The following is a 56,441-nucleotide window of genomic DNA, read 5'->3' as shown; positions in this document are numbered from 1 at the left end:
TTTTGCAGGGACGGGCGGAGTACCGCGACAGCGAAGGCAATCACGTCAGCGCCGACACCGGGGAAGCGCTCCTGCTGGCCACCCAGCCTAACGTCAGCTACAGCGAACACAATATCAGTAAAGAGAGTACGCTGACGCGCATGCAGCTCTGGCTGGACGCCTGTCCCGCACAGGATAACGATCCGGTGCAGCGGGTACGTATCCCGCCGGAGGCGCGCCACGTGCTGTTGGCGTCGCCAAACGGCGCGGACGGCAGTCTTCAACTCCGCCAGCAGGTATGGATCCATCACGTCATGCTCGCACCAGGTGAGAGCATGAGCATTGACCTGCTCGGCCCTCGCGCTTACCTGCAATCCATTCATGGTTCATTGCGCGCCGTGGCGCATTCACAGGCGGGAGAAATACTGAAATGCGGGGACGGCGCGTTTGTACGAGAAGAGCAGAGCGTGACATTAACGGCGGACACGCCTGTGCGCGCGCTGGTGATTGATTTGCCGGTGTAGAAAACGCTCAGGTAAACCGATCCCATAAAACAAAAACCCCGCCGAAGCGGGGTTTTGTGTCGAATGAGTTGAAGCTGACCGGTAAGCCGGGTTCTGTCGTGGACAGTCATTCATCTAGGCCAGCAATCGCTCGCTGGCTCAAGCAGCCTACCCGGGTTCAGTACGGGCCGTACCTTGTGAACCCCTATTTGGCCTTGCTCCGGGTGGAGTTTACCGTGCCACGAACTGTTGCCAGCCGCGCGGTGCGCTCTTACCGCACCCTTTCACCCTTACCTGATCCCTAAAGGGCCATCGGCGGTTTGCTCTCTGTTGCACTGGTCGTAGGCTTGCGCCCCCCAGGCGTTACCTGGCACCCTGCCCTATGGAGCCCGGACTTTCCTCCCCTCTGTCTGTCTCCCCCGAAGGAGGACGGCAACAAAGCGGCGACTGTCTGGTCAGCTTCGGCGCGGATGATAGGCGATTCCTCGCTCTTTGTCACCCTTCTTGCTGCTCAAGCGCGTACTTATAGAGCGCGTTCTTCTTCACGCCGTGAATTTCCGCCGTCAGTTGAGCGGCCTTTTTTAACGGCAACTCCTTTTGCAGCAGCGCCAGCGTACGCAGCGCTTCAGGCGGTAGCGCGTTTTCCTCAGCGTGATAACCTTCCACCACCAGTACCATTTCGCCCTTACGGCGATTTTCATCCTCTTTCACCCAGGCAAGCAGTTCGCCCACTGGCGCGCCGTGGATCGTCTCCCACGTCTTGGTTATTTCTCGCGCCAGCACCACGTAGCGCCCCTCGCCCCACACGTTCACCATATCCTCCAGGCTTTCGAGCAGCCGGTGAGTGGATTCGTAAAAAATCAGCGTGCGAGGCTCCTGCTCAAGCGCGCGCAGCACGTCGCAGCGTCCTTTACTTTTCGCCGGAAGAAACCCTTCATAACAAAAACGATCCGAAGGCAGACCCGCCGCGCTCAACGCCGCGATCGCCGCGCAGGCGCCGGGGAGCGGTACCACGCGGATGCCTGCTTCGCGGCACTGACGCACCAGGTGATAACCCGGATCGTTGATTAAAGGCGTACCGGCATCGGAGACCAGCGCGATACTTTGCCCTTCGCGCAGCTTTGCCAGCAGCGTCTCGGCCTTCTGCTGCTCGTTATGATCGTGTAATGCGAAGAGGCGCGCATTGATGGCGAAATGTTGTAGCAACAGCCCGGTGTGACGTGTATCTTCCGCTGCGATAAGATCAACGTGCGCCAGCACCGTCAGCGCACGCTGGGTGATATCGCCCAGGTTACCGATCGGCGTGGGAACAATATAGAGCGTGCTGGCTGAAATATCTTCGCGTTGTTTCATTGTGAGATCCGAATTGCCGATTTAATATTGAGCATCCTGAAAAAACATTACTGGACCGAGTATGCTTCCTTTGAAAGTCACTCATAACAAAGCAGGACGCTGCGTGCCTGTATTACTGGCCGCCCTGATTTTCGCCGGGTGTACCAACCAGGCGCCGCAAACACCCGCCGTTAACGTGCAGGGCGCGGCGACGGGCACATCCGACTACTATCTGCAACAGATGCAGCAAAGCGCTGATGATAACAAGGTTGACTGGCAATTACTTGCCATCCGGGCGTTTCTTAAGGAAGGAAAGTTCCCGCAGGCCAACGATCAGTTTGCAAAACTGCCGCAAAACCTGAACGACACTCAGCGTCAGGAGAGCCGACTGCTTGCAGCACAGCTTAAAATCGCGCAGCAGGACATCACCGGTGCCAACGCGCTGCTCAGGCAAATTGATACAGAGTCGCTATCCAAAGAGCAGCAGGTTCGCTACAACCAGCTGTTGATCGCCACCAGCCGCGGGCTGGATCTCCTGCGCGCGCTGATCGCGCAGGAGCCGCTGCTGTCGCAGCCTGCCGATAAGCAGAAAAATATTGATGCCACGTGGCAGGCGCTGGTGCAGATGACGCCAGAGCAGGTTAACAACCTGGTTATCAACGCCGATGAGAACACGCTTCAGGGATGGCTGGATCTGCTGAATATCTATAAAGCCAACGGCAGCGATGCTGACATGCTTAAGGCAGGCATCAGCGACTGGCAGAAGCGTTATCCGGTCAATCCCGGCGCAAAAATGTTGCCTTCGGCGCTGAGTCAGATTCAAAATTTCCAGCCGTCATCAACCAATAAAATCGCGCTGCTGTTGCCGCTGAGCGGCCAGGCCCAGGCCTTTGCTAACGCCATCCAGAAAGGCTTTAACGATGCGAAAAACGGCGCGCTGGCCCAGCCTGCCGCGCAGCCCGTTGAGGCCGCCGCGCCAGCCAACGATTCTCCTGCTAACCCGGATGCGGCGGTCAGCCCGTCCGCTGCGCCCGTTGAAGCGCCGCAGATAGCCTCCGCGCAGCCGGTGGCGCAGAGCAGCGCATCGGCGCAAACCGCGCCGGCTGCCAGCTCAACACAGGTTCAGGTCTATGACACCAGCACCCAGCCTGTCGATCAGGTACTGGCTAAAGCACAGCAGGATGGTGCAACGCTGGTAGTCGGCCCACTGATCAAAGGTAACGTTGAGAAGCTGGCTGATATTCAGACGCCGCTTAATATCCTTGCGCTGAACACGCCGGAAACCGTCCAGAACCGTCCGAATCTTTGCTATTTTGCGCTTTCTCCTGAAGACGAAGCGCGCGATGCCGCTCATCATATGTGGGATCAGGGCAAACGTTCGCCGCTGCTGATTGTGCCACGCAACGCATTGGGCGCTCGTGTCAGCAAAACCTTTGCCGCTGAATGGCAAACGCTGGGCGGCAACACCGTGCTGCAACAGCAGTTTGGCTCAACGGCGGAACTGAAGCAGGGAATTAACAGCGGCGCGGGCCTCAGCCTGACGGGAACGCCGATTGCGGCACCGTCGCAGCAGCCTCAGGATGTTTCCATCGCCGGCCTGACTATACCGGCGCCGGTGCAGGATACGCCCGCCTCCTCTGCTGGCAGCAGCGTGGACTCTGTTTATATTATCGGTTCACAGAGCGAGATGGCGCTGATTAAGCCCATGCTCTCAATGCGCGTCAGCAGCCGCAGCCAGGTACAGATGTATGCCAGTTCGCGCAGCTACCAGGCGGGTGCAGGTCAGGACTATCGTCTTGAAATGGAAGGCTTACAGTTCAGCGATATTCCGCTATTGTCCGGCGATAATCCCTCGCTGATGCAGCAGGCCGCGCGTAATTTCAACAATGATTACTCGCTGGTGCGCCTGTACGCGATGGGTGTGGACGCCTGGACGCTGGCGAATCGCTTTAACGAAATGCGCCAGACGCCGGGTGCGCATATTCGCGGCGAAACGGGCGAGCTGAGCGCCAATCAGGATTGCGTTATCAACAGGACGTTGACATGGAACCAGTACCGCCAGGGGCAAATCGTTCCGGCCTCCTGAGCCGGCAACAGGCTGGCGCGGGTTTTGAACGCCAGGCGCGCCGTCTGCTGGAACGCGCAGGGCTCAGCTTTATCGCCGCAAACGTGCGCTATCGCAGCGGCGAAATCGACCTGATTATGCGCGATGCGCAGACCTGGGTTTTTGTTGAAGTTCGCTATCGCCGCAACGCGCTGTTTGGCGGCGCGGCGGCCAGCGTCACCCGCAGCAAGCAGCGTAAGCTGCTACAAGCCGCCTCGCTGTGGCTGAGCGGACGCGGCCTCAGCGTTGATACTGCTGACTGCCGCTTTGACGTCGTAGCCATGACCGGAAACCAGGTCGAGTGGTTACCCAATGCTTTTTCGGCGGAATACTTTTCCGCCAGTGACTGACCAGGTGAGAGATGTGCTGGAAAGAATAAAAGTCTGTTTTACCGAAAGTATTCAAACCCAAATTGCGGCGGCCGAGGCGTTACCGGATGCGATATCCCGCGCGGCGATCGCGCTTGTGCAGTCGCTGCTCAACGGCAACAAAATACTCTGCTGCGGCAACGGCGCCTCAAGCGCCAACGCTCAGCATTTTGCCGCCATCCTGATTAATCGCTACGAAAGCGAGCGGCCCAGCCTGCCGGCCATTGCGCTCAGCGCGGATAACGTGATGCTAACGGCCATCGGCAACGATCGCCTGCATGATGAAATCTACGCGAAGCAGGTACGAGCGCTGGGTCAGGCTGGCGACATTCTTCTGGCCATCTCAACGCGCGGCAACACGCGTGATATTGTGAAGGCCGTTGAAGCAGCCGTAACACGCGATATGACAATTATCGCGCTTACCGGCTATGATGGCGGCGAACTCGCCGGTTTACTGGGGCCACAGGATGTGGAAATTCGTATTCCCTCGCACCGAAGCGCGAGGATTCAGGAAATGCATATGTTAACCGTAAATTGCCTGTGCGATTTAATCGATAACACCTTATTTCCCCATCAGGATGCTTAAAGGAGCTTAAATGAAATTATTTTCCGCACTGGCGGTCGTGCTTACTGCGCTGATGTTACAGGGCTGCGTCGCGGCGGTGGTTGGCAGCGCAGCGGTGGCGACTAAAACCGCTACCGATCCGCGCACGGTGGGTACGCAGGTTGACGACGGCACATTAGAACTGCGCGTCAGCAACGCGTTATCAAAAGATGAGCAGATTAAAAAAGATGCGCATATTGTGGCAACCGCCTATCAGGGCAAAGTGTTGCTGACCGGCCAGTCGCCAAACGCTGAACTGGCAAGCCGCGCGAAGCAGATAACGATGGGCGTGGATGGCGCAACGGAAGTCTATAATGAGATCCGCACCGGCGACAAAGCCAGTTTTGGCACCGCCTCGTCCGATACCTGGATCACCACCAAGGTACGTTCGCAACTGCTGTCGAGCGATCAGGTGAAGTCGTCTAATGTGAAAGTCACCACCGAAAACGGCGAAGTGTTCCTGCTGGGGCTGGTCACCGATCAGGAAGCGAAAGCGGCGGCGGACATTGCCAGCCGGGTAAGCGGCGTTAAGCACGTTACCACCGCATTTACCACCTTGAAATAAGTGAAGTGCCGCCCGCGTCTGACGGCGCGGGCGGTCATGCCTCTCTAAAGCCTGCTCAGGCAATCCATCGCCACCGCTTTAAAGCTCTCAAAATCCTGACTGTCGCGCAGGCGCGTCATCGCTCTTTCCCGCATAAAGGTGACGAACAGATCGTAAATCGCCATCGCCTCTTCATATTCGGTTTTGCTGATCGCCAGCAGAAAGATAACGTACGCCGTTTCATCTCCCCAGGCGATGCCCTGCGGCGCCAGCACGGTATAGACGACGGTTTTTTTCGCCAGCAGCCCCAGCGAGTGCGGCAGCGCAATGCCCTCGCCCAGCATGGTGCTGACTATCGCTTCGCGCTCCTCGACCGACGGATAGAAAGCGTCATCGACCACGCCTTCCTGCTCAAGGCGATCGCACAGCGTCCTGAAGAGATCGGATTGCGCCATCGGCCCATCGATAATACAGAAATGGCTGGCGTCGAAAAACTTCTCCAGCATATAAGGCCGGGTACGATCAACCAGCACCAGCTTACCGATCTGCTCCAACTGATAGTCGGTAGGAAATGGCGACATCAACACCACAGGTTTATCTTTTTCGCTGAGGCGCGCGGTGGAGATAACAAAATCCTCGTCAATGCTCTCAAGCTGTTCGTACTCGCGCAGCGAAACAATATTGCTGACCACAATCTGCGGATATTTACGCATCAACAGCGCCTGGATCATGCGCACCGTTGAGTTGCCGGTATCGCAGACCAGTAGAATCTGCGGATGCCGCTGATAACCCACGTTGTAGTGGCGCTCCAGCCCGACGCCAATATGCAACACCAGAAAGCCAATTTCGTTTTCACTGATCACATAAGGCGTGTATTTTCCCCAGCTTGATACCGCCGCCAGCGTCACGTCGTACGCCAGCGGATAATGCTGCTTAATATTGCTCAACAGCGGATTGGGAATATTAATTTGATAACGCACGCGGGTGATCATCGTTTTGATGTGCGTCAGCAGGTCGGCGCGCAATTGGGGATCGTTTTGCAGGTTGAAATTGTAATGGGTGTTAACGTAGCTGAGGATGTAGTCCACCAGCGAATCGCCATCGTCAGGGCTGATGGCGCTTGGCGCAATCTCTTCAATGCGCCGCGCCGCGATATTGACCCGCAGATAGGCCTCTTCCGAGGGAGATATCGCTTTTCCGGTAATGGGCCGCATCAAATTGATGATATGACGAGCGGCGCTTCTTACGTCGTCGTCAACGTCCTCGGCGCTGAAGTCCGAAAGCGGGTAGCCTTCGCTGATGCGACGCACGGCCACGGCACAGTAAAGCCGCAGGTAAAACTCACTGTCATCGGTCAGGCGAATGGCAAAGCGGGTAAAGCACGGGTGCAGCAGCGGCTGGAGCGTTTCCAGCATGCCGCTGTTCAGCGCTTCCAGCGTTAAAAGCGGATCGTCACTGTCCTCCTGCGCCACCTGGTAAAGCAGATCGGTCAGGCAGGTACGGATTGCAACCTCGCTACCAAACAGCTTCATGCCGTAACGCGGCTTGGTTTCAATCGTCAGTTGGTAGCGATTGAGCCACTCTCTCACCTCAGCCATGTCGCTTTGCAGCGTAGCGCGGCTGACAAACCACTCGTCTGCCAGATCTTCCAGTCGCAGAGAGAAGGCTGAGGTGAGAAAACGGGTCAGCAGATAGTGCACGCGTGCGGCAGAGGTGCGCGGCACGCGCAGATGCGAAGGCGACTGATGCAGTAGCTGGCTGTAGCGCGCGGCGTCCTCGACCTTGAGCTGATAGCCTTCGCCGCGGCTGAGCACGAAGCGCGCACCGTGATCGGCCAACAGTTCGTTAAGCGCGGTGATGTCCGTGCGTACGGTGCGTGTTGAAACGTCAAAACGTCGCGCCAGTTCGTCCTGGGGCAACGTCTCTTTTTGCAGTAAATCAAACAGCTGTGCAAGCCGCTGGTTCGGAAATCTCACTTTTCTTCCTGATATTATTGGGGCCGAACGTTACGGCCCACTTTACGTATTTTATGGCGTCAGTACCATCTGTGACGGTGCACCCACCGCCGTATAATCATTGCTGAAAGAGAGCGCGCCACTCTGCGCATCCACGGCAAATCGCGTGATGTTATCGCTGCGCTGGTTCATGGCGTAAAGCGTTTTGCCATCGGGCGACAGCGTCAGCGTGCGCGTATAGTCACCGCGCGTCCAGATATCATCTTTATGGCTCAGCGCGCCGTTGGGCTCAATAGCAAAATGCGCGATGCTGTTATGTAAGCGGTTGGCGACGTAGAGATTTTTCCCGGCCCGGTCAATCACCAGTCCGGCCGCGAAGCTGGTGCCTTTGTATCCGGCAGGCAGTGCAGAAACCGTCGCGCCTTCGGTTAGCCGTCCGGTCGCTCTGTTGAGCAGGTAGTGCGTCAGCGTCGATGCCTCTTCGTTAATCAGCCAGAGCGACTTTCCGTCAGGATGAAAAACAAAGTGCCTTGGACCGGCGCCTGCGGAAGATGCCTCAATCCATGCAGGATCGTTTGGCGTAAGGGTGCCGTTACGATCAAAACGGTACTGATAAATGCGATCCAGGCCTAAGTCGGTTGAAAAAACAAACTTACCGCTGGGATCGGCGGCGATCATATGCGCGTGCGGCCCGTTGTGATCGCTGATGGCAAAGCTGCCTTCTGCGGCCGCAGCGGGTTTGGCCGCACCAGGCGGCCCTTTATCCTGCTGCACGTCGCTGGCTTCGGCAAGTCGTCCATCGGGCAGCACCGGTAAAACGGCCTTACTGCCGCTGACGTAATTCGCCACCAGCAGGAATTTGCCGTCCGGCGTCAACGTCAGATAAACCGGCCCTGCGCCCTGCGAGCTAACCTGATTAAGCAAGGTCAGGCCGCCGTCTGCGCCAATCGCGTAGGCGGCTACCAGGCCTTTTTCACTCTCGCTGGCGACATAAAGCGTTTTTCCGGCGGCATCCACAGTCAGCTGAGCCGGGTTTGCCAGGCGGCTGACCAGCGTTTTTTCGCTAAGCGCGCCGGACTCTGGATTGACCTGAAAGCGATAGACGCCTTCGCCGTTAGGATTATAGGTACCAACCCAGGCAAACTGCGCCTGAGCGGCCAGGGGCGTTGCCGCCATCAGAGCAAAAGAGACTGCAAAAGACCAGTTACGCATCGTTGTTCCTCGCAGGAGCTGAAAACGGCGGGCAGGATGCCCGCCGCGGAGTGCTTAGCCAAGCAGTTTTTTTGTCATTGATAACAGCGTACTGACGTCAGCCGGGCGCGTGTTGCCGGAGGCGTTATCAATGATTGAGCTGTAGATGTGCGGGATGATTTTGCTGACGCCCGCGTCCAGCGCGATTTTCAGGATGGCTTCGTAGTTTTCCAGGTCGATACCGCCGGTTGGCTCCAGCCAGAAATCCTGTTCAGCACAGGCTTTGGCAACGGCTTTGAATTCGTCGATCGCCTTCAGGCCGCCCATCGGGAAGTATTTGACCGAACTGCCGCCCATGTCTTTCAGCAGGGCGATGGCGGTTTCAATCGGCACGATGCCGTCGCTGGCTTTCGAACTGAGCGGGCCGGTGGAGATTTTTACCTGGCCCGGCGTGCCGGTTGGCGAAATCAGTCCGTTGACCACCGTCTGGCTCTGGCCCAGCAGCGCGCGGCTGGTTGCCACGCCGGTAAAGACCTGGTTGACGTGCTGCGGCTGGATCTGCGCCGAGATGGCGCTGACCATTGCCGACTGGTTAGGATCGCCCGCACCCAGACCGACGGAGAGCGCATTGTCGATAAGCGCAGCGTATTCGCGCATGTCGGCAACCGCGCTTTCAACGCTGTCGTAGTTTTTGGACAGTACGCCAACCAGCACGTGACCTTCCGCCGCCTGCCAGATCTCGCGAGCGTTCTCTTTCGAACCGGCCAGCACGTTCAGGCACACGCGGTCCTGATAAAATTTCGGGTTCAGCGTCATGCTTATTTCTCTCCTGCCAACAAGGCCTTAATGCAAATGTAAATCGTATTTAACTGGTCTGGCGACACGCTGCGCACGTCAACTTCAACAATGCCTTCGTTAGCTTTGTAGCCGCGAAAATAAATAGCGATGTCGCCAGTTTTGAGCGCCTGTACCACATTGCCGGTAGTATGGCCGATAACCGCTTCATCGAAATGGATCTCGGTTCGCGCAATATCGCGTCCTGCCGCATCCCACACCACGCGCGCGCTGATGCCGTTGAGCGAATTGAGGCTGTCGATAAACGGCGTCATTTTCTCGACCATCTGCGCGCCGGAGACTTTCTCCTGCACCAGATAGTTTTCAATCGCCTGGGTCAGGCCAAGGATGCCCTCTTTGCCGACCTTCATGGCGCGACCAATGCCGAGCGACTGACGTTTCACCCACTCAACATACTGTTTACGGCCCATTACCAGGCCGCTGGTTGGCCCCTCAATCGCTTTTGCGCCGCTGTAGATAACCAGATCCGCGCCGTACTGGTAGTAGCACTGCAAATCTTCTTCTGCTGCCGCATCCACAATCAACGGCACGCCGTGCTTGCGTGCGACGCCCGCCGCCTGCTCAACGCTGAGGTGGCTTTTCTGCACGCAGTGGTGCGACTTGATATAAAGAATGGCGGCGGTCTGCGGGGTGACTGCGGCTGAAAGTTGTTCCGGCGAGCATTCATTCGCATAGCCCGCTTCCACCAGACGGCCGCCGCCCATGGCGACCATGGTGCCTACCGGCGCGCCGAAGTTCACGTTGTGTCCTTTCGGCACCACAATATCGTGCGGCACAATCAGCGGCGCGGCGTGCAGGTTTTCCAGCAGCCAGTCGTTATCTTTCACAATGACGGCAGCGACAGACTGCGCGATCCCGGCAGAGGCGCAGGAAACCACGACCGCATCTTCGCAACCCAGCAGGTTCGCGATCCAGGCGCCGGTTTTGTTGACCAGATCCTTGATCTCAAAATAGTGGTTCAGGCCGTATTTCACCGTGTCGACCACATCAGCGCTCGGCGTGGAGACGCCAAGAATGGTCATGCGGCCGGAGGCGTTGATGACCTGTTTGAGGTCATATTTTTCATAAATCGAAGACATGATGCTTTTTCCCTTCGTCGGTAATAAACCACTGTCCGGCCACCACAGCCGCCAGCGGCATTAGCTGTTTCTCACCGCTGACCGACTGCCCTTCGGAGTCGATGAACAGACAAGATTCTTCTTTGACGTCAAAAATGGTCAGGTCGGCGTCAGCGCCTGGCTCGAGCCGTCCCTTGCCGTGCAAACGCAGGCCGTCGGCGGCCTGATGGGTGACACAATCGATGATTTGCGGCAGCGTCATACCCACGCTGAAGAACTTCGACATCACATGAGCCAGCGTATAAACCGGGCCGTCGATGCGGTTACGGCAGTAAATATCGGAGCTGATGGTATGTGGCAGAATGCCCTGCGCGATGGCGACGCGCGCCACCTCGAAACTGAAGCTGGCGGTGCCGTGCCCCACGTCCAGCCGGACGCCGCGCTGTAGCGCACGGGTGATTGACGCGCGCAGTTCGCCAGAGGGCGTCAGCACGCGGTTGGGCTTGCCGTTATAGCAATGGGTGATGATGTCACCGCTGCTCAGCAGGTCGGCGATTTCGTCAAGATCCGGCGGGTTGTTGCCGATATGCACCATCAGCGGCAGATCGTCGTTCTCATGCTGGATCTCTTTAGCCCGCAGCAGCGGCTGAATGCCGTTCTCGCCTACCACGCTGCTGCTCATGCGCGCTTTGATACCAATGATAAAGCCCGGCAGGCGCTTAACCGCATCACGCACGCCAACCTTGTCGATCTGGTTCATGTCCGCCAGCTCGTTTTGCGTCACGATGCCGGTGCGGGCAATATTCAGCAGCGCGTATACCTGGGTGCTGGCGGCACGGGTAATTTCATAAAAGTCATCGATATCGTCCGCACCGGTACTGCCGGCGTCGACAACGGTGGTCACGCCGGTCCAGACACCGATTCGGTCGGCTTCATCGTGATAGATCGGCGATTTGGGATAGCAGTGAACGTGAGAATCAATCCATCCCGCGCTCAGCCAGTAGCGGCCTTCAAGGTCGCGCTCCTGGGTTGCTGCACCCTGTACGTCGCCCAGGGCGGCAATTTTGCCGTCATGGATAGCGATATCGGTCAGACTACCGTCAGCAAGACGCGCCCGACGAATAATGAGGTCAAACATTGCGGACTCCTGTAGAACCGGACGCCAGCGGCGTCCGTCAGAGCGGCCTGCTCAGGGAGAGAAGGCCGCCGTTACATCAGAGGGCTACCGGGAAAAATGCGCCCAGCAGCATGGCGCCAAGAATAGCGCCGCCGGTAATCGGCTTGTTCCAGAGATAGAACGCCAGCGCTCCCAGCAGCGAACCTAAGCCGATCGGAATGGAAGCCGTCATGGCGGAGAGGATAATCAACGGCCCCAGGAAGCGGCCAGACGCATTACCTGCGCCCATCATCACGTCAGCGCCGTAGGTGGAGTCGCTGTTGTTGATGGTGAACTTACGCGCCAGAATGATCACATAGCCAATGGCCACGCCGATCGCCAGTCCGGTGACCAGTGAAGCGGCGAAGTTTGCAACGGGAAAGACAATGCCTGCGCCGAGCAGCAGCGCGGGCACGCCCAGGCCGACGCCGGTCTGGATGGCACCGCCGATATCGAGAATTCCCACCAGCGAACCTTCGATAATACGGGCAAACAGGAAGCTGGCGCCGAAGGCCGCGACCGCACCGTACACACCGGTTTCCATTCCTGCACGCAGCATGGAGACGAAAGCGACTTCGTTAAACGCGCCGAGGCCGTAAACGTAGTACATGTGCGTACCCGCAAACACGCCTGCGGAGAGCAGACCGACGAAGATCGGGAACGACCAGTCGGCATACCAGAACCCTTTATTGGTTTCTTCCATTTTCATTGTCCTCTTATTTGCCGCTCAGGGAGTTATGAATCATCTCCAGCCAGCCAGGCACGCCAAGCTGGAAGGATTGCAGCATTTTCATGTCAAAGCCGCGGAAGAAGCCGCTCAGCACAAACAGCAGAACAATAGCCACCATCATGATTTTGGTCACTTTGTTCCAGCCGCTCTCCTCAACGCCTTTACCAATCAGAATACCCAGCACCAGACCCGGTACGGCATTGCCCATAATCAGCTGCGCCAGGCCGCCGAAAATGGTGGCCCAGAAGCCCGATTTCTTACCGGCGTCGATCGCCGCCAGCCAGAAGATAACCGGCATCACGGTGTTGACCAGCAGGTTTGCGGCAGGCACCAGCACCTTAACGGCGGTAACCTGTAGCGCGGCAGGAACGGCAGATGCGGTGGAGTTGAGGAAGGCAACGACGATCATGCCGATGATGCCGCAGGCGATCGCCATTTTCTTCGGATTGTGCAACGTTTCAGCCACGTTGCGGTTTTTCACCATTAACGCGGCGGCGCCCCAGTGCGGGATAATGCGGTGGTCAACGTCCTGCGTGAAGGAACCCGCCGCCACGGAAGACGCCCATGCGTTAAAAAAGAAGCCCAGGCCGAACGAGAAGTGAGAAGCGGGATCGCCCTCACAGGAATTCAGCTCACCCAGTGTACGAAATGCGCCCATGCCCTGCGTCGTTGGTGCATGAAACATACGCGCGGCACCCGCGCCTACGCCCACGCCGACAAAGCCGCCAATAATGAGCGATTTTAATAAAATAATTAAAAACATTAGTCTTTCCTTTCAGGCTTACGCCAACGTTTTTAAATCGTGGTTATTGCTGCCCCGAAGGGCAGTGCTTTATTGCGCGTCGAAATCGACCTTATCAGCGTCGATTACGCTCACGTTGACGGTAATATCCAGCTCAACGCTGTAACTCCGTCGCTCTCTCGCCAGAAAAAAGAAAAGAAACTTCTCTTTTCTGACCCTCTCCTGCGCCCGAACCACTTTCACATCCTGAGGTTCAATGCGAAGCAGAACTTTGTTGGTGGATTTCAGTAGCGTGTTCTGTACCCGGCTCAGCGCATCGGCAAAAGCGCGCGCTTTGCTGTCGCCCTTGCCGCTGACGTTCACCGTGGTGGTGAATTGCTCCTTCATCGGTCAGCCGCCGTGCTTCTTGTTCCAGGCCTGCACCAGACGCTCGCCCAGCTCTTCTTTATCCATAAAGCCAAAGCCCAGCGCGAGCGCGCCTTCATTGATGGCCGTGACGCCTTCTTCAATGGAGCGCATGCCGTATTTCGCTTTATAGCCGTGTTTGTTCTGCGCGGTGATTGCGCCTGCGCCGCCGCTGCCGCAGAAAGAGATGCCGAAAGAGGCGTTTTCCGCCTTCATGACGTCGCCCAGCTTCATATCCGCCGCCACGCCCGGTACGACAATCGCTTTGCCGCCCGCTTTTTCAACGCCTGCGGCAACCTTCTGGCCTTTACCTAAACGATCGCCAATCACTACGATGACCTGAGACATGTTCTATTCCTTAATTTGTTGAAAAATAACTGCGTAATTGCGTGACTATCAGGCGTTCTCTTTTGCGACTTCAAAATGGACCGACAATAGCCAGGCCTCTTCTTGTGGCAGATTGCCAAACAGATCGACCACCTGCTGCGCCAGCGACATGGAGTCAGAAGAGATATCCTCAAACAGCTCCGCTTCCACTTCCGGCAGCGGCTCGCCGGTGATGGAACGCAGCGCCATCGCCTTAACGTGCGAGGTCAGCATCTGCTGCTGCACCGCGTTGGGATGGATCTCTTTTGTAGCAAAAAGCGTGGCGATCTGACCCATTACGCGATCCGCCAACGCCTGAATAGCCTGTTCCTCGTTAGCCGTACTCACCGATACCGCTCCATTTTCCACGTTACGAACCTCGTCATAGTGCTGGCACAAAAGGCCATTAATTTCTGATGTCATCAAATTAACGTTCTGAAGCCTGACTGTGTAGAACGACTTTTTCCGTTTCAAAGTGGAAACAGACAGATGGAATGCGATCTGTGCCACAAAATCGTTAATTTGTGCATGCAGAGAGGGGAAATGCGAGAGATATCACAATCCTGCGTTTAATTATGCTAAGTCCATGCATTTAAAAGTGATTTTTCAATGAATAATGATTCAAAAAGAAAGGATTACAGAGGAAAAACTTATCTGACGTATTATTAAATGATAAATAAAGCACAGTAAAAAATATAATGGCATCAGCCATATCAGGCATCTGCGGTAGTTATTAATATAAAAACGACAATATTTTCACGCTATTTAAAGATAAGTGAATATGATTAACATCCCGATAAAAGGGTCCGGGCGGACCCGTTACCTTTAGCGAAATTTTTTGTGATTGGCATCACGCGTATCAGCAAATTTTTTGGCTTCTGCCTTCGCGCCAGCCACATCGCCCGCCTCCGCCAGCTTCAGACTTGAATCAATTTGCCCGAGCAGCGTATCAAGACCGGCGCGGAAATCTTTCATTTGAGCGCTGTCGGCTGGCTGACCTTTGAGCTTGTCCGGCGTCTGCGTTTTGGCATCTTCCGCCGCCGAACGCATATCGGTCAGCGCTTTTTTTATCTCTCCGGCATCATCCGATTTCATCACGGTACGCAGACCGCCTTTCAGCATATCCATATCGTCTTCCAGACTGGCCAGCGCCGGAATACTGGTACACAGCAGCGTGGTGGTGAACATGACCAACAGTGTTTTACGCATTGCTCGGTTCCTTATTATTTTTTGAATAAAAAGCATAAAAAAAGGCGGTCAAAAAGACCGCCCTTTTACTATGGATGAAAATTTACTGTCCGGCGATTTTCATTTCCGGCAGCAGCACCGAACCACACTGGATGTTGCTGCGGGTCTCAATGTCGCTGCCGACGGTAACCATGTTTCGCCACATCTCTTTCAGGTTGCCGGCGATAGTAATTTCGCTTACCGGATACTGGATCTCGCCGTTTTCCACCCAAAAGCCCGCCGCGCCGCGCGAGTAGTCGCCGGTGATGCCGCTGACGCCCTGCCCCATCAGTTCAGTGACCACCAGGCCCGTGCCCATCTTTTTCAGCAGTTGTTCAAAGCTGTCGCCCTGGCCGTTGATACGCCAGTTATGGATACCGCCCGCGTGGCCGGTGCTCTGTAAACCCAGTTTGCGCGCCGAATAGTTGGTCAACAGCCAGGTTTGCAGCACGCCGTCTTTAATAATATCGCGCTGATGCGTTTTAACGCCTTCGCTGTCAAACGGTGAAGACGCTAATCCTTTCAGCAGGTGCGGCTGCTCCTGAATAGTCAGCCACGCCGGCAGGATCTGCTGGCCCATCTCTTCGAGCAAAAAGGTTGATTTGCGGTACACGCTGCCGCCGCTGATGGCCCCCACCAGGTGACCAAACAGCCCGGTTGCGACTTCGGCAGCAAAGAGAACCGGCGCCTTCATGGTGGAGAGCTTACGCGGCGAAAGGCGTGAAAGCGTGCGACGGGCACACTCTTCGCCAACCCATTCCGGCGATTTCAAATCGTCAATTGCGCGGCCGATGGTATAGGCGTAGTCGCGCTCCATGTCGCCTTCCACCCCGGCAATGACGCTGCTGGAGAGCGAGTGGCGGCTGGAGGCGTAGCTCTGGATCATGCCATGACTGTTGCCAAAGACGCGTACGCCGACGTGGCTGTTAAAGCTGCCGCCTTCGGTGTTGCTGATGCGCGGGTCGGATTTCAGCGCCGCCTGCTCCGCGCGGGCTGCCAGCTCGATAGCACGGTCAGGATCGAGATCGGCAGGATGAAACAGATCCAGATCCGGCGCCTCGAACGCCAGCAGTTCACGATCCGCAACGCCAGCGTAAGGATCGGGCGAGGTGTACCGCGCGATGTCGATTGCCGCCTGCACGGTACGTTTAATGGCTTCAGGGCTGAGATCGGTTGAAGATGCGCTGCCCTTGCGGTTTTGCTGATAAACGGTGATGCCGAGCGCGCCGTCGCTGTTGAACTCAACGTTTTCCACTTCGCCGTAGCGCGTGCTGACGCTGATGCCAGTGGTTTTCGATACCGCGACTTCCGCGCCGTCAGCATTGGCTTTCGCGAGGTCGAGCGCTGTCGCGACCGCCTGTTCAAGGATTTTACGCTGTTCTGCAACCTGGGGGAGTAATTTCATCGGCCTGCCATATAATTAGTGAGTGCTGTCTGCCCGGTGACAATCGCACATAACGCACTCATTTTGCCTGTGAGATAGTTTGAGTCTAACAGACTCAGAGAACAATTTCGCAGTAGCGAAGTAACCTGTTAACATTGGCATCTTTTTTAAGGAGCCTTTTATGACCAGGCAGCCCGACGACTGGCTCGATGACGTACCGGATAACGAAGAAGAAGAAGACGAAGAGATTATCTGGGTCAGTAAGAGTGAAATCAAACGCGATGCGGAAGAGCTCAAGCGGCTTGGCGCAGAGCTGGTCGATCTCAGTAAAACCTCGCTGGATAAGATCCCGCTGGATGAAGATCTGCGCGCGGCTATCGAACTGGCGCAGAAGATCAAAAAAGAGGGACGCCGCCGCCAGCTTCAGCTGATTGGCAAAATGCTGCGCTCGCGTGATGAAGATCCGATCCGCCAGGCGCTGGATAAGCTGAAGAACCGTCATAACCAGCAGGTGGCGCTGTTTCACAAGCTGGAAATGCTGCGCGACCGGCTGGTTGAACAGGGTGACGACGCCCTGCCGGAGGTGTTGAATCTGTATCCCGACGCCGATCGCCAGCAGCTACGTGCGATGATCCGTAACGCACAAAAAGAGAAAGCCGCCAGCAAACCGCCGAAAGCCTGGCGTCAGATTTTTCAATATCTGCGCGAGCTTGCCGAAGCCCGATAAAAAAAGGCGGATAATCTCCGCCTTATTTTTTAAACTCCCGCCCGTTCCGCTAACCCGTCCAGCAGTTTCTGATGAATCCCACCAAACCCGCCGTTGCTCATCACTAAAATTGTGTCGCCGGGCTGCGCGCTTTTCACTACTCGCTCTGCAAGGGCATCAACATCGGCGCTCCAGTGCGCGGGCTGCACGCAGGCATCCGCCACTTCCGCAACCTGCCAGGGAATATGGTGCGGCTGAAGCAGAAAGACCTCGTCGGCGCGCGCCAGCGCAGGCGCCAAATCGTCTTTACTCACGCCCATTTTCATAGTGTTTGAACGCGGTTCCAGCACCGCCAGAATGCGCGCCGTGCCGCCCACTTTACTGCGCAGGGCGGTCAGCGTTGCCAGGATCGCCGTGGGATGGTGCGCGAAGTCGTCATACACTTTTACGCCGTTGGCCTCGCCGCGAAGTTCCAGGCGACGCCGCGCATTAATAAAGTCGTTCAGCGCGCGGCCGGCATCTTCTGGCCTGACGCCCACGTGGCGCGCTGCCGCCATCGCCATCATGCCGTTATGCATGTTGTGTTCGCCAACCAACGCCCAGTTCACCTCCGCCACGCATTCGCCATCCAGCCACACTTGCCAGTGCGAAGCATCGACGGTCAGCTTTTTCGCCTGCCAGCGACCGCCTTCACCCAGGCTCTCCTGCTCGCTCCAGCACCCCATCGCTATGACCTGCTTCAGGTTGGCGTCGTTTTCCGGCAGTAAAATTTTGCCCTGCCCAGGCACGATGCGTACCAGATGATGGAACTGGCGCTGAATAGCACGCAGATCGTCAAAGATGTCGGCATGATCGAATTCGAGGTTATTGAGGATCAGCGTGCGCGGGCAGTAATGAACGAATTTGGAGCGCTTGTCGAAAAACGCGCAGTCGTATTCATCGGCCTCAATCACGAAGAATGGGCTTTTTCCTAAAGTTGCCGATACATCGAAGTTTCCCGGCACACCGCCAATGACGAAACCCGGTTCAAGACCGCAGGCCTGTAAAATCCACGCCAGCATGCCTGCGGTGGAGGTTTTACCGTGCGTTCCGGCGACGGCCAGCACCCAGCGGTCGCGCAGCACGAAGTCATGCAGCCACTGCGGGCCGGAAAGGTAAGGAATGTTGCGCTCCAGTACCGCTTCCACGCAGGCGTTGCCGCGCGTCATCGCGTTGCCGATAATGACCAGATCCGGCGCAGAATCGAGTTGGGAAGGATCGTATCCCTGAATTAAATCAATGCCTTGCTTTTCAAGCAGTGTGCTCATCGGCGGATAAACATTGGCATCTGAGCCCGTGACTTCATGCCCCAGCGCGCGTGCCAGTACGGCCAGCCCGCCCATAAAAGTACCGCAGATACCAAGGATATGAATACGCATAACAGGTCCGTTTACTTAAAGTTCGGCGCACAGTGTAACGCCCCCCTCTCCCGGAATAAACGGATTTACCCTATGTTCTTTAACGTCCATTCGGCTAAACTGCCCGAACACGTTGGCAGTTTGTTAACCAGGCTGTCATTTAATCGCAGATTCAGGGATTGTGTTATGAAAACGTTGGGCGAATTTATCGTCGAGAAGCAACATGACTTTCCTCACGCTACAGGTGAACTGACGGCGCTGATTTCCGCCATCAAGCTTGGCGCAAAAATTATTCATCGCGATATCAATAAAGCCGGGCTGGTTGATATTCTGGGCGCCAGCGGTGCTGAAAACATTCAGGGCGAGCAGCAGATGAAACTGGATCTGTTTGCCAACGAGAAGCTTAAAGCAGCGTTGAAAGCACGCGGCATCGTGGCCGGTATCGCCTCTGAAGAAGAAGATGAGATCGTCATTTTTGAGGGCGTGGAAAACGGCAAGTACGTCGTGCTGATGGACCCGCTTGACGGATCATCAAATATTGATGTGAACGTGTCAGTTGGCACCATTTTCTCTATCTACCGCCGCATTACCCCGCCAGGCACACCCGTCACGGAAGAAGATTTCCTTCAACCTGGCAGCCAGCAGGTTGCGGCAGGCTACGTGGTTTACGGGTCGTCAACCATGCTGGTTTATACCACCGGCTGCGGAGTTCACGCCTTTACCTACGATCCCTCTCTGGGCGTGTTCTGCCTCAGCGCGGAGAAAATGGCGTTTCCTGAAGAGGGCTACACCTACTCCATCAACGAAGGCAACTATATCCGTTTCCCGCAGGGCGTGAAGAAGTACCTGAAGTTCTGCCAGGAAGAAGATAAAGCGACCCATCGTCCCTATACGTCACGCTACATTGGCTCGCTGGTGGCGGATTTCCACCGCAACCTCCTGAAAGGCGGCATCTATCTCTACCCAAGCACCGCCAGCCACCCACAGGGCAAGCTGCGCCTGCTGTATGAGTGCAACCCGATGGCCTTCCTCGCCGAGCAGGCGGGCGGCAAGGCGAGCGACGGTAAAAACCGCATTCTGGATCTGGTGCCGGAGACGCTGCACCAGCGCTCGCCGTTCTTTGTTGGCAACACCGACATGGTGGACGATACCGAACGCTTCCTGCGCGAGTACCCGGACGCATAACGTTGTTATCGGGCAAAAGAAAACGGGGCGATCATGTGATCGCCCCGTTTATTTCTGCGTCTGCGCTCAGGCGTGATTGAGGCGGAATACGGCCATCGACTGCACTAACTGCACCGACTGCTCCTCCAGCGACTGAGTAGCGGCCGACGCCTGCTCAACCAGCGCCGCGTTTTGCTGCGCCACCTCATCCATTTGCGTCACCGCCAGGTTAACCTGCTCAATGCCACGGCTCTGCTCCTGCGAGGCGCTGGAAATCTCTTTCATCAGCGTGGTTACACGGCTTACTTCCGTGGTGATTTCATCCATGGTTTCGCCGGCTTTCGTCGCCATCTGCGAGCCTTCGTTCACCCGCGTTTGTGATTCGCCGATCAGCTCGCGGATCTCTTTTGCGGCGGTCGCACTGCGTTGCGCGAGGTTGCGCCCTTCGCTCGCCACAACGGCAAAGCCACGGCCCTGCTCGCCTGCTCGCGCCGCTTCAACCGAGGCGTTGAGCGCCAGAATGTTCGTCTGGAAAGCAATGCCGTCGATCACGCCAAGAATATCGCCAATGCGTTTTGAACTGCTGGCAATCTCCTGCATTTTCTCAATAACGTAGCAAACGACTTCGCTGCCGCGATCGGCGCTGTCCGATACCGAACGGGCCAGCTGATGCGCCTGGGTGGCGTTTTCAGCGTTTAGTTTCACGGTAGCGGTAAGCTGCTCCATACTGGCGGCGGTCTGCTCCAACGAGGCGGCGGACTCTTCGGTACGCTGCGAGAGGTTAAGGTTGCCGGAAGCCAGTTCACGGCTGCCCACGTCGATCTGCATGCTGGCGTCGCGCACGCGGCTGACCGAGTCCTGAAGCGATGCCTGCATTTTCGCCAGCGCGGCATTCAGGCGGCCCAGCTCGTTTTTGCCGCTTTCCGGCAGCGGTTGCGTCAGATCGCCTTCGGAGACAAATTCGAGATGCGCAATGGCAACATCCAGCGGCTTGAGCAGAATGGTTCGCAGCATATACCACGCGATACTGAGCAGAACGAGCGTCAGCGCGCCACACAGTATAATAAGCGTCATCAGAATGCGTTCATTGCGGCTGGCTTCAGCGAGACGCTCGTCCGTTACCTGATTGGCATAGCTGTTGAATTTTTCCACCGCCCCGGAAAACGCGGTGCTCAACGGCGTCAGATTACCTTCCAGAATCGTATAGTAACCATCGGGGTCCTGCTTTTTAATTGCCGCAAACAGCGGCAGAATGCCCTGTTCCAGGTAAACGTCGTACGTTTTTTTAACCTCATCCGCCAGCTCCTTGCCGCGTAGCGTGACCGTTCCTGCATCCATAAAACGTTTCACTTCCGTTTGTGAAGAAGCGATATATTTCTCCGTCCGGGCCACTGAGGCGGCCGCATCATCCATCATGCCAATCTCCATTTTGCGGACCGACGTGGCAGCGGAAGTACGGGCGCGTAATAGTTTAGTATTCGCCAGAAACAGGCTGTTCAGTTCGATGCCCTGAATGCGGTTAACCACCTCAAGCGACCGGTTACCTTTATTGATTGCCAAAATTCCCATTACGCTGACCAGCAAAAGCATCAACGTCATCATCGCCATTAGTACCAACAAACCACTTCTTATTGAAATTTTTTTAAGCATGATTTTAAAGTCCAAAAAGGCTGAAATAAGCTCCAGAAAGCACCAGAAAACAGGTCTCTTATCGGCAGGGAAGCGGTGTTCTTTAGCACTTGCAGGACAAAAACGATTGATTCAGCTAATGTATTTTTCTGAAACTTAATTAAACCTTCTGAGCGATGAGAGCCTGATGAGAAAACTTTTTGCGATTGCCTGCGTGCTTTATGCCGCCAGCGGTCATGCGGAAACCAACCCGATTGATACCGCACAGGCCGCCTGTCTGGATAAAGCCAATACGACGGTTGATATGCAGCAGTGCTACAGCGAAGCGGGCAGCGCGTGGGACAAAGAGATGAATCAGCAATACAGCACGCTATTGGCCACGCTGGATAAGACGCAGAAAGCCAAACTGCGCGAGGCGCAGCGCGCGTGGCTGACGTATCGCGATAGCTGGCTGGCTGCCAGCAGGGAACGGATGCGCGACGGCGGCACGCTGGCAACCGTTTCGCTCGGCGCCCAGCGCGTAGAGCTGATCAGGAATCAGGTGCAGGCGCTCAAGTCACTCGCGAGTGGCAGCTGTGCGAATCCCGATGACTGCTAATGTGGAGCATTCCGAAAGGCCAAAAAGGGGGGATACTTTCAGTATCAGTTGGCTATAATGAGCGTCACTCTATTTGAGACTGCATAAAGGAATTCACCATGAGTTTGAACCAGGTTCCAGCGGGCAAAGATTTGCCGGAAGATATCTACGTCGTTATTGAGATCCCGGCGAATGCCGATCCGATTAAATATGAAGTCGACAAAGAGTCCGGCGCGCTGTTCGTTGACCGCTTCATGTCCACCGCGATGTTCTATCCGTGCAACTACGGTTACATCAACCATACGCTGTCTCTGGATGGCGACCCGGTGGACGTGCTGGTCCCAACCCCCTATCCGCTGCAACCTGGCTCAGTGATCCGCTGTCGTCCGGTTGGCGTATTGAAAATGACCGACGAGTCTGGCGAAGACGCCAAGCTGGTTGCCGTTCCGCACACCAAGCTGAGCAAAGAGTACGATCACATCAAAGATGTGAACGATCTGCCTGAGCTGCTGCGTGCGCAGATCACCCACTTCTTCGAACAGTATAAAGCGCTGGAAAAAGGCAAGTGGGTTAAAGTTGAAGGCTGGGATAACGCCGAAGCGGCGAAAGCAGAAATCATCTCTTCTTTCGAACGCGCGAAGAAGTAATTTTCTCGTTCACGATAAAAAAACGCCTTCCTGATGAAGGCGTTTTTTTTGGTCAGTCCACATCCGGCGCATCGCGCAGTAGCCAGTCGCCGCTGTCGATGCGTCGCATTCCCGTCACTGAACGCTGGTAAACATAGAGCCAGGCGCTGCCGTAGGGCGTTCGCACCAGTTCACGTTTATATTCTCCGCCTTTTGTGCGCAGCGCATCCAGCTCGCCCAGCGTGGAGGCGTCGATACGGTAAACTTCGCAGTAAACCTGCCCTTCACCCGCCACGATACCGGGATAGTGCCCCAGACTATAAAGCGCGTAACCCTCAAGCTGATGGTCGCCCAGCCACTGGCCGTTGGTCATCCAGTGGCTGTTGCCCTGTTTGCGTCTGAGGCTGCCATAAACAATTATTCGCATTGCTAAAACTCAAACTGATAGAGTAAATCCAGCGCCTGGTCGATACCCGACACCGCTTCCAAATAGAGTTTAGGCATCAGGCGATAACGCAAGGTTAAGGTCGCCAGTGAATCAAATATGCCAACACCGTATTTTACCTGTAACCCCGGCAGCACATAGCCACTGACCTGCACCTGCTGGCTGTCGCCAACGCCGGTGGTATCCAGCGCCAGATTGCTTACGCCGAAGGTTTCGCCGATTTTACCCACAACCTGACCACTTTGCGCAAGCCCCAATCCGACTAATGCTGACGTGACCGCGCTGCTGTCGCTGCCGTTGGCATCCAGCCCCTGTCCGCGTAACAGATAGGAGAGCGCTTCCTGCTGCGACATCGCCGGGTCGGCAAAGATCTCCGCCTTCGGTTCATCGGCCAGGCCGGTCACGCGTACGCCTGCCGTCACGTCATCTTCCGTTGCTTCAGGGTTACGGATCGCCTCAATATTCAGATAAGGTTGGTCAGGCGGCCCCGCGAATTGCAGTTCACCTTTGCGCACGATGAGATCCTGCCCATAGGCGTGGAAGCGCCCCGATGGGATATTGATTTGGCCGTTCAGTCCCAGGCCGCGCTTGTCCTGCACCAGCTTGAGATCGCCGTTCAGCTTAGCCTTCAGCCCAAAGGCGCTGAGCCGCACGTCGTCGCCGACGTGAATAATCAGGTTGCTGTTAATCGGAATGGCGGCCGTTTTCGGTGCAATCGGTTTTAACTGTTCATCCAACAGCACTTCGTCGCCTGAAACGCCCACCGCGCTTTCCGGCACCTCCTGCACGGTGATACGCGCCCAGGGAATATCCACGCGGCCATCCAGGTTAAACATCTCTGGCGTGGCGTCGAAGACCAGATCCGGCGAGACGTCCATCCGCACCATCGGCGGTACGGTTACGCGAATGTTTTTCCCTTTCGCGGCAATGCGCGCGCGCCAGGCATCAAGCTGCTGCCAGTTGGCATCGCCGCTCAGCGCAAGCTGACCTTTCGATGTCTGCACCGCGCCCTCCAGCGTCGAACTCATGCCATTAAAGATCATGGTGAGGTTCGCCGCCGTCAGATCCACCGGCATAAAGTTACCATCAACGTCGACCCCTTTCAGGGCAAGCTGACCAAATACCTGCGGCTGTTGCAGGCTGCCGCCCAGCCGCAGCGCGCTGTTGAGTATCCCGGCAACCTTCTCACCTTTCATCAGCGCCGGGTTGAGCAGCGCCAGCGAGAGATCAGCGATATTGACGTTGCCCGACAGCGTGCGTCGGCCCTGCGGATCGGCGATCTGCACGTTGCCCGACAGTTGCCCGTTATTGGCAATATGGATCAGCCAGTCAAGCTGCGCGCGGTTATCACGCATTGCAGCATTCAGATTGAGCGTATCAAAGGCAATCGGCAGGGGATTGCCCTGCACATCCTGCACCACTTTAACGCCGCTGCCCTTCAGCGCGACGCGGCCCTGCGGCAAACCGCCTTCCGCGCGCCAGCTAACGTCTGCATCGCCGCTGAACACGCCGCTCAGGGCGGTGGCATCAGGCATAAACGGTTTCACCATCGCCAGGTCGAAGCGGCTGAGCACTATTTTCGCATGCCCCGACGGACCTGCTTCGATGGTTTGCGGCACGCAGAGCTGGGCATTCGGATTCTGCCAGCAGTGCGGGCCGATGCTGACGGTCTGTTTCGCATTCAGATAATCCAGCGCGATGGCGCGCGTGAGCCGCCATTCGCCGACCGGCGTATCAAATCGCGTGTTATTCAGCTCGCCTTTCCAGCGCTGCTGCTGACGATCAAAGCTGCCGGTCAGCGCAAGCTGGCCAGAGACCGGTTCGCCGTTGACGTTCAGCGTCAACTTATGCTGCTTTTCGCTGCCGCTGGCGTCCAGCGTGAGTTGCGAAATGCTCAGCGTCTCCTGCTTAAGACGCTCAACGCGAAGCGCCACTTTGCCCTGGATCTGTTCGCCCGAACTGACGTCGCCTTCAAGTTTGATCCGGCCAACGCTCAGCGCCTGCCAGCGCAGGCCGGTGGCGGTGAGATCCGCCAGCAACTGCGGCGTATTCAGATCGCCGCGCGCTTTAATCGTCCCTTTTGCCACGCCGCCAAGGCCCGGCAACGCGTTGTCCAGATGCTGCGCGTCGATATTTGCGTCCAGCGCCAGCTTCTCGCCCAGCGATCCTTTCATGTCGATATTATTGCGCCCCAGCACCAGCTTCAGGCCCGGAATATCCCACTGGTTGTAGCTGTTGCCGTACAGGGAGCCGTCGGCAGTGACCGCATTCTGCTTAACGTTGCCGCGCAGCTTCAGCTCCGGCACGCGCATCTGCCAGCTTCCGCCATAGAGGCTGCCGCGCGTGGTGATTTTCCCGTCAAGTTTCGCAGGCCAGTCGGGATACTGCTTCGCCGTGTTGATACCTGTGAGCGTCACTTCGCTGCGCCAGCTGATCGCCTTGCTCCAGTCAACCAGCGCGGTGAGATCGGTATTGCCCTGGAGCGCCGCCAGCCGCAGCTTGTCGAGCGCAAACTGTTCGACGTTGCCTTTGCCGTCCAGCGTCAGCGTCGCGGGCGGAATACTCTGCCCCTGGAAGGCGGTTTTCAGCGAAACGGCGTAGTCAGTGGCTTTCCCTTTGATGCTGAAATTGACATTGTCCGCCTGGTACTGCGCCTCGCCCGTCAGCGGCCAGCGCAGCTGCGGGCTTTGTAACGTCATCGCCAGCGGCAGCCCCACCTCGGCCAGCCGCGTCTGCGCCTCCATCTGCACTCTGACCGGCCCGGAGAGATTCAGCGCGATGTTCAACTGCTCGCGCAGCCCACCGTCGACGGTCATTTTGATCTTCTCGCCTTTCATCGGCTCCATATTGAGCGCGCTGTAGAGCGTAAAACTGACTGGCCAGTTGCCCTGTAACGTCGCCTGGCCCTGCGCATTAAGCTGCCCCTGCGGCGAATCCACGTCCAGCGTTTCAAGATGCAGCAGGCGATCCTGCGTTTTCGCCTTCAGCAACAGGCGATTGACGGCAATATCCGTATCGCCGGTAATGCGCAACTGTTCGCCAAGGATCGCCTGTACATCCACATCCAGCGGCAGAGTAAAGTCGGGCAGCTCGGGCAACAGCGGTTTGGCAAACATCGCCTTGAGCGTCTCGCCCAGCGGCGGCTCATCGGCCTTTGGCTGCTGTACTTTCGGCTGAACCACCTCTTCATCTGCCACTTTCGCCGCCTTTGGCAGCGCAATCAGCAGCCCCTGGATGTGCGTGGGCGATAGCGTCAGCGCGCGCCCCTGCCACTGCATGCCGGAGGTGAAGTCAGCCAGAGAAATCGCCGTGTCATCGACTTTTACGTTGATGTTGTGCAGCGCAAGGTTGCGCAGCGTAATCGGATAGGGCGTGGAGAGCTCGCCGGACGCGCCGTCTTCTTCAACCGGCTTCTCTCCGGCAGGCGCCATCTTTTTACTGTCCACTACCACGTTCACGTCTTTCAGCGACAGATCGTTGACGCACAATGCGCGGCTTTTCAGGCAGCCCGGTTGAAGCGCGAGGTGGAATTCGCCCGCGTTGACCGTCACGCCTGGCATCTCATACTGCACGCCGGTCAGCCGCAAATCGCGCCAGCCCCCCTGCACCTGTTTGATCGCCAGCCCCGGCACCCAGCGCGTTGCGCCGTTCAGCACCAGATGCAGGCCGGTAGTGGTGCCAATTAAAAACGCCACCCCGCCCAGCAGCAGCAAAAGGAAAATCAGGATGCCAATAAGGACCTTTTTCCACAAACTCATAGCTCAGGCCCCAATCCGATATAAAACTGTATGTCTCGTTTTTCGTCATCGCCGATGGGACGGGCGATATCCAGTTTGATCGGCCCGACCGGCGACTGCCAGCGCACGCCAACGCCCGCGCCGGTTTTTACGTTGCTCTGCCTGATGTCGTTAACCGCCTCACCGGAGTCGATAAATACCGCGCTCCACCATTTGCCGGTCACGTTGTACTGGTATTCCAGCGAACCGGTCGCCAGCTTTGAGGCACCGGTCAGTTTGCCGTCCTCGTCGCGTGGCGAAATGCCTTTGTATTTGTAGCCGCGAATGCTGCGATCGCCACCGGCGAAAAAGCGCAAATCGGGCGGGACGCGATCGAAATCGTTGGTTTCAATCCAACCGAGGTTGCCGCGTACCACGAAGCGATGCTTGTCCGCCAGAGTACGGATCCAGACGTTCTGCGCCTGAACCACGGCGAAATCAATGTCCGAGCCCCAGGTGGTGTCGGAGACATCCAGTGAGTAACGCTGAGAATCGCCCCATACCGGCATCAGGCCGCCGCGTGAGCGGGTACGGTTAACGCTGACGCCCGGATAGAGCAGCATGGTCGTGTTGGTCACGTTGCCCTGAGTAAAGTGATCCAGGCTCCAGCGCAGATTGAGCGCGCGCTGCCAGCCGCTGGACGAATCCCAATAGCGCGACGCGGCCAGCGTGGTGGAATCCGAGCGTGTGTCGTTAAGGTCGGTGCGTTTCAGGCCGCCCTGCAACAGGTAATACTGCTCGATGGGATTTTTCAGCAGCGGAATTTTATAGCTGAAATCCAGCTGCTGCTCTGGCGCGGAGACGTTAGCGCTGGTGGTAAAGCTGTGTCCGTAGCTGTTAACCCAGGGACGCTTCCAGGTAGCCTTCACGCGCGGCCCGACGTCCGTTGAATAGCCCACGCCGGTCTCAATGGTGTTTTCAGTGCGCGGCGTGACCACGCCATGCAGCGGCAGCACTTTGGTTTTACGCGATTTTTCAAACTCTGGCGCCACCACAACCGCATTAAACCAGCCGGTTGCGGAAAGGCGTCGGTTCAGTTCGGCCAGATCGCGCGAGCTGTAATAGTCGCCCTTTTTAAACGGCACCAGATTTTGCAGATACTCTTCGCGGATCTGCGATCCTTCAAAACTGACGTCGCCAAAGCGGTAGCGCTGGCCGCTGTCATAGTCGATATCCCAGAACGCCTCGCGCCGCGCCGGGGAGACGCCAAGCTGGCTTTTTGCGTAGTCGCCGTCGAAATAGCCTTTGCGCAGCGCCAGGTTGCTGAGGGAGCTTTTAAAACGATCGTAGTCGCCATGATTCAGCACGCCGCCGATCTTGCTCTTGCCGTCACGCACCAGACTCTGATAATCCTCATCGGTGCGGGCGCCGCCGCGAATAATCACCGTTTCGCCCACCAGCTTAACCGGCTCGCCGGGCGAGACTTTCGCCAGCAGCAGAGGCCGTTTTCCGCCCGCTGGCGGCGGCAGGAGGGTAAATTCAATGGTGGGATCGTAATAACCTAACGCCTTCAGGCCTTCTTTTACCGCTTCACTGACCCGAGCCCGAAAGCGACCATCGGCGGAAATCTCATCGCTGGCAATGGTGGAAAGCCTTGCCCGCACGTTTTTCTCCAGCGCGCCGGATAATCCTGTTACCTGCAATCGCACCGTTGCGGCTTCGACAGCGGGCGCAGCGGCAAGCAGAGTGAACAGACAATACGCATAAATTCGTGACACGCTTACTCCTGGTTATCTGGTCGGCCCGGGTTCCCTTCAGGCACAACGTCTTCTTTTTTCGTTTTCACCGGGGCATGGCGGCATTTTGCCTGTTACGCACACCCATAAAGCCAAATTTTGACTTATTGTGTGCAAAGAATAGCGCTGATACAACCAACAACCCCAACGGAATATCAATCAGTCGAACAAAGTGGCATGACAGTCGGATTAATCTTAGCCGCCTGATGCGCCATACTGTCAGCGTGACAATGATGGCTGCAATTGTAAGCCTTCGTGACCACAGCTATAATCCCTTGCATGGGACGCGCGGCGTTCCACACTGAATTCTGCGCCGATATCGCGCAGACATTTTTGGCACGGACAGCCGAGCTTGACTGAACGAAAGAACGTTCGCGGATCCTCATCGCTGCCCAGGCCAAAAATGACAGGTAATTAACTAAAGGCCAGTTTTGGTACGCTTCCCACGTGATAGCAACTGAACAGAGCCATTTTATGGATGTTTTATGTTAGACAGCTTGCTTGTCATTTTACTGCTGATTGCGGTCAGCGCATTTTTTTCCCTTTCAGAAATCTCTCTGGCGGCGGCGCGCAAAATTAAGCTGAAGCTGCTGGCGGACGATGGCAACATTAACGCGCAGCACGTCCTTAAGATGCAGGAGACGCCGGGCACCTTCTTTACCGTGGTGCAAATTGGCCTGAACGCCGTGGCTATTCTTGGCGGTATCGTCGGCGATTCAGCCTTTTCACCGGGTTTTCGCACGATGCTTGAGCGCGTGGTCAGCCCGGAACTGGCGGATCAACTCAGCTTTATCTGTTCATTTACCCTCGTCACCAGCCTGTTTATTCTGTTTGCTGACCTTTTCCCCAAGCGCCTTGGCATGATTGCGCCGGAAGTGATCGCGCTGAAGATCATCAACCCGATGCGTCTTTGCCTGTTTCTGTTCCGGCCGCTGGTGTGGTTCTTTAACGGCGGCGCCAACATTATTTTCCGGCTGTTTAAAATTCCACTGGTACGTAAGGACGATATCACTTCAGATGACATCTACGCGGTGGTGGAAGCGGGCGCGCTGGCGGGCGTGCTGCGTAAGCAGGAGCATGAACTGATTGAAAACGTTTTCGAACTGGAGTCGCGCACCGTTCCCTCATCCATGACCTCACGTGAAAACGTGGTCTGGTTCAATCTTCATGAAGATGAAGAGAGCCTGAAAGAAAAAATCGCCAACCATCCGCATTCGAAGTTCCTTGTCTGCAACGACGACATTGACCATATCGTTGGCTATGTTGATTCCAAAGAGCTGCTGCTGCGCGTTCTCGGTCATCAGAGCATGGCGCTGAACAGCGGCGTACAGATCCGCTCGGCGCTGATTGTGCCGGACACGCTGACGCTGTCAGAAGCGCTGGAAAGCTTTAAAACCGCCGGCGAAGACTTCGCAGTGATCATGAACGAGTACGCGCTGGTGGTCGGCATTATTACCCTGAACGACGTGATGACTACGCTGATGGGCGACCTGGTGGGTCAGGGGCTGGAGGAGCAGATCGTCGCTCGTGACGAAAACTCCTGGCTGGTTGAGGGCGGCACGCCGATTGATGACGTCATGCGCGTGCTGCACATTGACGAGTTTCCTCAATCCGGCAATTACGAAACCATCGGCGGCTTTATGATGTATATGCTGCGCAAAATCCCCAAACGTACCGACTTCGTCAAGTTCCACGGCTATAAGTTTGAGGTGGTGGATATCGACAGCTATCGTATCGATCAGCTGCTGGTCACGCGCATTGACGCTCGCCCTGTGACAGCCACGGTGTTGAACAAAGTACTGGAAGAGTAGTGCTGGCGGGAAAGGTGATGGCAACAAAAAAGGCGCGAGCATTCGCGCCTTTTTTTCGTCTGAAAATCAGTTAAATTCGGTTTGTAAGCGCAGCACCTGACGGTTCACTTCAGACATCACGCTATAGTGCTGTTTGTCTTTGATTCGCGGGATAAGGATTTTCCCCTTATCAAACTCAAACGCGCCAACATCTTTGATATAAAGACGCCCGCGGAACAGGGTTTTAACGTATTTAGCGACCTGTAGTGGGTTGTATTTTTGGAATATTTTCATTCTGTTAATTCTCTATGCTTTATGATGCACGCTGCGCCGTAACCACTATTGGTACGAATCTTTGCAGCGCGAAGTGGATTCACTATAGACCAACTTGACCTTCACGAATTCCGAAAACCGAATTATTTTACTGCTTTTACATATCATGACAGTACGCTCTGTGCCTGCGACACGTTGAAACAGTATATCCCTTCAAATATGACGGAATTGTGCTGCTTGTTGCAAAATTGTTACCTAAGGGCGACAAGGACATTTTCTCTGCTTACTATTGCAGGAATGTGACCGTCTGGTCGGATGAGATCATCAGGAGCCGAAATGATTTTTTATCGTACGCTGTGCGCGCTTCCCCTGGCGCTTGTGGCTTTCACCGCGCATGCACATAATTTTGTGACGGGCGAACGCGTTGCGCCTGTGGGCATCGCCGATAAAGGCGAGCTGATTTATCAGCAGGAGACGTTTCGCTATAAAAGCTGGAACAGCGCGCAGTTGCCGGGCAAGGTGCGGGTGATTCAGCACATTGCCGGGCGCTCATCGGCGAAAGAGAAAAACGCCGCCCTGATTGAGGCCATCAAGGCCGCTAAGCTGCCTCGCGATCGCTACCAAACTACCACGCTGGTTAACACCGATGATGCCATTCCTGGTACCGGCATGTTCGTGCGCAGCAGTATCGAAAGTAATAAAAAGCAATTCCCCTGGTCGCAGTTTATTGTCGACGATAACGGCGTGGCTAAAAAAGCCTGGAAGCTGGAAAACGGCGGTTCGGCCATTATTGTGCTGGATAATAATGGCGAGGTGCGTTTTGCAAAAGACGGGGCGCTGAGCCAGCAGGAAGTCGATAACGTGATGGCTCTGCTGCATCAGCTGCTGCGTTAGTTCAGGCCCCGCAATGCGTCAAAAAATCGACACGCGAAAGCCGGGGTTGAGGAACGACTCGCGCGGTGCGTAGTCGAGGCTTTTCCCCTGCCAGTCGTGAACGTGCGCGCCTGCGGCAATCGCCACCGCGTGACCGGCGCCCGTGTCCCAAATATTCGTTGGCCCGAAGCGTGGATAGAGCTGCGCTTTTCCTTCCGCCACCAGGCAGAACTTCAGCGAAGAGCCGATAGCGATTGTCTGATGCTCGCCAAGCTGGCTGAGATAATCTTCCAGTTCGCTGTCGGCGTGCGAACGGCTCACCACCACCAGCGGCGGACGCGCTTCACGGATCTGAATGACTTCACGGCGTCCGCCCTCTTCTTTCCATGCCTGCCCTTCTGCGGCGGAATACATCACACCGAGTACGGGTGCATAAACGACGCCAAGCACCGGCTTGCCCTGCTCGATCAGCGCAATATTCACCGTGAACTCGCCGTTGCGCTTGATGAACTCTTTGGTGCCGTCCAGCGGATCGACCAGCCAGTACCGCTGCCAGTGCCGGCGAACGTCCCAGGCGGGCGGCGCCTCTTCGGAGAGCACCGGAATATCGGACGAAAGCCGTGTCAGCCCCTGTAAAATCACCTCATGCGCGGCGATATCGGCAGCCGTCACCGGAGAATTGTCCTGCTTATGGGCCACATCAAGCGGCGCCTGTTGGTTGTAAATCTGCATGATCGCATCGCCTGCGTCCCTTGCGAGCTGACAAATATTATCCAGCATTGTTGACCTCCTGCTTCGTCTCTGAGTGCCGGTTTTATCGGCCGGAGAATCCTGATACCTGCCGCTGTGGCGGGCAAACGTTCTTTCTCTGATCATAGCAGCCAGGCGCAATATCAAGAAGCGCGCTGATAAACAAAGAAATTTTGTTATTGATCACATAACGATGAAACTTAAGATAACAACCTTACAAAAATTTGAGATGTTTAAGCGTATTGCAACACACTGACATGGAGAGAACGATGAAAAAGCCTTGCATGACGCTGATGGCGCTGCTGGTCAGCACAACAATCCACGCCGCAACGGTGGATTTTCGCCTGCTGGAAACCACCGATCTGCACAGCAACATGATGGATTTCGATTATTACAAGGATGCGCCGACCGAGAAGTTCGGGCTGGTGCGTACCGCCACGCTGATCAACGCGGCACGCAAAGAGGCGACCAACAGCGTGCTGGTTGATAACGGCGACGTAATCCAGGGCAGTCCGCTGGGCGACTATATGGCGGCAAAAGGATTACAGAAAGGTGACGTTCATCCGGTGTACAAAGCGCTCAACACGCTGAATTACACTGTGGGCAACCTGGGAAACCACGAGTTTAACTACGGGCTGGAATATCTGCATAAAGCCATCAGCGGCGCGCGTTTTCCTTATATCAATGCCAATATTATCGATGTGAAAACCGGCAAGCCCTTGTTCACGCCTTATCTGATCAAAGAGCTTGAGGTTTCCGACCGCGAGGGCAAAACGCATTCGTTAAAAGTAGGCTTTATTGGTTTTGTTCCGCCGCAAATCATGGTGTGGGACAAAAAAAATCTCAGCGGTAAGGTGACGGTAAACGATATTACGGAAACGGCGCGCCGCTGGGTGCCGGAAATGCGTAAACAGGGTGCCGATCTGGTAGTGGCCATTCCCCATTCCGGGTTATCGGGCGATCCTTATAAAGCGATGGCGGAGAACTCCGTTTATTACCTCAGCCAGGTGCCCGGAATTGACGCCATCATGTTTGGTCACGCCCATGCCGTTTTCCCCGGCAAAGATTTTGCCGCTATCAAGGGCGCTGACATTTCAGCAGGAACGCTCAATGGCGTACCGGCGGTGATGCCGGGGATGTGGGGCGATCATTTGGGTATTGTGGATTTGGTGCTGAATAATGAGGCCGGCCGCTGGCAGGTGAGCAGTGCGAAAGCCCAGGCGCGTCCGATCTATGATAAAACGGCGAAGAAGTCGCTTGCGGCGGAAGATCCGGCGCTGGTAAGCCTGCTGGCGCCCGACCACAAGGCAACCCGCGAGTTTGTCAGTAAGCCCATCGGCAAGGCGGCCGATGTGATGTACAGCTATTTATCGCTGGTCCAGGACGATCCGACGGTACAGATCGTCAATAATGCCCAGCGCGACTATGTGAAGCATTTTATTCAGGGCGATCCTGATTTAGCCGCCTTGCCCGTATTGTCTGCCGCTGCGCCGTTTAAAGCGGGCGGGCGTAAAAACGATCCGGCCAGCTATGTTGAGGTTGAGAAAGGCCAGCTCACCTTCCGCAATGCCGCCGATCTCTATCTCTATCCCAATACGCTGGTGGTGATGAAAGTCAGCGGAAAAGAGGTAAAAGAGTGGCTGGAATGCTCTGCGGGACAGTTTAACCAGATCGATACCGCCAGCAGTAAGCCGCAGGCGCTGATAAACTGGAACTTCCGGACGTATAATTTCGATGTTATCGACGGCGTGAACTACCGTATCGACGTGACGCAGCCAGCACGTTATGACGCGGAATGCCAGATGATTAATGAGAACGCCTCGCGGATCACCGACCTGACCTATGAAGGCAAACCCATCGATCCCGCAGCAACTTTCCTGGTGGCAACCAATAACTATCGTGCTTATGGCGGCAAATTCGCCGGAACGGGAGAATCGCATGTTGCTTTTGCCTCGCCGGATGAGAATCGTAGCGTGGTAGCAGCGTATATCAGTGCGCAGACAAAATCACAGGGAGAAGTAAAACCACAGGCGGATAATAACTGGAAGCTCAGGACGATTACCAGCCAAATGCCGCTGGATATACGTTTTGAAACCTCGCCGGGAGAAAAAGCCAGCGCGTTTATACGTCAGCATGCACAATATCCACTGCATCCCAAAGGAACAGATGAAATTGGCTTTGCTATTTATCAGCTTGATCTTCAGAAAGAGGTTTTCGGACGTGAAGATGAATAAGAAGAGGACGTAATTGCCTTCCGCTTTGCAATAACAAACCAGCTTTAAAGTCAGAGCTGGTTTGTATCCAGAGGGGACAGAACAGTTTATTGAGCTTTACCCGCTTTCAGGCTTTTTGCCCAATCAACGATACCGCGAATACCCTGAGCCATGTCGTTAATGGCGCCAATGATATTAAAATCAAGGATGTTGCCAATCCCTTTTCCCAGCAGGCTGGCTGACTCAGCTACCGCTTCGCTAACAGCGTTACCAATTGCTTTACCCATCTGCTCACCAATATCACCAAAAAAACCTGCGCCTGAAACGTGGGAAATTTCTTTAGTATTAAGCTCACGCATTTTTTATATTCTCCATATATTGTTATTCGCCTTAATCATTAAAGCCAATTAATATTACACCTTCTGTTTACTGGAAATCAAATAGTAATTTATTGATTTTTTTTAATTATTAACGGTTAAAAACAGTCAACTATCAGCGCATTCTGGAAAGAGAGATCTGAACATTTTTTACATAAAAAATGAAATAAACTTCATATGAATATTATTTTTTTTGATAAAAAGCCAGCGGCGGAGAGCACACTGGCCTGTTAAGCGAGTAATAATGTCATCCCACGCTTAATACTTACAGAATTTCCAACAGTTCAACTTCAAATATTAGCGTACTGAAAGGCGGAATGGATGCGCCAGCACCGCGCTCGCCGTAGGCCAGATTTTGTGGGATAACCAGTTCCCATTTGGAACCAACCGGCATCAGCGTCAGCGCCTCGATCCAGCCAGGAATAACGCCGCTTACCGGAAACTCTGCGGGTTCGCCGCGCTGAACGGAGCTGTCAAAGACAGAGCCGTCAATCAGTTTGCCGGTATAGTGAACGCGTACGCGATCCTGACGTGAAGGGATAGCACCCTCGCCCTGCTTCAGCACGCTGAACTGAAGGCCTGACTCAGTGCTGCTTACGCCGTCGCGTTTCGCGTTCTCTTCCAGATAGGTTTGCCCTTCCGCCGCCATCGCCTGCTGACGCTCACGACGGACGCTGTCGGCGCGCTCATGGACTTCACGCAGCGCACGATGCACAACGTCGACCGGCACCGCTGGCGCATTCCCTTCCAGTGCGTCACGCAAACCGGCCAACAGCGCCTCAGGTTCCAGGCCCTGAAGGCCGGACTCCAGCAGCTGCTGACCAACCTGTAAACCGATTCCGTAGCTCGCCTGCGCTTCTACACTGTCAAAAGAAGGAGTGGACATGAGTTTTCCTTTCATAATAGAAAAATGAAGACGAAGCATAACAGCGCAGGCAACGGCCGTAAAATTTCATCGTCTTCAGGTGACTTTCCCCGCTGAAAAGTAAACAATATGAGCATCTCACAAACGGAATAAACTCCGTACGGACAACGCGTTATCAGCTATATTTGAGGTCAATATGGGCCATCCTGCCCGCAGGCGAAGGAAAAGCCAGCCGCTTTCGCTCAACGACGTTTTACGTCGGATGACGAAATGCACACTATTTACGCGAGAGTCGCGCCAGGAGGACGACACCATGCCCAACACGTCTCCAGCACTACAGTTCTTCAAGCGGATCTGGCATCTGCCGGAATCGGTGCGCTGGATGGATCCGCTGCCGCCCTTTCACCGCCGCGCCATCATTGTTGCCGTGCTGGTGGTGCTGCTGGCCTTCCTCTGGCCGTCCTCCGCGCCGCAGCAGCAAACTCAGCGGCAGCCGGATAAGCCGCTCGCTAATAACGCGCCGCCAATGCAGGCTGAGATTGTCGGCGAACAGCCCGGGAAAGCGGCGCCTGCCGCCACCCCGGACTCTCAGGGCGCATGGCGAGATTATCAGGTCGCATCAGGCCAGACCCTTGCGCAGCTTTTCCGCGACAATGGGTTGCCGGTTAATGACGTATTTGCAATGGCGCAGGTGGAAGGCAATGACAAGCCGCTGAGCAATCTGCAAACCGGCCAGACGGTGAAAATTCGTCAAAATGCGCAGGGTGTGATTACCGGCCTGACCGTGGAGAGCGCAGGTGCGGAGGTGTTATTTACGCGTCAGCCGGATGGTACGTTTCTTCGCGCGCAGTAGAGTTACGGCGATCGACAAAAACAAAAACGCCGGCGCGAGGCCGGCGTTTTTTATGCGTTACCTGAAGCCTGTTAAGCTTCAGCAACGATGTTGACAACCAGTTTAGCGAAGACTTCGCTGTGAACCTGGAAGTCCACTTCGTGCTCACCGGTAGTACGCAGAACGCCGTTTGGCAGGCGAACTTCGCTTTTGCTCACTTCAACGCCAGCCGCTGTTACAGCGTCAGCGATGTCGCGAGTACCGATGGAACCGAACAGTTTACCGCCGTCACCGGATTTGGTGGTGATGGTAACGTTGCCCAGCGCGTTGATTTTCTCAGCGCGTGCATTTGCCGCAGCCTGAGTGTCAGCCAGTTTGGCTTCCAGCTCTGCGCGACGTGCTTCGAAGAACTCAACGTTTTTCTTAGTAGCAGGAACAGCTTTGCCCTGTGGTACCAGGAAGTTACGAGCATAGCCCGCTTTAACATTAACCTGATCGCCCAGAGTGCCCAGGTTTGCTACTTTATCAAGCAGAATAACTTGCATTACCTTATCCTCTTAAAGTCGTTAATGGACAACAGCCGTTACTGATGACGATCGGTATACGGCAGCAGAGACAGGTAACGCGCGCGCTTGATAGCACGAGCCAGCTGACGCTGGTATTTTGCGCGAGTACCGGTAATACGGCTCGGTACAATCTTACCGCTTTCAGTGATGTAGTTTTTCAGCGTTGCGATATCTTTATAATCGATCTCTTGAACGCCTTCCGCGGTGAAACGGCAGAACTTGCGACGACGGAAATAACGTGCCATTAGGCTAGTCTCCAGAATCTATCAATTCAATCTGCTCGGCATGCAGTACCGTTTTATTCAGTCCATTGCGGCCTTGATGGCAGCTGATGAAACCTGAAACGATGAGCAGCGTGCCGACCGTTATACTTTGAGTAAGTGCCTGATGGGCCTTGCCGCTGATAATCACCGGCATCCGACACCAGGCTTGCCGGTTAAAACCGGCTTCCATCTGCTGTGAACGATGCTCAAGCACGAACTGGCAGTGTGGAATACCTGACGGGCTCACTTTTCGCATCGGCGTCTTGCACACGGTGCCAGACAGCGTCAGTCGATTGGCCGTCACGGTCAATTACTCTTCAGAATCCCCAGCATCATCCGAGGTTTCGTTAGCAAAATCTTCACGACGCTCGCGGCGCTCGTCTTTCGCTTTAACCATTGGAGAAGCTTCAGTTACCGCGTGCTTAACGCGCATAACCATGCTGCGGATAACGGCGTCGTTGAAGCGGAAGTTAGTTTCCAGCTCATCGATCGCTTCCTGCGGCGCTTCAACGTTCAGCAGAACGTAGTGAGCTTTGTGCAGTTTGTTGATCGGATAAGCCAGCTGACGGCGGCCCCAGTCTTCCAGACGATGGATCGTGCCTTCTGCACCGGTGATAGCACCCGTGTAACGCTCGATCATGCCAGGAACCTGTTCGCTTTGGTCAGGGTGAACCATAAATACGATTTCGTAATGACGCATCGAATTTGCTCCTTACGGATTATTCAGCCTCCTGTCAGGGTCAGCCGTGGCCCATGGAAGCAAGGAACGTTAAAGGTTGTGTAAAACAACCTGAGATTACGGCTGAAAAATTGACGCGTAATAATACTGGCGGAGTGCCGGAAACTCAAGGCAAAGTCGCGGCAAAAGATAAATTAGTCAGGTGATGAAAAATCACAGCCGGAGAACGCGCTGCTTATTTTCAGATATCAAACAGTTAAAGAAACAGGCCCGGCAACAACCATTAAAAAGCAAGAATTACTAATACCTTTTTATTACAGGCGCGCTAAGCTTAACAGGTTATGTCCCGGCGCCGCCGAAAGCGCCAGCCAGATTGTGGAGTTATCGCATGAAAACCATCGCAATCGCCCTCTTACTCGGGATCGAACTTTCCACATCCGCCTTTGCCAGTACAACTGGCTGCGCGCAACAGGTGAAAAGCTACACCAGCAAAGCGGCGAACAGCTACGTCTATATCAACCGGCTCGTCTCTCCGACGGAAGCAGCCTCACCCGGCGTTCCGGCGACAGCGGAACGACTTTAACAGGTCATAAATGATGCCGGAAAAACGCCACCAGCGTATCCAGCGCCGGTGGCGTAATACGATGTCCAACACCCTTTTCAGTAATAAAAGTGAGCTGTTGGTTCAGGTTCGCTTCGCGCATCGCGTTTTCCAGCCGGACGCTTTCTGCCACCGGCACCACCTCATCCGCCTCACCGTGCCATATCAGCAGCGGCCTGTCGGCGATTTTCGCCAACTGATGGCTGACCTCGTAGTCAGCCAGCGGCGCCGTGCGTGCTTCGAACGCTGTTTTTTCATCGGGCGTTTTTTGCGTCAGCGGAGGAAACAGCGTCTGTGAGAGCGACATAAAATAGCCCGATCCCATCATGCAGGCGACGCTGGCGATCTGCGGATTGCGCGCCATGGCGCCCAGCGCCGTCATCCCGCCCATTGAGGCGCCTGCCACCGCGAATCGTCCCCCTTCCACCAGCGCTTGCTGACGAAGGGCCGTTTCGAGCAGGGGCGTTTCGTCAATATTTTGCCTGAGGATCTCCCATAAACAACCGAGCCGGTAATCAGCATCGCCGCCGTAACGAGAGCCGTGCTGATCGGCATCCGGCATCACCACGCGAAAGCCCGCGTTGGCCAGCCCGACTGCGGCCCAGGCGTACACCTCTTTCGACGAGGTAAAGCCGTGCCAGAAAACAACGGTCGGCAACGGCGCGTGTCGTTTTGCGGCTGGCGCGGCGTGCAGGCATTCGATACCGGCAAAAATTTCTGTACTGACTTCAATCATGGAACGCTCCTTTAAAAAGCATCGCAAAATTATCGCATTTACAACCTGCCACACTAAATTTTTTACGAAAATTGCCGTTAACCGTTACAACCCACTTTCATCCTTTACAGGCTAACCTATGAAACACTTCTCATTGGGCCGCTGGAGCCTTGGCGTCAAGCTGTCGGCGATTGCCTCTGCCACGGTGGCCGTGCTGTTTCTGATCCTGACGCTGGCCCTGACGCATAATGCATCGCGCCAGATGGAGAGTCTGACCCGACAGAACATGGAAAATCAGGTCAGCGGCATCAGTGATATGGCCAGCATGTTTAACAGTACGCTGGGCGAAGAAGTCGCGAACTATATGATGCTGCTTCAAAGCTTCCTTCCCAAGCGCTTCTCACTGGATAATACGCAGCCAATCACCGTTGGCACTGAACAGGTAGGTACGCTGCGTGCGGGCCTGAAGACGTTGAACCTTGATCAGGTGATGGTGGACGACTTCCAACAGCGTACCGGCGCCATCTCAACCATTTTTGTACGCACCGGTGATGATTTCCTGCGTATTTCCACTTCGCTGCGTACCGAGAACGGCGAGCGCGCTGTCGGCACGCGCCTTGACCGCGGCGGTCCGGTCTGGAAGCTGGCGCTGAACGGCGACGCCTATCAGGGCGTGACGATGCTGTTTGGCAAACGCTATATCACCCAGTATCAACCCGTTAAAGACAGCAGCGGCAAGGTAATCGGCATCCTGTTCGTTGGCGTGGACATCACCAAACAGTATGCGCTTATTCGGGATAAAGTTTTAAGCCGAAAACTGGGCGATAGCGGACGCTTCTCTGTGTTGAGCAGCGCGCCCGGCAAAACGCACGGCCAGTTTATTTTTCATCCCACGCTCGAAGGCAAACAGCCTGACTGGCCCGCTGACTTTCAGGCGCGGCTACTGACGCAGACGAACGGTGCAGAAGAGTTACAGGAAGAGGATGACCACGCGCAGATTATCACCTGGCAACGGTTACCAGGCTGGAACTGGGTGATCATCGGTGAGGTGGACAAGGCCAGTCTGCTGGCGCCCATTAACCATATCCGTAATCTGTTTCTGCTGATTGGCGCCGCGCTGGTGGTGCTGTTCGCCCTCACCTTTGCCATTACCACCCGCCGCTGGCTCAGCAGGCCGTTGCAGCAGGTCATTGAGCTGGCGCGCCACTACTCATCAGGTAACCTGCTGGCTACGCTGGAAACAACGCGTCATGATGAAGTAGGCCAGTTGATTACCGCCATTAATGGTATTGGCGACGGTCTGGAGCGCGTGGTTTTTCAGGTTCGCGGCGCCGCGCAGGAGATAAGCAGCGGCACGGATGCCATTGCGCTGGGTAGCGAGAACATCAGCGAACAGATTTCACGCCAGGCCAGCAGCGTTGAGCAAACCTCGGCCAGCATGGAAGAGATCAGCGCGACCGTTGCGCAAAATGCCGCTAACGTCACACAGGCGCTGATGCTGGTCGGCGAGGCCGCCACGGCGGTTCAGCATGGAGGTGAAACCGTTTCGCGCTCGGTAATGACGATGACGGACATCAAAAGCGCCTCACAAAATATTGCGGATATCACTCAGGTTATCGAATCTATCGCTTTCCAGACCAATATTCTGGCGCTTAACGCTGCGGTCGAAGCCGCCCGCGCCGGAGAACATGGCAAAGGCTTTGCCGTAGTGGCGGCGGAAGTGCGTGCGCTGGCGCAGCGCAGCGCGCAGGCGGCGAAAGAGATCAATACGCTCATCGATAACTCGCTTGGTCAAATCGTGCAGGGCTACACGCTCTCTGAGCAGACACAGCAGGCAATGGCGGAGATCACTGGACGCATCGAGCAGGTAAAAACGCTGATGAGTGAAATCGACGTGGCCTCAAAAGAGCAGGCTGCCGGTATTGGCCAGGTGAATCAGGCGATGACGCATATCGGACAGGCCACGCATCAGAGCACCGAACTGGTGGCCGCTTCCGGGCAAACCGCTCATGAACTGAGTCGAAAAGGTCACCATTTGACGCAACTGGTCAGCATCTTTACCGTCAAAGCCTGAAATCCCGCAGGGATGGCTTACACTTAAAGGCCATCCCTGTTAAAAGGCCACATCATGCGCCGCTTTGTTCCCTTGATCGTCACACTTCTGCTTGCGGGCTGTAGCCTGTTTGCTAACACGCCGCAGCCCGCGCCCGCGCCGACCGCTCAGGCACAGGAAATCACGCGCGCGCAAACGGGCGGGCTGACGCGTCTGGGCAGCATCAGCGTGCAGGAGCGCGGTTCACCGGATGATGCCCAGCGAGCGATTGAGGCGAAGGCGAATGAGGCGGGCGCGAACTATTATGTGGTGCAGCTGGTCAGCGAAACCGTTATCCCTGGCGTCTGGTACGCAACGGCGGTGCTTTACGCAACAGCAAACGGCGGCGCGCAGCCGTAGCTGGCGCTGCCGTTGTTAGCGTTTAACCGCGTCGCTGACGCACGGCTTCAAACAGGCAGATGCCGGTTGCTACCGATACATTCAGCGAAGAGACGCTGCCCGCCATCGGTATGCTGATCAGCTCGTCGCAGTGCTCGCGCGTCAGGCGGCGCATGCCTTCGCCTTCTGCGCCCATCACCAGTGCCATCGGGCCGGTCATTTTGCTCTGAAACAGGGAGTGATCCGCTTCGCCTGCGGTGCCCACCAGCCAGACATTCGCTTCCTGAAGCACGCGCATGGTGCGCGCCAGATTGGTCACGCGGATCAGCGGCACGTTTTCCGCCGCGCCGCTGGCCACTTTCTTCGCCGTAGCGTTCAGGGTGGCCGATCGATCGCGCGGCACAATTACCGCATGCACGCCCGCCGCATCGGCGCTGCGCAGGCAGGCGCCGAGGTTATGCGGATCGGTGACGCCATCAAGGATCAGTAAAAACGGCGAATCCAGACTCTCCAGCAGGTCAGGAAGATCCGCCTCCTGATACTGACGGCCCGGCTTAACGCGCGCCACGATCCCCTGATGCACCGCGCCTTCTGCCTGGCTGTCCAGCCACTGACGGCTGGCGATCTGAATCACCAGCCCCTGCGCTTCCAGCGCTTTCACCAGCGGTTGCAGGCGACGATCGTCGCGCCCTTTCAGAATAAAAACTTCCTGAAAGCGCTGCGGATCGCGCTCCAGCAGCGCCTGTACAGCATGGATGCCAAAAACAATTTCACTCATTCACGTTACTCAACAAATTATCGCTTATTCAGCTTTCTTCGCAGCACGCTTCGAACGCGTGGCCTGCGCAATTTTGCGGGTTTTGTCCGACGGCTTTTTGGTTTTTTCGGGCCGTCCGGCGGTCGCATTTTCTTTCTCTTTCGGCGCGCGAAACGCGCTGTCAGGTTCGAAGTTTTTCCCTTTGCGCTGCTCGCGACGGCGTCTGCCGCTGTTTGGCGCTGCGGCGCCTCTCTTCGTCCGTTCGCGCTCGGTCTTGCCTTCGCTACGCGGCCTGCGTCCGCCTGAAATCAGCGCGAAATCGATTTTGCGCTCTTCCATGTGCACGGCCTCGACACGCACTTCTACCGCGTCGCCCAGGCGCCAGGACTTGCCGCCGGACTCGCCCACCAGCCGCTGACCCACCGCGTCGAAGCGGTAGTAATCGTTATCCAGCGTGGAGACGTGAACCAGTCCGTCAATAAACAGATCGGTCAGGCGCACGAAGAAACCGAAACCGGTGACGCTGGAGATGACGCCGCTGAAGGTTTCGCCCACCTGGTCCTGCATAAAGTCGCACTTCAGCCAGTCGGCAACGTCGCGGGTGGCTTCATCCGCGCGCCGTTCGGTCAGAGAGCAGTGCTGACCCAGTTGCAACATCTGTTGCAGATCGTAGTGCCAGCCGCCGCCCGGCGTGGTTTCGCCCTTCAGCGTCCCGTTCTCTTTCGCCAGCAGATATTTGATGGCGCGATGCAGCAGCAGATCGGGATAGCGGCGGATCGGCGAGGTGAAGTGCGCATAGGACGCCAGCGCCAGGCCAAAATGGCCGCGGTTTTCTGGATCGTAAACCGCCTGTTTCATCGAGCGCAGCAGCATGGTTTGCAGCATTTCATGATCGGGCCGATGCGCAATCTGCGTCAGCAGCTCCGCGTAATCCAGCGGATGCGGTTTGGCGCCGCCGCCCAGCGACAGGCCCAGCTCGTTCAACACGGAACGGAAGCTTTTTACGTTCTCTTCGCTCGGACGATCGTGATCGCGGAACAGCGCCGGTTCGTTGTTTTTCTCGACATAGCGCGCAGAAGCGATGTTGGCAAGGATCATGCACTCTTCGATCAGCTTATGGGCGTCGTTGCGAGAAACCTGTTCCACGCGCTCGATACGGCGTTCGGCATTAAAAATAAACTTCGCCTCTTCCGTTTCAAACGAGATGCCGCCGCGTTGCTCGCGCGCCTTATCCAGCACCAGATACATACGGTGCAGCTCTTCGAGATCTTTCACCAGCGGCTGATACTGTTCGCGCAGCGCCTGATCGCCCTGGAGAATGCTCCACACTTTGTTATAGGTCAGGCGCGCCCAGGAGTTCATTACCGCTTCATAGTGCTTGTAGCCGGTGAGTTTGCCGGTAGCGGAGATGGTCATTTCGCATACCATACACAGGCGATCCACCTGCGGATTGAGCGAGCACAGGCCGTTGGAGAGCACTTCAGGCAGCATCGGCACAACCTGAGAGGGGAAGTAGACCGAGGTGCCGCGGTTCACCGCTTCGTCATCCAGCGGCGTGCCGGGACGCACATAGTAACTGACATCGGCAATGGCCACCCACAGACGCCAGCCGCCGCCGCGTTTTCTTTCACAGAAAACGGCATCGTCAAAGTCGCGAGCGTCTTCGCCGTCAATGGTCACCAGCGGGAGATCGCGCAGATCCACGCGCCCTGCTTTCGCCTCTTCCGGCACCTCTTCTTTCAGCTTAGCGATCTGCTGCTCAAGCTCCGGCGGCCAGCTATGCGGAATATCATGGGTGCGCAGCGCCATCTCAACGGCCATGCCGGTGCCCATATTGTCGCCCAGCACTTCGATAATGTTACCGACGGCTTTGCTGCGGCGGGTAGGACGCTGGGTCAGCTCGACCACCACCACAGAGCCCATGCGGGCATTCATCAGCGACTCGGGCGGAATGAGAATATCGAAGCTGAGACGACCATCGTCCGGCACCACGAAGCCAACGCCCGCCTCGGTAAAGTAGCGACCAACGATTTGATTGTTACGCGGCTCCAGCACGCGAACCACGCGCGCCTCGCGGCGGCCCTTGCGATCGGCGCCCATTGCCTGCGCCAGGATCACGTCACCATGCATACACATTTTCATCTGCTCGGCAGAGAGGTAAAGATCGTCTTTGCTGCCTTCGATGCGTAAAAAGCCGAAACCGTCGCGATGGCCGATAACTTTACCGCGCAGCAGATCGAGGCGCTCCGGCAGCGCATAGCACTGGCGGCGAGTAAAGACTAACTGTCCATCGCGCTCCATCGCGCGCAGGCGACGCCGCAGTGCTTCAATCTGCTCTTCATCAGAGATGGACAGCTCTTCGGCCAGCTCTTCGCGGCTGGCCGGTTTTTCACGTTTATCAAGATGGGAAAGGATAAATTCACGACTGGGAATGGGGTTGTCGTATTTTTCCGCTTCCCGTTCCTTAAATGGATCTTGTGACATGTCGGTTCCTCCGTTGTCATCAGATGCTGAGTGAAGGACGTTCACCCAACAACAAGTGATAGAGCGGCTGATTGTCTTCAATCATATCGGCCAGCGTATAACCATCCAATATGGCAAGAAAATTCTGTACCGCCTCGTTCAGCGCCTTTTTTAAGCGGCAGGCTGAGGTAATGTGGCAAAAATCGCTGTGGCAGTTAACCAGCTGGAGCGGCTCCATATCGCGCACCACCTGGCCAATCACAATTTCCGACGCCGGTTTGCCAAGTTTAATCCCGCCGTTTTTACCGCGCGCGGCCGCCACGTAACCTGCCCGGCTAAGTTGATTGATAATTTTGACCATATGGTTACGCGATACGCCATAGGTTTCAGTCACCTCGGTGATGCTGGTCAGTTTGCCCGGCGGCAAAGTGGCCATGAAAATCAGCGCTCGTAATCCATAATCGGTAAAACTGGTTAGCTGCACGATGACCTCAAAGCGCGATATATAACGCGGTAGCTGCCGCTATTTGATAATTAACAGGAATATTATTGATGATAATAAACCAGCCTCTGCCGTCAGGCCTCGTTTATTTGGAAAATCATCGGCGGGAAAACAACGCAATAAGCAAAAGGCCGGGAAAACCCGGCCTCAGTAGCAGCGTTATGCATCAAAAGGATCGCGCAGGATCATCGTTTCACTGCGATCCGGGCCGGTTGAGATGATATCGACCGGCACGCCGGTAAGCGCTTCAACGCGCTTGATGTAGTCGCGCGCCGCCTGTGGCAGCCCTTCCAACGTTTTCACGCCAAAGGTGTTTTCGCTCCAGCCCGGCAGGGTTTCGTAAATCGGCTCAATACCTTCCCAGCCTTCTGCCGCCAGCGGCGTGGTGGTGACTTCCCGGCCATCAGGCATGCGGTACGCCACGCAAATTTTTACCTCATTCAGGCCATCCAGCACGTCCAGTTTGGTCATACAGAAACCAGACAGTGAGTTGATCTGCACGGCACGACGCACGGCAACCGCATCCAGCCAGCCGGTGCGGCGACGGCGGCCGGTAGTGGCGCCAAACTCATTACCTTTTTTACACAGGAACTCGCCGGTTTCGTCGAAAAGTTCAGTAGGGAATGGGCCTGCACCGACGCGGGTTGAGTAGGCTTTAACAATACCCAACACGTAATCTACGTAGCGCGGGCCGATACCGGAACCCGTTGCCACGCCGCCCGCGGTGGTGTTTGAAGAGGTGACAAAAGGATAAGTGCCATGATCGATATCCAGCAGCGTGCCCTGAGCGCCTTCAAACATAATCAGATCGCCGCGCTGGCGTGCGCCGTCGAGCAGTTCAGAGACGTCAACCACCATGCCAGTGAGGATATCGGCGATAGCCATGATATCGCTGAGCACCGTGTCATAGTCGACGGCCTCTTCTTTGTAGTAATTCACCAGCTGGAAGTTGTGATAATCCATCACCTCTTTCAACTTATCGGCAAACGTCTCTTTATTGAACAGATCGCCAACGCGCAGGCCGCGACGGGCGACTTTGTCTTCATAAGCCGGGCCGATGCCGCGACCGGTGGTGCCGATAGCTTTCGCGCCGCGCGCTTTTTCGCGCGCCACGTCCAGCGCAACGTGATATTCAAGAATAAGCGGGCAGGCTTCAGAAATAAACAGACGCTCACGTACCGGGAAGCCGCGATCCTCCAGACCTTTCATCTCTTTCATCAGCGCAGCAGGCGAAAGCACAACACCGTTACCGATGATGCTGGTTACATTTTCGCGCAGGATGCCAGAGGGAATTAAGTGGAGTACGGTTTTTTCACCGTTGATGACTAGCGTATGGCCAGCGTTATGACCGCCCTGGTAGCGCACAACGTATTTAGCACGCTCAGTCAGCAGATCAACTATCTTTCCTTTACCTTCGTCACCCCATTGGGTGCCCAGTACGACGACGTTCTTACCCATTTCTCAAAATCACCGATTGCTTAAAAATGGATTCTAACACCGTAAAGTGTCTCTTTCAGCTGTTTTAACCGTCAATTGGCGACTTTTTTGCCCGTAGCACCGCGAATAACCTGGCAATTGCAGAGCCGCTAAAACCGGTGAACCGCTCTGTTTTTACCCGCCGTTTCGTGCCGAAACCATATAGTAGATCACCGCGCCTGCCACCACTAAACCGCCGCCAAAGCGACGAAGCACCGTATCGGGAAGCTGCGCCATCGCGAGTATCATCCGACGCCAGATGCGCGGCAATAACATCGGCCCTAAACCTTCTAAAACCAGCACCAACGCCAGCGCCATCCAAATGGTTGGGTTCATTTAATTATCCGATAAATACAAAAAAAAAGGCCGGATTATCCGGCCTTCAATTTATAGCAGATTCTTAGCGCGTGGCGTTAGAGGGCGATTTCATAAAGCGGAAGAAATCGCTATCCGGGCTGAGAACCATGACGTCCTGACTACTCTGGAAGCTGTTGTCGTAGGCGCGCAGACTACGGATAAAGGCGTAGAAGTCAGGGTCCTGACTGAACGCATCAGCGAACAGCTTAGCAGCTTCTGCATCGCCTTCACCACGCGTAATCAGCGCGGTACGTTGCGCTTCCGCCAGCGTGCGGGTCACTTCGTAATCCGCACCCGCACGCAGTTTCTCGGCCTCTTCCTGCCCCTGCGAGCGCTGGCTGCGAGCAACGGCTTCACGTTCGGCGCGCATACGGTTGTAAATGGCGTCTGACACTTCAGTAGGCAGGTTGATCTGCTTGATCCGTACGTCTACGACCTGGATGCCCAGCGCAGCCATGCTGTTAGGATTCACTTTCGGCGCGTCGCCGGTGGTTTCACGCTCAACGCGCGCGGCCACAGAGGCGATGGCGTCGTCGGCAGCTGGCGTTGCAACCTCGTCATCTTTACCTGACGTGCCGGTATTCAGCGCGTCGCGTACGTCAGTGGTCAGCCGTCCACGCGAATCGGTAACGATATCCTTCACGTCGAGACGACCAATTTCAGATCGCAGACGGTCGCTGAACTTACGCTTCAGCAGCACTTCCGCCTGAGAAACATCGCCGCCGCCCGTTGCCAGGTAGTAACGGCTGAAGTCACTGATGCGCCACTTAATGTAAGAATCGACAATCAGATCTTTTTTCTCTTTGGTGACGAAGCGATCCGCCTGGTTATCCATGGTCTGGATACGCGCGTCCAGTGACTTTACCGATTCCAGGAAAGGGATCTTAAAGTGCAGGCCGGGCGCATAAACCAGCGGTTTGTTTTCACCATCGCGCAGAACTTTGCCGAAGCGCATCACAATGCCGCGCTGGCCTTCCTGAACAACAAACAGTGACGCGTAAAGCAGCACCAGTACAACTACTAATAATACGATCAATGGTTTACGCATCGATTAATCCCTCCCCTGGCGCTGGGTATCGTTGCGCTGAGCGTTTACCCGGCGCTGATCCATGATGTCGCCCGGACTGAACGACGAACTTCCGCTGGCGCGTTCATTGCCGCCGGAAGCAGGCGGCAGCCGCAGCAGACTGGAACTGTTGTCGCGCGCAGCACCGGCCCCTGCGTCATTCTGACCGCGCATGAGCTGATCGAGCGGAAGCACCATCAGGTTGTTGCCTTTATCGTTAACCAGCACCTTGCGGGTGTGGCTGAGCACGCGTTCCATTGTTTCAATATAGAGACGTTCACGGGTGATTTCCGGCGCGGCTTTATATTCCGGCAGGAGCTTGGCAAAACGCGCCACTTCACCCTGCGCTTCCAGAACGGTGCGCGATTTGTATGCACGCGCTTCTTCAAGAATACGCTGTGCCTGACCGTTCGCACGCGGCTGGACCTCATTGGCATAGGCTTCCGCCTCACGTACGTACTGCTCGCGGTTTTCACGCGCGGCAATCGCATCGTCAAATGCGGCCTTAACCTCTTCCGGCGGACGCGCAGCCTGGAAGTTCACGTCCAACAGCGTAATGCCCATATCATAAGGACGAATGGTTTCTTCCAATTCGCGCTGGGTTTCGCTACGCACCACGGTACGGCCTTCGGTCAGGATGCGATCCATTGAAGAACGGCCGATTACGCCGCGCAGCGCGCTGTCAGTGGCCTGACGCAGGCTGTCATCTGCGCTGGTGACAGCGAACAGATAGCGTTCAGGATTGGTCACGCGATACTGAACGTTCATCTCCACGCGCACCACATTCTCATCCGAGGTGAGCATGGTGCCGGATGCCGCCAGCTCGCGTACGGCCTCAACGTTAACCGCCCGGACCTGATCGATAAAGGTGGGTTTCCAGTTCAGGCCTGGCTCCACCAAATGGCTGAATTTGCCAAAGCGCGTGACCACGCCGCGTTCCGCTTCCTTAATGGTATAGAAGCCGCTGGCGGCCCAAATTACTACCGCCGCCACCACAACGATCCCAAGCACGCGTCCGCCGCGTCCCGGTGTACGCTGTCCGCTGCCGCTATCGTTTTTACCACCGCCAAAGCCGCCAAGCTTTTTGCTCAGCTTGCGAAAAATATCATCCAAATCGGGTGGCCCTTTATCGCGCCCTCCCTTATTTCCCCCAGAGTTGCCGCCTTGATTATTGCTGCTTCCCCACGGGTCGCGGTCCTGTCCGTTATTTCCGGGCTGATTCCACGCCATGTTTATACTCCATTAATTGTGTATGCGGTGGTATCCCAAAACCGGGATACGCGTATCAGGCAAAATCAGTCAAACAATGTATTCCACCAGCGTCGGTTCCTGTTTACACAGGCGACGCCAGTCAACGACAGGCATGCGGATATGCAAACCCACGCTGCCGTCATCTTCATTCCACTCTTTTTCAATAGCCTGAAGCTGATAAAAGCGGCTGCGCAATCGCCCGGCTTCAGGCGGCAAACGCAAATCGTACTGTGCTATGTCGCCGGCCAGCCGCTCGGTGAGCGCCTCAAACAGCAACGGAATCCCTTCGCCCGTTTGCGCTGAAAGCCAGACGCGAACCGGAATATTTTCCTCATTGCGATCGATACGCGGGACAAAATCTTCCAGCATATCGATTTTATTCATTACCAGTAGTGAAGGGATCTCGTCAGATTCAATTTCTTCCAGCACAATATCGACCGCCTTGATATTTTCATCAACGCGGTTATCGGCCGCATCAATCACATGCAGCAGCAGCGCCGCCTGGCGCGTTTCCTGAAGCGTGGCCTTAAAGGCGGCAACTAAATCGTGCGGAAGATGGCGGATGAACCCAACCGTGTCCGCCAGTACCACTTCGCCGACGTCTGCGACGTCAACACGGCGGAGCGTGGGATCCAGAGTGGCAAAGAGCTGATCGGCGGCATAAACGTCGGCCGAGGTCAGACGGTTAAACAGCGTCGATTTACCAGCGTTGGTATAACCCACCAGCGACACCGTGGGCACATCGGCTTTGTTACGCGACTGTCGTCCCTGGTCACGCTGCTTTTCAACGCGTTCCAGTCGGGAAAGGATTAACGTAATGCGATTGCGCAGCAAACGGCGGTCGGTTTCAAGCTGCGTCTCGCCCGGCCCACGCAGGCCGATACCGCCTTTCTGACGTTCGAGATGCGTCCAGCCGCGTACCAGGCGCGTGGCAAGATGCCGAAGCTGCGCCAGCTCGACCTGCAATTTACCTTCATGCGTACGCGCCCGCTGGGCAAAAATATCCAGGATCAGCCCGGTACGATCGATAACGCGGCACTGACACAGTGCCTCAAGGTTACGCTCCTGCGCCGGACTAAGGGCGTGATCGAAGAGCACCACGGAAGCGCCGGATGTTTTCACCGCTTCGGCGATTTCAATGGCCTTCCCTTCGCCAACAAAATATTTAGGATGGGGGGATTTGCGGCTGCCTGTTACCACTCGCAGCGCCTCGACACCCGAAGAAGATACCAGGGTTTCAAATTCCTGAAGATCTTCCATATCTCTGTCTTGAGAGAAATAGATGTGCACCAGTACGGCCTGCTCACCGGCATCATAACGGTCAAACAAACTTAAAACCTCTCAGAACCTTGTTAAACCTGCTACACGATGGCCATACTGCGTGGAAATCAGATTCAAATTGCGCGTTTCGTTAAGTAAAAGCCGCATAATATTCTGCCGCTTTGCCTGTAAAAACCGGCTTAAGACATACCTGGTCGGGAACGATCACGCCCCCGCCGGGTAAAATCCACACTTACTCTGTGTCGTCACTGTCTTGCTGAGGCTGCGAAGACGCCCCCTGATTACTGCCACCGTGATGATAGTTATTGCTTCCGCCACCCGTATTATTACTATGATGGGAGACCGGCCGGGACGGAACTACGGTTGAGATAGCGTGCTTATATACCATCTGGCTCACCGTGTTTTTTAATAAAATTACAAACTGATCAAACGACTCAATCTGACCCTGAAGTTTGATGCCGTTTACCAAATAAATCGAAACCGGAACCCGTTCGCGACGCAGTGCGTTCAGGAACGGGTCTTGCAATGATTGCCCCTTAGCCATTCTATCTTTTCCTTATATGCTTGTTGTTTGTTGCTTAAGAACCTGTCGGCCCTGAAATACAGCGTAAAAAATTGCGCAGGATAACGTACCAATTGTACACATTCACCCAGTGTTCGCATCAAGAACCTGTAATACTCTGACCAGCGCGGCGTCAGGTTGTTCGCTATTGAGCCAGTGAACACCGTCCCAACCGCGTAGCCAGGTCATCTGACGCTTCGCTAATTGCCGGGTTGCGCAAATTCCTCGATAAACCATGTCATCGTAATCGATCTCGCCAGCCAGATATGACCACATCTGGCGATAGCCGACACAACGAATGGAAGGCAGGTCCGTATGCAAATCTTCTCGTGCAAAAAGCGCCCGAGCCTCCGTTTCAAATCCTGACGCCAACATCTGCATGAAACGCTGTTCAATACGTTGATGGAGCTGTTCGCGCTCCAAAGGGGCAATCGCAAATTGAGTCACATCGTATGACAACGCCTCGCCTGAAGTTTTAGTCAGTTCCGTTAAAGTGTTACCCGAAATAAAAAAAACTTCCAGTGCTCGCGAGAGTCTCTGCGGATCATTCGGATGAATACGATTCGCTGCCGTGGGATCTATTTCACATAACTGACGGTGCAGCGCGTCCCACCCGCGCTCGCTCGCCATTTGCTCAATACGCTGACGCACCTCAGGATCGGCCGGGGGCAATGGCGACAATCCTTCCAGTAACGCCTTGTAGTAGAGCATGGTACCGCCAACAAGCAGCGGAATTCGCCCGCGTTGGGTAATTTCCGCCATTTCAACCAGCGCATCACGACGAAACTCCGCGGCTGAGTAAGCCTCAGCGGGATCGCGAATGTCCAGTAAACGATGGGGCGCAAGCCGCAGCTCTTCTGCGGAAGGCTTGGCCGTGCCGATGTCCATTCCCCGATAGATAAGTGCGGAATCGACGCTAATCAACTCAACCGGCAACCGCTGGCGTAAGGCCATCGCCAGCGCAGTTTTGCCGGAAGCCGTTGGCCCCATTAAAAAGATAGCCTTTGGTCGGCCAGCCTTGGATGTTTCACTCATGCTTCAGGGCGTTCAACGCCGGTTCCAGATCGATATACTGTAAAAGGCCAGAAGGCGGCGATTTCATCAGTTGCGGACAAAGTCTTTCAACCTCTGCCAGCAGCGCAATCGCCTGCGAGTGATTCCAGTGCGGATGTTCAATCGCCGAATGACGCGCCAGCCACTGCGCCAGCTGCAAAACTGTCACATCCTGCTGTCCGGCTAAATAGCCTAACAGGTCTGGAATCAAGATTTGTAAATTTTGTTGGCGCAATGGTAAAGGCACCGCGCGCAACGTGACGTGATGTCCATCAATATCAACGTCAACGCCCATTTTCACCAGTAACGAATGAAAGCGGGCAAGCGCATCGCGATCGGTTTTGTCGACCTTCATACGCAGTGGGATCAGCAGCAGCTGCGGCTTGAGTCCGTCTTCGCCGGGTTCAAGCTGCGCCTGTTTCAGCCAGCGCTCAGCAACGGCGAGCGAAATAAGCGCCAGCCTGTCGCCCCTTTCAACCAGCGCGAAGCCGTTCTGCACCACGCTCAGCACGCGGCCAAAGCTCTGCTGGTGACCAGCCAGCGGCGCCTCTGCGACAGGGGAAGGCGCAGGCTCCTGCGATGCGGCTTTGTCACCCACTTTCATCAGTTGCTGATAAAGCGCGCCTTCGCGTTTCTGGTAGGTGGGCTGCTCCTGACGCTGAGCACCAAAACCTTTCTGCGCGCCGCCGCCTTGAGACGCCCCTGTTGCAGCGCGCGGCGCAGCCGGCGTGACCGGCAGCGAAAAGTGGTTGCCGCCCGCCGCCGGGCGATTTTCCGGTTGCGCCCGCGCGGGCGACGTGCCGGACGGTACGGTTTCCTGTAGGGCAGTGGCTACGCCCTGATAGATAAAATCATGCACCAGCCTTGACTGATGAAAGCGCACTTCGTGCTTGGCGGGATGTACGTTGACATCAACCTGGTGCGGGTCAATCTCGAGGTAAAGCACGTAGGCGGGCTGATGATCGTCGCCCAGCCGATCCAGATACGCCTGGCGAATGGCGTGATTGATCAACCGATCGCGCATCATCCGCCCGTTTACATAGCAATATTGTAAATCAGTTATTGCGCGCGAACCGGCCGGATCGGCAACCCAGCCATGCAGACTGAGATCGCCGTGCTGCCATTCAATGCGCAGGGCGTGCTCCAGAAAAGCGGTACCGCAGATTGAACCCAGTCGCCGCTCCCGCTGGCTCGCCTCGCTGACGGCGCGATACTGTCGGATGAGCTTGCCGTTATGCGTCAGTGAGAACGCGACATCAAACCTCGCCAGCGCGATACGCCGGATGATTTCATCGATGTGCGTAAACTCCGTTTTCTCCGTACGCATGAACTTGCGGCGGGCGGGCGTGTTGTAAAACAGATCGAGCACTTCCAGCGTGGTGCCGACCGGGTGCGCCGCCGGTTTTACCGTCACCGCCATTTCGCGTCCTTCCGCGTACGCCTGCCAGGCTTCACTTTGCGCCTGCGTGCGTGAAGTCAGCGTCAGGCGGGAAACCGAGCTGATGCTCGCCAGCGCTTCGCCGCGAAAACCGAGGCTCACAATCGCCTCCAGGTCATCCAGCGAGGTAATTTTACTGGTTGCATGGCGGGCCAGCGCCATCGCCAGCTCATCTTTAGTAATGCCGCAGCCGTTGTCGCGAATGCGGATCAGCTTTGCGCCGCCCTTTTCGATCTCAACATCGATGCGCGTCGCCCCCGCGTCCAGACAGTTTTCTACCAGCTCTTTGACCACTGACGCTGGCCGCTCGACCACTTCTCCGGCGGCGATCTGATTGGCGAGCTGGGGAGGCAACACCTGAATGGGCATAACGATTCCTCGGTGGATTACGATGTAGGTATTTTCAGCGTCTGACCCAGCATGACGTTTTGCGTTTTCATATTGTTCGCCTCCTGGATCGACTTCGCACTTACGCCGTAATGCGCGGCAATGGCGGTGAGGGAATCTCCCTGAACCACCTTGTGCCGCGCCGCTTTTTTCGGCGCGCTGACCGGCGTGCCGCCAGAAGGCACTTTCAGACGCTGACCGACCCAAACCACATCGCGTTTAAGGGCGTTCAGATCACGCAGCGTCGCCATACTCACGCCGTACTTCGCTGCAATACCAGACAGCGTTTCGCCACGCGCAACCACGTGGCGTTGGGTGGCGCCGGTATATTGCGTATTCGCCGGCGCGGGGTTGGGCTCTACGCTAACCGCCGCTGCGGACTGCAACGGTCGGTTTTCCTCCTTTGGGAGCGATTGTAGCGGGTGCGCCAGGAAGTAGTTGCGGAGTCCTTTGTAGATCGACTCGGCAATTTTCTCCTGGTATGCGCTACTGCCAAGCAGTCGCTCCTCCGAAGGATTACTGATAAAGCCGGTTTCAACCAGCAGTGAAGGGATATCCGGTGAACGCAGCACCCCAAGGCTCGCATGCTCAGGGCGACGCTTGTGCAGCGATCCGACGCGCTGGAGTTGAGCGATAACTTTTACAGCAACGTCGTAACCCACGCGCTGCGAATGGCCGAATTGCAAATCGAGCACGGCCTGGCTCAGGTAAGGATCGGCCTGGCTGTTTGCCAGCAGATCGCCCGCGCCGCCCAGTAACTCGGACTGTTTCTCATGTTGCTCCAGCCAGTTTGCCATCTCACTGTTGGCGCGCCGGTTAGAGAGCACCCAAACGGATGCGCCGGACGCGCTGCGATTTGGCGCGGCGTCGGCGTGAATGGAAACCAGCATATTGGCATTTTGCTTACGCGCCACGTCCGAGCGGCCCATCACAGAGATAAAGTAGTCGCCGTCGCGAGTCATCACGCCTTTAAACATCGGATCGGCGTTCAGCAACGCTTTCAGCTTGCGCGCGATGGCAATGGTGACATTTTTTTCTTTCAGCCCGCCCGGCCCCATCGCGCCAGGGTCCTGCCCGCCGTGCCCGGCATCGATGGCTACAATCACTGAATCGTTGCCCTTGCTGGCGGTAGCGCCGGGCCTGACAACCTCGTTACCACTGCTGACAGCCGTAACCGGATTTGATTTGAACGGGTTTTCGGCTGGCGATGAAGGCGTCGGAGCAGGTGCGGGAGAAACCTCAACCGGCTGTTTCGCCGCGGTGGCGCGCGAGCCGTTGATAGTAAACACCACGTTGTAAGCGTTGCCGCTGCGCTGCGTGACCGCGCGGGTTTTCCCCGGCTGGGTGAGTTCAAACACCAGCCGAATGCTCTGATTATCTTTTGGCGTGCTGGAGCGAATGCGCTTAACGATGTTCTCGCCGCTGAAGTTTAGCGGTAGCCCCTGAATAACGCCGCTCTGCCGTACGTCCAGCACGACACGACTGGGATTGCTCAACGGGAAAAAAGCATAGACTGGCTGCCCACTAAAGCTGAGCGTAACGGTCGCGCTGCTGCTGCCGTTGGACACTTTGATATCTGATAAATTTGCTGCCGTGCTGAAAAACGAACTCAATAAAAGCGTCAGTACTAAGCCAAACTTCATACGCAAATTCATTGCCCATCCTTATTTGTCGCGATCTGTTGCACCATCTTTTCACCCGTTCTGGAGCAGGCGATAACCTCAGCCTTGCGCGTCTCTCCCTGATAACTGAGGTGCAGTTCAATATCCGGCGCGGGCAGCACGCCAGCGCCTTTTTCCGGCCATTCGACCAGACAAAGCGCATCATCGGTGAAATAATCACGAATGCCCATAAACTCCAGCTCTTCAGGATCGGCCAACCGATAAAGATCGAAGTGGTAGACCCGCCTGTCGGGCAGAATGTAAGGCTCAACCAGCGTGTAGGTTGGGCTTTTCACGTTTCCCTGATGACCCAGCGCGTGCAGGAAGCCTCGGCTCAGGGTGGTTTTACCCGCGCCGAGATCGCCATACAGATAAAGTGTGGCAGCGCCCGCGTCGGCGG

56 protein-coding genes and 1 other RNA gene (1 of these 57 running past the window's edge) are annotated in these 56,441 nt (G+C 55.9%); 16 read left to right on the top strand and 41 right to left on the bottom strand.

Translation table 11 applies throughout. The features are described 5' to 3' along the window. Nucleotides 1-503: the 3' portion of a pirin family protein gene (locus tag GS12_RS05160; RefSeq protein WP_034944578.1), read on the top strand. The gene continues 202 nt to the left of window position 1, outside the view; 503 of the gene's 705 nt are visible here — the last part of the coding sequence; its start codon lies beyond the left edge, outside the window; the stop codon is at nt 501-503. A 66-nt stretch (nt 504-569) separates the two neighbouring features. On the opposite strand, the gene rnpB is transcribed toward GS12_RS05160, so the two are convergent. Next, nucleotides 570-945, bottom strand: an RNA gene (gene rnpB, locus GS12_RS22915) — RNase P RNA component class A. 32 nt (nt 946-977) lie between these two features. Then, nucleotides 978-1,835, bottom strand: a complete 858-nt coding sequence (rsmI, locus tag GS12_RS05155) for a 16S rRNA (cytidine(1402)-2'-O)-methyltransferase (RefSeq protein ID WP_034911839.1) — start codon at nt 1,833-1,835, stop codon at nt 978-980. Between the two features lie 61 nt (nt 1,836-1,896). Here rsmI and GS12_RS05150 point away from each other — a divergent pair, with 61 nt between their 5' ends. From GS12_RS05150 to dolP, 4 genes are read left to right on the top strand one after another with little or no spacing between them, the layout of a single operon-like run. Continuing rightward, the gene (locus GS12_RS05150; protein WP_034944528.1) at nt 1,897-3,900 is read left to right on the top strand and encodes a penicillin-binding protein activator; all 2,004 of its coding nucleotides are present in this window, start codon (nt 1,897-1,899) and stop codon (nt 3,898-3,900) included. Continuing rightward, nucleotides 3,858-4,268 carry a YraN family protein gene (locus tag GS12_RS05145; protein WP_034911834.1) on the top strand — a complete coding sequence of 137 codons (411 nt, stop codon included), beginning with the start codon at nt 3,858-3,860 and terminating at the stop codon, nt 4,266-4,268. The genes GS12_RS05150 and GS12_RS05145 overlap by 43 nt, the downstream gene beginning before the upstream one ends. Before the next feature lie 13 nt (nt 4,269-4,281). After that, entirely contained in the window at nt 4,282-4,872 is a 591-nt protein-coding gene (gene diaA, locus GS12_RS05140) for a DnaA initiator-associating protein DiaA (protein ID WP_034911831.1), read from the top strand. Between the two features lie 10 nt (nt 4,873-4,882). Then, the gene (gene dolP, locus GS12_RS05135; protein WP_034911828.1) at nt 4,883-5,455 is read left to right on the top strand and encodes a division/outer membrane stress-associated lipid-binding lipoprotein; all 573 of its coding nucleotides are present in this window, start codon (nt 4,883-4,885) and stop codon (nt 5,453-5,455) included. Between the two features lie 44 nt (nt 5,456-5,499). Here the strand turns inward: dolP and GS12_RS05130 are convergent, their stop codons facing one another. The 12 genes from GS12_RS05130 to pmbA form a co-directional block, all read right to left on the bottom strand. Further along, on the bottom strand, nt 5,500-7,410 hold the full coding sequence (locus GS12_RS05130) for a BglG family transcription antiterminator (RefSeq protein ID WP_034944525.1): 1,911 nt from the start codon (nt 7,408-7,410) through the stop codon (nt 5,500-5,502). Between the two features lie 51 nt (nt 7,411-7,461). Next, a complete protein-coding gene (locus tag GS12_RS05125) occupies nt 7,462-8,601 on the bottom strand; it encodes a lactonase family protein (RefSeq protein WP_034944522.1) in 1,140 nt (379 codons plus the stop codon). A gap of 54 nt (nt 8,602-8,655) precedes the next feature. Next, nucleotides 8,656-9,396, bottom strand: coding sequence for a 2-dehydro-3-deoxy-phosphogluconate aldolase (dagF, locus tag GS12_RS05120; protein WP_034911820.1), 741 nt, complete (start codon nt 9,394-9,396; stop codon nt 8,656-8,658). Between the two features lie 2 nt (nt 9,397-9,398). Further along, entirely contained in the window at nt 9,399-10,514 is a 1,116-nt protein-coding gene (locus tag GS12_RS05115; protein WP_034944518.1) for a DgaE family pyridoxal phosphate-dependent ammonia lyase, read from the bottom strand. After that, a complete protein-coding gene (locus GS12_RS05110) occupies nt 10,498-11,631 on the bottom strand; it encodes an amidohydrolase/deacetylase family metallohydrolase (protein ID WP_034944515.1) in 1,134 nt (377 codons plus the stop codon). Before GS12_RS05110 ends, GS12_RS05115 begins: the two co-directional genes overlap by 17 nt. A gap of 76 nt (nt 11,632-11,707) precedes the next feature. Beyond that, entirely contained in the window at nt 11,708-12,352 is a 645-nt protein-coding gene (locus GS12_RS05105) for a DUF4310 family protein (RefSeq protein ID WP_034911810.1), read from the bottom strand. Nucleotides 12,353-12,365: 13 nt separating this feature from the next. Then, nucleotides 12,366-13,142 carry a DUF4311 domain-containing protein gene (locus GS12_RS05100; protein WP_034911808.1) on the bottom strand — a complete coding sequence of 259 codons (777 nt, stop codon included), beginning with the start codon at nt 13,140-13,142 and terminating at the stop codon, nt 12,366-12,368. A gap of 69 nt (nt 13,143-13,211) precedes the next feature. Further along, nucleotides 13,212-13,508, bottom strand: coding sequence for a DUF4312 family protein (locus tag GS12_RS05095; protein WP_034944512.1), 297 nt, complete (start codon nt 13,506-13,508; stop codon nt 13,212-13,214). A 3-nt stretch (nt 13,509-13,511) separates the two neighbouring features. Further along, entirely contained in the window at nt 13,512-13,874 is a 363-nt protein-coding gene (locus GS12_RS05090) for an SFCGS family glycine-rich protein (protein WP_034911802.1), read from the bottom strand. Between the two features lie 48 nt (nt 13,875-13,922). Continuing rightward, nucleotides 13,923-14,315, bottom strand: a complete 393-nt coding sequence (locus GS12_RS05085) for a glycine dehydrogenase (protein ID WP_152601355.1) — start codon at nt 14,313-14,315, stop codon at nt 13,923-13,925. Nucleotides 14,316-14,717: 402 nt separating this feature from the next. Next, a complete protein-coding gene (gene cybC / locus GS12_RS05080; protein WP_034911792.1) occupies nt 14,718-15,101 on the bottom strand; it encodes a cytochrome b562 in 384 nt (127 codons plus the stop codon). A gap of 82 nt (nt 15,102-15,183) precedes the next feature. Then, nucleotides 15,184-16,524, bottom strand: a complete 1,341-nt coding sequence (pmbA, locus tag GS12_RS05075) for a metalloprotease PmbA (protein WP_034944510.1) — start codon at nt 16,522-16,524, stop codon at nt 15,184-15,186. A 160-nt stretch (nt 16,525-16,684) separates the two neighbouring features. On the opposite strand from pmbA, the gene yjgA reads away from it, so the two are divergent. After that, nucleotides 16,685-17,230, top strand: coding sequence for a ribosome biogenesis factor YjgA (yjgA, locus tag GS12_RS05070; RefSeq protein WP_034911786.1), 546 nt, complete (start codon nt 16,685-16,687; stop codon nt 17,228-17,230). A 29-nt stretch (nt 17,231-17,259) separates the two neighbouring features. Here the strand turns inward: yjgA and mpl are convergent, their stop codons facing one another. Beyond that, the gene (gene mpl, locus GS12_RS05065; RefSeq protein ID WP_034944507.1) at nt 17,260-18,627 is read right to left on the bottom strand and encodes a UDP-N-acetylmuramate:L-alanyl-gamma-D-glutamyl-meso-diaminopimelate ligase; all 1,368 of its coding nucleotides are present in this window, start codon (nt 18,625-18,627) and stop codon (nt 17,260-17,262) included. A 165-nt stretch (nt 18,628-18,792) separates the two neighbouring features. Between mpl and fbp the strand changes: the two genes are divergently transcribed. Next, nucleotides 18,793-19,791 carry a class 1 fructose-bisphosphatase gene (fbp, locus tag GS12_RS05060; RefSeq protein WP_034911782.1) on the top strand — a complete coding sequence of 333 codons (999 nt, stop codon included), beginning with the start codon at nt 18,793-18,795 and terminating at the stop codon, nt 19,789-19,791. 66 nt (nt 19,792-19,857) lie between these two features. Here fbp and GS12_RS05055 read toward each other — a convergent pair whose 3' ends face one another. Then, nucleotides 19,858-21,420, bottom strand: coding sequence for a methyl-accepting chemotaxis protein (locus GS12_RS05055; RefSeq protein ID WP_034944576.1), 1,563 nt, complete (start codon nt 21,418-21,420; stop codon nt 19,858-19,860). Between the two features lie 166 nt (nt 21,421-21,586). On the opposite strand from GS12_RS05055, the gene GS12_RS05050 reads away from it, so the two are divergent. Continuing rightward, on the top strand, nt 21,587-21,997 hold the full coding sequence (locus GS12_RS05050; protein ID WP_034944505.1) for a lysozyme inhibitor LprI family protein: 411 nt from the start codon (nt 21,587-21,589) through the stop codon (nt 21,995-21,997). A 98-nt stretch (nt 21,998-22,095) separates the two neighbouring features. Beyond that, nucleotides 22,096-22,623, top strand: coding sequence for an inorganic diphosphatase (gene ppa, locus GS12_RS05045; RefSeq protein ID WP_034911776.1), 528 nt, complete (start codon nt 22,096-22,098; stop codon nt 22,621-22,623). Between the two features lie 52 nt (nt 22,624-22,675). On the opposite strand, the gene GS12_RS05040 is transcribed toward ppa, so the two are convergent. The 3 genes from GS12_RS05040 to tamA are packed head-to-tail and all read right to left on the bottom strand — an operon-like array spanning nt 22,676 to nt 28,541. Continuing rightward, the gene (locus GS12_RS05040; protein WP_034944502.1) at nt 22,676-23,029 is read right to left on the bottom strand and encodes a gamma-glutamylcyclotransferase family protein; all 354 of its coding nucleotides are present in this window, start codon (nt 23,027-23,029) and stop codon (nt 22,676-22,678) included. 2 nt (nt 23,030-23,031) lie between these two features. Continuing rightward, on the bottom strand, nt 23,032-26,805 hold the full coding sequence (gene tamB / locus GS12_RS05035) for an autotransporter assembly complex protein TamB (protein WP_034944499.1): 3,774 nt from the start codon (nt 26,803-26,805) through the stop codon (nt 23,032-23,034). Continuing rightward, nucleotides 26,802-28,541: an autotransporter assembly complex protein TamA gene (tamA, locus tag GS12_RS05030; RefSeq protein WP_034911768.1), complete on the bottom strand. Its 1,740-nt coding sequence runs from the start codon at nt 28,539-28,541 to the stop codon at nt 26,802-26,804. The genes tamB and tamA overlap by 4 nt, the downstream gene beginning before the upstream one ends. 503 nt (nt 28,542-29,044) lie before the next feature. On the opposite strand from tamA, the gene GS12_RS05025 reads away from it, so the two are divergent. Then, nucleotides 29,045-30,370, top strand: coding sequence for a hemolysin family protein (locus GS12_RS05025; protein ID WP_034911767.1), 1,326 nt, complete (start codon nt 29,045-29,047; stop codon nt 30,368-30,370). 66 nt (nt 30,371-30,436) lie between these two features. Here GS12_RS05025 and GS12_RS05020 read toward each other — a convergent pair whose 3' ends face one another. Continuing rightward, the gene (locus GS12_RS05020) at nt 30,437-30,643 is read right to left on the bottom strand and encodes a DUF1107 domain-containing protein (protein ID WP_034911764.1); all 207 of its coding nucleotides are present in this window, start codon (nt 30,641-30,643) and stop codon (nt 30,437-30,439) included. 315 nt (nt 30,644-30,958) lie between these two features. Here GS12_RS05020 and GS12_RS05015 point away from each other — a divergent pair, with 315 nt between their 5' ends. After that, complete coding sequence (locus tag GS12_RS05015; RefSeq protein WP_034944496.1) at nt 30,959-31,516, top strand: YtfJ family protein; 558 nt, start codon at nt 30,959-30,961, stop codon at nt 31,514-31,516. A gap of 18 nt (nt 31,517-31,534) precedes the next feature. Here GS12_RS05015 and cysQ read toward each other — a convergent pair whose 3' ends face one another. Beyond that, nucleotides 31,535-32,275, bottom strand: a complete 741-nt coding sequence (gene cysQ / locus GS12_RS05010) for a 3'(2'),5'-bisphosphate nucleotidase CysQ (protein ID WP_034944493.1) — start codon at nt 32,273-32,275, stop codon at nt 31,535-31,537. Nucleotides 32,276-32,514: 239 nt separating this feature from the next. Here cysQ and GS12_RS05005 point away from each other — a divergent pair, with 239 nt between their 5' ends. Then, nucleotides 32,515-34,479: a bifunctional 2',3'-cyclic-nucleotide 2'-phosphodiesterase/3'-nucleotidase gene (locus tag GS12_RS05005; protein ID WP_034944490.1), complete on the top strand. Its 1,965-nt coding sequence runs from the start codon at nt 32,515-32,517 to the stop codon at nt 34,477-34,479. Nucleotides 34,480-34,565: 86 nt separating this feature from the next. Here GS12_RS05005 and GS12_RS05000 read toward each other — a convergent pair whose 3' ends face one another. Together GS12_RS05000 and fklB are read right to left on the bottom strand one after the other, a co-directional pair. Next, on the bottom strand, nt 34,566-34,817 hold the full coding sequence (locus GS12_RS05000) for a hypothetical protein (protein ID WP_034944487.1): 252 nt from the start codon (nt 34,815-34,817) through the stop codon (nt 34,566-34,568). A gap of 283 nt (nt 34,818-35,100) precedes the next feature. Then, the gene (gene fklB, locus GS12_RS04995; RefSeq protein ID WP_034911752.1) at nt 35,101-35,721 is read right to left on the bottom strand and encodes an FKBP-type peptidyl-prolyl cis-trans isomerase; all 621 of its coding nucleotides are present in this window, start codon (nt 35,719-35,721) and stop codon (nt 35,101-35,103) included. A 292-nt stretch (nt 35,722-36,013) separates the two neighbouring features. On the opposite strand from fklB, the gene GS12_RS04990 reads away from it, so the two are divergent. Then, nucleotides 36,014-36,553 (top strand): OapA family protein, encoded by a 540-nt coding sequence (locus GS12_RS04990; protein WP_034944484.1) that lies wholly within the window; start codon nt 36,014-36,016, stop codon nt 36,551-36,553. A 71-nt stretch (nt 36,554-36,624) separates the two neighbouring features. Here GS12_RS04990 and rplI read toward each other — a convergent pair whose 3' ends face one another. From rplI to rpsF, 4 genes are read right to left on the bottom strand one after another with little or no spacing between them, the layout of a single operon-like run. Continuing rightward, a complete protein-coding gene (gene rplI, locus GS12_RS04985; protein ID WP_034911746.1) occupies nt 36,625-37,077 on the bottom strand; it encodes a 50S ribosomal protein L9 in 453 nt (150 codons plus the stop codon). A 38-nt stretch (nt 37,078-37,115) separates the two neighbouring features. Further along, nucleotides 37,116-37,343: a 30S ribosomal protein S18 gene (rpsR, locus tag GS12_RS04980; RefSeq protein WP_000135199.1), complete on the bottom strand. Its 228-nt coding sequence runs from the start codon at nt 37,341-37,343 to the stop codon at nt 37,116-37,118. Between the two features lie 4 nt (nt 37,344-37,347). After that, nucleotides 37,348-37,665 carry a primosomal replication protein N gene (gene priB, locus GS12_RS04975; RefSeq protein WP_034918765.1) on the bottom strand — a complete coding sequence of 106 codons (318 nt, stop codon included), beginning with the start codon at nt 37,663-37,665 and terminating at the stop codon, nt 37,348-37,350. Nucleotides 37,666-37,671: 6 nt separating this feature from the next. Next, nucleotides 37,672-38,061, bottom strand: a complete 390-nt coding sequence (gene rpsF / locus GS12_RS04970) for a 30S ribosomal protein S6 (RefSeq protein WP_034911740.1) — start codon at nt 38,059-38,061, stop codon at nt 37,672-37,674. Nucleotides 38,062-38,428: 367 nt separating this feature from the next. On the opposite strand from rpsF, the gene GS12_RS04965 reads away from it, so the two are divergent. Next, nucleotides 38,429-38,623, top strand: a complete 195-nt coding sequence (locus GS12_RS04965) for a hypothetical protein (RefSeq protein WP_034911738.1) — start codon at nt 38,429-38,431, stop codon at nt 38,621-38,623. A gap of 4 nt (nt 38,624-38,627) precedes the next feature. On the opposite strand, the gene yjfP is transcribed toward GS12_RS04965, so the two are convergent. Next, a complete protein-coding gene (gene yjfP, locus GS12_RS04960) occupies nt 38,628-39,377 on the bottom strand; it encodes an esterase (RefSeq protein WP_034944481.1) in 750 nt (249 codons plus the stop codon). 118 nt (nt 39,378-39,495) lie between these two features. On the opposite strand from yjfP, the gene GS12_RS04955 reads away from it, so the two are divergent. Both GS12_RS04955 and bsmA read left to right on the top strand, forming a co-directional pair. Next, entirely contained in the window at nt 39,496-41,430 is a 1,935-nt protein-coding gene (locus tag GS12_RS04955) for a methyl-accepting chemotaxis protein (RefSeq protein ID WP_034944477.1), read from the top strand. Between the two features lie 54 nt (nt 41,431-41,484). Further along, nucleotides 41,485-41,808: a biofilm peroxide resistance protein BsmA gene (gene bsmA / locus GS12_RS04950; RefSeq protein ID WP_034944474.1), complete on the top strand. Its 324-nt coding sequence runs from the start codon at nt 41,485-41,487 to the stop codon at nt 41,806-41,808. Nucleotides 41,809-41,830: 22 nt separating this feature from the next. Here the strand turns inward: bsmA and rlmB are convergent, their stop codons facing one another. From rlmB to tsaE, 13 genes are all read right to left on the bottom strand, one after another. Next, nucleotides 41,831-42,565 (bottom strand): 23S rRNA (guanosine(2251)-2'-O)-methyltransferase RlmB, encoded by a 735-nt coding sequence (gene rlmB / locus GS12_RS04945; protein ID WP_034911729.1) that lies wholly within the window; start codon nt 42,563-42,565, stop codon nt 41,831-41,833. Between the two features lie 24 nt (nt 42,566-42,589). After that, nucleotides 42,590-45,028 carry a ribonuclease R gene (gene rnr / locus GS12_RS04940; protein WP_034911728.1) on the bottom strand — a complete coding sequence of 813 codons (2,439 nt, stop codon included), beginning with the start codon at nt 45,026-45,028 and terminating at the stop codon, nt 42,590-42,592. A 19-nt stretch (nt 45,029-45,047) separates the two neighbouring features. Beyond that, nucleotides 45,048-45,491 carry a nitric oxide-sensing transcriptional repressor NsrR gene (gene nsrR / locus GS12_RS04935; RefSeq protein WP_034944471.1) on the bottom strand — a complete coding sequence of 148 codons (444 nt, stop codon included), beginning with the start codon at nt 45,489-45,491 and terminating at the stop codon, nt 45,048-45,050. Between the two features lie 177 nt (nt 45,492-45,668). Beyond that, nucleotides 45,669-46,967 (bottom strand): adenylosuccinate synthase, encoded by a 1,299-nt coding sequence (locus GS12_RS04930; RefSeq protein WP_034911722.1) that lies wholly within the window; start codon nt 46,965-46,967, stop codon nt 45,669-45,671. Nucleotides 46,968-47,120: 153 nt separating this feature from the next. Further along, nucleotides 47,121-47,321 (bottom strand): DUF2065 domain-containing protein, encoded by a 201-nt coding sequence (locus GS12_RS04925; protein WP_034944468.1) that lies wholly within the window; start codon nt 47,319-47,321, stop codon nt 47,121-47,123. Between the two features lie 64 nt (nt 47,322-47,385). Beyond that, a complete protein-coding gene (hflC, locus tag GS12_RS04920) occupies nt 47,386-48,390 on the bottom strand; it encodes a protease modulator HflC (protein WP_034944465.1) in 1,005 nt (334 codons plus the stop codon). Between the two features lie 3 nt (nt 48,391-48,393). Beyond that, nucleotides 48,394-49,638, bottom strand: coding sequence for an FtsH protease activity modulator HflK (hflK, locus tag GS12_RS04915; RefSeq protein WP_034944450.1), 1,245 nt, complete (start codon nt 49,636-49,638; stop codon nt 48,394-48,396). Between the two features lie 69 nt (nt 49,639-49,707). After that, nucleotides 49,708-50,988 (bottom strand): ribosome rescue GTPase HflX, encoded by a 1,281-nt coding sequence (gene hflX, locus GS12_RS04910; protein WP_034911713.1) that lies wholly within the window; start codon nt 50,986-50,988, stop codon nt 49,708-49,710. 184 nt (nt 50,989-51,172) lie between these two features. Further along, nucleotides 51,173-51,484, bottom strand: coding sequence for an RNA chaperone Hfq (gene hfq / locus GS12_RS04905; protein WP_034911711.1), 312 nt, complete (start codon nt 51,482-51,484; stop codon nt 51,173-51,175). 102 nt (nt 51,485-51,586) lie between these two features. After that, entirely contained in the window at nt 51,587-52,537 is a 951-nt protein-coding gene (gene miaA, locus GS12_RS04900; protein WP_034944446.1) for a tRNA (adenosine(37)-N6)-dimethylallyltransferase MiaA, read from the bottom strand. Beyond that, on the bottom strand, nt 52,530-54,362 hold the full coding sequence (mutL, locus tag GS12_RS04895; RefSeq protein ID WP_034944443.1) for a DNA mismatch repair endonuclease MutL: 1,833 nt from the start codon (nt 54,360-54,362) through the stop codon (nt 52,530-52,532). The genes miaA and mutL overlap by 8 nt, the downstream gene beginning before the upstream one ends. A gap of 17 nt (nt 54,363-54,379) precedes the next feature. Then, nucleotides 54,380-56,035 (bottom strand): N-acetylmuramoyl-L-alanine amidase AmiB, encoded by a 1,656-nt coding sequence (amiB, locus tag GS12_RS04890; protein WP_034944440.1) that lies wholly within the window; start codon nt 56,033-56,035, stop codon nt 54,380-54,382. Further along, the coding region (gene tsaE / locus GS12_RS04885) for a tRNA (adenosine(37)-N6)-threonylcarbamoyltransferase complex ATPase subunit type 1 TsaE (RefSeq protein WP_034944437.1) at nt 56,032-56,441 on the bottom strand (410 nt) is incomplete at its 5' end. The genes amiB and tsaE, both read right to left, overlap by 4 nt.

Source organism: Erwinia oleae (genome assembly GCF_000770305.1).
In the GTDB taxonomy this organism is placed as follows: domain Bacteria; phylum Pseudomonadota; class Gammaproteobacteria; order Enterobacterales; family Enterobacteriaceae; genus Erwinia; species Erwinia oleae.
This window is presented reverse-complemented; position numbering and strand designations above follow the sequence as displayed.

Excerpts from the sequence above, each read along its gene's own strand:
- rsmI (WP_034911839.1), bottom strand. The coding sequence starts at position 1,835 with ATGAAACAACGCGAAGATATTTCAGCCAGCACGCTCTATATTGTTCCC.
- GS12_RS05150 (WP_034944528.1), top strand. The coding sequence starts at position 1,897 with ATGCTTCCTTTGAAAGTCACTCATAACAAAGCAGGACGCTGCGTGCCT.
- GS12_RS05145 (WP_034911834.1), top strand. The coding sequence starts at position 3,858 with ATGGAACCAGTACCGCCAGGGGCAAATCGTTCCGGCCTCCTGAGCCGG.
- dolP (WP_034911828.1), top strand. The coding sequence starts at position 4,883 with ATGAAATTATTTTCCGCACTGGCGGTCGTGCTTACTGCGCTGATGTTA.
- GS12_RS05125 (WP_034944522.1), bottom strand. The coding sequence starts at position 8,601 with ATGCGTAACTGGTCTTTTGCAGTCTCTTTTGCTCTGATGGCGGCAACG.
- dagF (WP_034911820.1), bottom strand. The coding sequence starts at position 9,396 with ATGACGCTGAACCCGAAATTTTATCAGGACCGCGTGTGCCTGAACGTG.
- GS12_RS05115 (WP_034944518.1), bottom strand. The coding sequence starts at position 10,514 with ATGTCTTCGATTTATGAAAAATATGACCTCAAACAGGTCATCAACGCC.
- GS12_RS05110 (WP_034944515.1), bottom strand. The coding sequence starts at position 11,631 with ATGTTTGACCTCATTATTCGTCGGGCGCGTCTTGCTGACGGTAGTCTG.
- GS12_RS05105 (WP_034911810.1), bottom strand. The coding sequence starts at position 12,352 with ATGGAAGAAACCAATAAAGGGTTCTGGTATGCCGACTGGTCGTTCCCG.
- GS12_RS05100 (WP_034911808.1), bottom strand. The coding sequence starts at position 13,142 with ATGTTTTTAATTATTTTATTAAAATCGCTCATTATTGGCGGCTTTGTC.
- GS12_RS05095 (WP_034944512.1), bottom strand. The coding sequence starts at position 13,508 with ATGAAGGAGCAATTCACCACCACGGTGAACGTCAGCGGCAAGGGCGAC.
- GS12_RS05090 (WP_034911802.1), bottom strand. The coding sequence starts at position 13,874 with ATGTCTCAGGTCATCGTAGTGATTGGCGATCGTTTAGGTAAAGGCCAG.
- GS12_RS05085 (WP_152601355.1), bottom strand. The coding sequence starts at position 14,315 with ATGACATCAGAAATTAATGGCCTTTTGTGCCAGCACTATGACGAGGTT.
- cybC (WP_034911792.1), bottom strand. The coding sequence starts at position 15,101 with ATGCGTAAAACACTGTTGGTCATGTTCACCACCACGCTGCTGTGTACC.
- pmbA (WP_034944510.1), bottom strand. The coding sequence starts at position 16,524 with ATGAAATTACTCCCCCAGGTTGCAGAACAGCGTAAAATCCTTGAACAG.
- yjgA (WP_034911786.1), top strand. The coding sequence starts at position 16,685 with ATGACCAGGCAGCCCGACGACTGGCTCGATGACGTACCGGATAACGAA.
- mpl (WP_034944507.1), bottom strand. The coding sequence starts at position 18,627 with ATGCGTATTCATATCCTTGGTATCTGCGGTACTTTTATGGGCGGGCTG.
- fbp (WP_034911782.1), top strand. The coding sequence starts at position 18,793 with ATGAAAACGTTGGGCGAATTTATCGTCGAGAAGCAACATGACTTTCCT.
- GS12_RS05055 (WP_034944576.1), bottom strand. The coding sequence starts at position 21,420 with ATGCTTAAAAAAATTTCAATAAGAAGTGGTTTGTTGGTACTAATGGCG.
- GS12_RS05050 (WP_034944505.1), top strand. The coding sequence starts at position 21,587 with ATGAGAAAACTTTTTGCGATTGCCTGCGTGCTTTATGCCGCCAGCGGT.
- ppa (WP_034911776.1), top strand. The coding sequence starts at position 22,096 with ATGAGTTTGAACCAGGTTCCAGCGGGCAAAGATTTGCCGGAAGATATC.
- GS12_RS05040 (WP_034944502.1), bottom strand. The coding sequence starts at position 23,029 with ATGCGAATAATTGTTTATGGCAGCCTCAGACGCAAACAGGGCAACAGC.
- tamB (WP_034944499.1), bottom strand. The coding sequence starts at position 26,805 with ATGAGTTTGTGGAAAAAGGTCCTTATTGGCATCCTGATTTTCCTTTTG.
- GS12_RS05025 (WP_034911767.1), top strand. The coding sequence starts at position 29,045 with ATGTTAGACAGCTTGCTTGTCATTTTACTGCTGATTGCGGTCAGCGCA.
- GS12_RS05020 (WP_034911764.1), bottom strand. The coding sequence starts at position 30,643 with ATGAAAATATTCCAAAAATACAACCCACTACAGGTCGCTAAATACGTT.
- GS12_RS05015 (WP_034944496.1), top strand. The coding sequence starts at position 30,959 with ATGATTTTTTATCGTACGCTGTGCGCGCTTCCCCTGGCGCTTGTGGCT.
- cysQ (WP_034944493.1), bottom strand. The coding sequence starts at position 32,275 with ATGCTGGATAATATTTGTCAGCTCGCAAGGGACGCAGGCGATGCGATC.
- GS12_RS05005 (WP_034944490.1), top strand. The coding sequence starts at position 32,515 with ATGAAAAAGCCTTGCATGACGCTGATGGCGCTGCTGGTCAGCACAACA.
- GS12_RS05000 (WP_034944487.1), bottom strand. The coding sequence starts at position 34,817 with ATGCGTGAGCTTAATACTAAAGAAATTTCCCACGTTTCAGGCGCAGGT.
- fklB (WP_034911752.1), bottom strand. The coding sequence starts at position 35,721 with ATGTCCACTCCTTCTTTTGACAGTGTAGAAGCGCAGGCGAGCTACGGA.
- GS12_RS04990 (WP_034944484.1), top strand. The coding sequence starts at position 36,014 with ATGCCCAACACGTCTCCAGCACTACAGTTCTTCAAGCGGATCTGGCAT.
- rplI (WP_034911746.1), bottom strand. The coding sequence starts at position 37,077 with ATGCAAGTTATTCTGCTTGATAAAGTAGCAAACCTGGGCACTCTGGGC.
- rpsR (WP_000135199.1), bottom strand. The coding sequence starts at position 37,343 with ATGGCACGTTATTTCCGTCGTCGCAAGTTCTGCCGTTTCACCGCGGAA.
- rpsF (WP_034911740.1), bottom strand. The coding sequence starts at position 38,061 with ATGCGTCATTACGAAATCGTATTTATGGTTCACCCTGACCAAAGCGAA.
- GS12_RS04965 (WP_034911738.1), top strand. The coding sequence starts at position 38,429 with ATGAAAACCATCGCAATCGCCCTCTTACTCGGGATCGAACTTTCCACA.
- yjfP (WP_034944481.1), bottom strand. The coding sequence starts at position 39,377 with ATGATTGAAGTCAGTACAGAAATTTTTGCCGGTATCGAATGCCTGCAC.
- GS12_RS04955 (WP_034944477.1), top strand. The coding sequence starts at position 39,496 with ATGAAACACTTCTCATTGGGCCGCTGGAGCCTTGGCGTCAAGCTGTCG.
- bsmA (WP_034944474.1), top strand. The coding sequence starts at position 41,485 with ATGCGCCGCTTTGTTCCCTTGATCGTCACACTTCTGCTTGCGGGCTGT.
- rlmB (WP_034911729.1), bottom strand. The coding sequence starts at position 42,565 with ATGAGTGAAATTGTTTTTGGCATCCATGCTGTACAGGCGCTGCTGGAG.
- rnr (WP_034911728.1), bottom strand. The coding sequence starts at position 45,028 with ATGTCACAAGATCCATTTAAGGAACGGGAAGCGGAAAAATACGACAAC.
- GS12_RS04930 (WP_034911722.1), bottom strand. The coding sequence starts at position 46,967 with ATGGGTAAGAACGTCGTCGTACTGGGCACCCAATGGGGTGACGAAGGT.
- GS12_RS04925 (WP_034944468.1), bottom strand. The coding sequence starts at position 47,321 with ATGAACCCAACCATTTGGATGGCGCTGGCGTTGGTGCTGGTTTTAGAA.
- hflC (WP_034944465.1), bottom strand. The coding sequence starts at position 48,390 with ATGCGTAAACCATTGATCGTATTATTAGTAGTTGTACTGGTGCTGCTT.
- hflK (WP_034944450.1), bottom strand. The coding sequence starts at position 49,638 with ATGGCGTGGAATCAGCCCGGAAATAACGGACAGGACCGCGACCCGTGG.
- hfq (WP_034911711.1), bottom strand. The coding sequence starts at position 51,484 with ATGGCTAAGGGGCAATCATTGCAAGACCCGTTCCTGAACGCACTGCGT.
- miaA (WP_034944446.1), bottom strand. The coding sequence starts at position 52,537 with ATGAGTGAAACATCCAAGGCTGGCCGACCAAAGGCTATCTTTTTAATG.
- mutL (WP_034944443.1), bottom strand. The coding sequence starts at position 54,362 with ATGCCCATTCAGGTGTTGCCTCCCCAGCTCGCCAATCAGATCGCCGCC.
- amiB (WP_034944440.1), bottom strand. The coding sequence starts at position 56,035 with ATGAATTTGCGTATGAAGTTTGGCTTAGTACTGACGCTTTTATTGAGT.